Annotated in this window: 54 protein-coding genes (1 of these 54 cut by a window edge); 17 read left to right on the forward strand and 37 right to left on the reverse strand. The window is 58.3% G+C overall.

Going from position 1 to position 57,671, the window contains the following annotated elements; genetic code table 11:
- Positions 1-78: 78 nt before the first annotated feature.
- Positions 79-1,653: a C40 family peptidase gene (locus FB556_RS10885; protein WP_141867549.1), complete on the forward strand. Its 1,575-nt coding sequence runs from the start codon at positions 79-81 to the stop codon at positions 1,651-1,653.
- A gap of 133 nt (positions 1,654-1,786) precedes the next feature.
- On the opposite strand, the gene FB556_RS10890 is transcribed toward FB556_RS10885, so the two are convergent.
- The 6 genes from FB556_RS10890 to FB556_RS10920 all read right to left on the reverse strand — a co-directional run bounded on the left by FB556_RS10890 (position 1,787) and on the right by FB556_RS10920 (position 5,925).
- Positions 1,787-2,803 (reverse strand): universal stress protein, encoded by a 1,017-nt coding sequence (locus tag FB556_RS10890; RefSeq protein WP_246057399.1) that lies wholly within the window; start codon positions 2,801-2,803, stop codon positions 1,787-1,789.
- A 94-nt stretch (positions 2,804-2,897) separates the two neighbouring features.
- Positions 2,898-3,785 carry a spermidine synthase gene (locus tag FB556_RS10895; protein WP_141867551.1) on the reverse strand — a complete coding sequence of 296 codons (888 nt, stop codon included), beginning with the start codon at positions 3,783-3,785 and terminating at the stop codon, positions 2,898-2,900.
- On the reverse strand, positions 3,782-4,342 hold the full coding sequence (locus tag FB556_RS10900) for a hypothetical protein (protein ID WP_141867553.1): 561 nt from the start codon (positions 4,340-4,342) through the stop codon (positions 3,782-3,784). Before FB556_RS10900 ends, FB556_RS10895 begins: the two co-directional genes overlap by 4 nt.
- The gene (locus FB556_RS10905) at positions 4,339-4,692 is read right to left on the reverse strand and encodes a thiamine-binding protein (protein WP_141867555.1); all 354 of its coding nucleotides are present in this window, start codon (positions 4,690-4,692) and stop codon (positions 4,339-4,341) included. Before FB556_RS10905 ends, FB556_RS10900 begins: the two co-directional genes overlap by 4 nt.
- Before the next feature lie 325 nt (positions 4,693-5,017).
- On the reverse strand, positions 5,018-5,287 hold the full coding sequence (locus FB556_RS10910; RefSeq protein ID WP_141867557.1) for a hypothetical protein: 270 nt from the start codon (positions 5,285-5,287) through the stop codon (positions 5,018-5,020).
- Between the two features lie 212 nt (positions 5,288-5,499).
- Entirely contained in the window at positions 5,500-5,925 is a 426-nt protein-coding gene (locus tag FB556_RS10920) for a nucleotidyltransferase family protein (protein WP_141867558.1), read from the reverse strand.
- Between the two features lie 135 nt (positions 5,926-6,060).
- On the opposite strand from FB556_RS10920, the gene pta reads away from it, so the two are divergent.
- Both pta and FB556_RS10930 read left to right on the forward strand, forming a co-directional pair.
- A complete protein-coding gene (gene pta, locus FB556_RS10925; protein ID WP_141867560.1) occupies positions 6,061-8,133 on the forward strand; it encodes a phosphate acetyltransferase in 2,073 nt (690 codons plus the stop codon).
- A gap of 24 nt (positions 8,134-8,157) precedes the next feature.
- The gene (locus FB556_RS10930; RefSeq protein ID WP_141867562.1) at positions 8,158-9,339 is read left to right on the forward strand and encodes an acetate/propionate family kinase; all 1,182 of its coding nucleotides are present in this window, start codon (positions 8,158-8,160) and stop codon (positions 9,337-9,339) included.
- A 28-nt stretch (positions 9,340-9,367) separates the two neighbouring features.
- Here FB556_RS10930 and FB556_RS10935 read toward each other — a convergent pair whose 3' ends face one another.
- From FB556_RS10935 to ku, 3 genes are read right to left on the reverse strand one after another with little or no spacing between them, the layout of a single operon-like run.
- Positions 9,368-9,850, reverse strand: coding sequence for a hypothetical protein (locus FB556_RS10935; RefSeq protein WP_141867564.1), 483 nt, complete (start codon positions 9,848-9,850; stop codon positions 9,368-9,370).
- Positions 9,847-12,219 carry a molybdopterin oxidoreductase family protein gene (locus FB556_RS10940; RefSeq protein WP_141867566.1) on the reverse strand — a complete coding sequence of 791 codons (2,373 nt, stop codon included), beginning with the start codon at positions 12,217-12,219 and terminating at the stop codon, positions 9,847-9,849. The genes FB556_RS10935 and FB556_RS10940 overlap by 4 nt, the downstream gene beginning before the upstream one ends.
- Before the next feature lie 48 nt (positions 12,220-12,267).
- Complete coding sequence (ku, locus tag FB556_RS10945) at positions 12,268-13,143, reverse strand: non-homologous end joining protein Ku (protein ID WP_141867568.1); 876 nt, start codon at positions 13,141-13,143, stop codon at positions 12,268-12,270.
- Between the two features lie 115 nt (positions 13,144-13,258).
- Here ku and FB556_RS10950 point away from each other — a divergent pair, with 115 nt between their 5' ends.
- Complete coding sequence (locus tag FB556_RS10950; RefSeq protein ID WP_141867569.1) at positions 13,259-15,775, forward strand: ATP-dependent DNA ligase; 2,517 nt, start codon at positions 13,259-13,261, stop codon at positions 15,773-15,775.
- 76 nt (positions 15,776-15,851) lie between these two features.
- Here FB556_RS10950 and FB556_RS10955 read toward each other — a convergent pair whose 3' ends face one another.
- From FB556_RS10955 to pdxS, 6 genes are all read right to left on the reverse strand, one after another.
- Positions 15,852-16,751: a hypothetical protein gene (locus tag FB556_RS10955; protein ID WP_141867570.1), complete on the reverse strand. Its 900-nt coding sequence runs from the start codon at positions 16,749-16,751 to the stop codon at positions 15,852-15,854.
- A gap of 2 nt (positions 16,752-16,753) precedes the next feature.
- Positions 16,754-17,371, reverse strand: a complete 618-nt coding sequence (locus tag FB556_RS10960; RefSeq protein ID WP_141867571.1) for an alpha/beta hydrolase — start codon at positions 17,369-17,371, stop codon at positions 16,754-16,756.
- A 13-nt stretch (positions 17,372-17,384) separates the two neighbouring features.
- Complete coding sequence (locus FB556_RS10965; RefSeq protein ID WP_246057401.1) at positions 17,385-17,882, reverse strand: DUF456 domain-containing protein; 498 nt, start codon at positions 17,880-17,882, stop codon at positions 17,385-17,387.
- Positions 17,883-17,891: 9 nt separating this feature from the next.
- Complete coding sequence (locus FB556_RS10970; RefSeq protein WP_141867573.1) at positions 17,892-19,247, reverse strand: endonuclease/exonuclease/phosphatase family protein; 1,356 nt, start codon at positions 19,245-19,247, stop codon at positions 17,892-17,894.
- 407 nt (positions 19,248-19,654) lie between these two features.
- Positions 19,655-20,581: an EamA family transporter gene (locus FB556_RS10975; protein ID WP_141867575.1), complete on the reverse strand. Its 927-nt coding sequence runs from the start codon at positions 20,579-20,581 to the stop codon at positions 19,655-19,657.
- Between the two features lie 29 nt (positions 20,582-20,610).
- Positions 20,611-21,489 carry a pyridoxal 5'-phosphate synthase lyase subunit PdxS gene (pdxS, locus tag FB556_RS10980; RefSeq protein ID WP_141867577.1) on the reverse strand — a complete coding sequence of 293 codons (879 nt, stop codon included), beginning with the start codon at positions 21,487-21,489 and terminating at the stop codon, positions 20,611-20,613.
- 129 nt (positions 21,490-21,618) lie between these two features.
- Here pdxS and FB556_RS10985 point away from each other — a divergent pair, with 129 nt between their 5' ends.
- The 4 genes from FB556_RS10985 (at position 21,619) to FB556_RS11000 (ending at position 24,785) form a co-directional block, all read left to right on the forward strand.
- The gene (locus FB556_RS10985) at positions 21,619-22,353 is read left to right on the forward strand and encodes an AzlC family ABC transporter permease (protein WP_141867579.1); all 735 of its coding nucleotides are present in this window, start codon (positions 21,619-21,621) and stop codon (positions 22,351-22,353) included.
- Entirely contained in the window at positions 22,334-22,693 is a 360-nt protein-coding gene (locus tag FB556_RS10990) for a branched-chain amino acid transporter permease (RefSeq protein WP_141867581.1), read from the forward strand. Before FB556_RS10985 ends, FB556_RS10990 begins: the two co-directional genes overlap by 20 nt.
- Positions 22,694-22,765: 72 nt before the next feature.
- The gene (locus tag FB556_RS10995; RefSeq protein ID WP_141867583.1) at positions 22,766-23,989 is read left to right on the forward strand and encodes an MFS transporter; all 1,224 of its coding nucleotides are present in this window, start codon (positions 22,766-22,768) and stop codon (positions 23,987-23,989) included.
- A 37-nt stretch (positions 23,990-24,026) separates the two neighbouring features.
- Positions 24,027-24,785, forward strand: a complete 759-nt coding sequence (locus tag FB556_RS11000; protein WP_141867585.1) for an SDR family NAD(P)-dependent oxidoreductase — start codon at positions 24,027-24,029, stop codon at positions 24,783-24,785.
- A gap of 85 nt (positions 24,786-24,870) precedes the next feature.
- Here FB556_RS11000 and FB556_RS11005 read toward each other — a convergent pair whose 3' ends face one another.
- The 3 genes from FB556_RS11005 to FB556_RS11015 all read right to left on the reverse strand — a co-directional run bounded on the left by FB556_RS11005 (position 24,871) and on the right by FB556_RS11015 (position 28,962).
- Positions 24,871-25,677, reverse strand: a complete 807-nt coding sequence (locus tag FB556_RS11005; protein WP_141867587.1) for a hypothetical protein — start codon at positions 25,675-25,677, stop codon at positions 24,871-24,873.
- 55 nt (positions 25,678-25,732) lie between these two features.
- Complete coding sequence (locus FB556_RS11010; protein WP_170200449.1) at positions 25,733-26,392, reverse strand: 4a-hydroxytetrahydrobiopterin dehydratase; 660 nt, start codon at positions 26,390-26,392, stop codon at positions 25,733-25,735.
- 158 nt (positions 26,393-26,550) lie between these two features.
- The gene (locus FB556_RS11015; RefSeq protein WP_170200450.1) at positions 26,551-28,962 is read right to left on the reverse strand and encodes an LPXTG cell wall anchor domain-containing protein; all 2,412 of its coding nucleotides are present in this window, start codon (positions 28,960-28,962) and stop codon (positions 26,551-26,553) included.
- A gap of 501 nt (positions 28,963-29,463) precedes the next feature.
- On the opposite strand from FB556_RS11015, the gene FB556_RS11020 reads away from it, so the two are divergent.
- On the forward strand, positions 29,464-29,691 hold the full coding sequence (locus FB556_RS11020; RefSeq protein ID WP_141867593.1) for an ATP-binding cassette domain-containing protein: 228 nt from the start codon (positions 29,464-29,466) through the stop codon (positions 29,689-29,691).
- Between the two features lie 367 nt (positions 29,692-30,058).
- Here the strand turns inward: FB556_RS11020 and FB556_RS11030 are convergent, their stop codons facing one another.
- The 7 genes from FB556_RS11030 to FB556_RS11060 all read right to left on the reverse strand — a co-directional run bounded on the left by FB556_RS11030 (position 30,059) and on the right by FB556_RS11060 (position 36,380).
- Positions 30,059-30,778 carry a hypothetical protein gene (locus tag FB556_RS11030; protein WP_141867597.1) on the reverse strand — a complete coding sequence of 240 codons (720 nt, stop codon included), beginning with the start codon at positions 30,776-30,778 and terminating at the stop codon, positions 30,059-30,061.
- Between the two features lie 11 nt (positions 30,779-30,789).
- Positions 30,790-31,440 (reverse strand): SatD family protein, encoded by a 651-nt coding sequence (locus FB556_RS11035; RefSeq protein ID WP_141867599.1) that lies wholly within the window; start codon positions 31,438-31,440, stop codon positions 30,790-30,792.
- Positions 31,441-31,498: 58 nt separating this feature from the next.
- Positions 31,499-32,944 (reverse strand): L-lactate permease, encoded by a 1,446-nt coding sequence (locus FB556_RS11040; RefSeq protein WP_246057403.1) that lies wholly within the window; start codon positions 32,942-32,944, stop codon positions 31,499-31,501.
- Between the two features lie 260 nt (positions 32,945-33,204).
- Positions 33,205-35,058, reverse strand: coding sequence for a hypothetical protein (locus tag FB556_RS11045; RefSeq protein ID WP_141867603.1), 1,854 nt, complete (start codon positions 35,056-35,058; stop codon positions 33,205-33,207).
- Between the two features lie 61 nt (positions 35,059-35,119).
- A complete protein-coding gene (locus tag FB556_RS11050) occupies positions 35,120-35,365 on the reverse strand; it encodes a hypothetical protein (RefSeq protein WP_141867605.1) in 246 nt (81 codons plus the stop codon).
- Positions 35,366-35,638: 273 nt separating this feature from the next.
- A complete protein-coding gene (locus FB556_RS11055; protein WP_211344034.1) occupies positions 35,639-35,908 on the reverse strand; it encodes a DUF6480 family protein in 270 nt (89 codons plus the stop codon).
- Between the two features lie 208 nt (positions 35,909-36,116).
- Complete coding sequence (locus FB556_RS11060) at positions 36,117-36,380, reverse strand: hypothetical protein (protein WP_141867607.1); 264 nt, start codon at positions 36,378-36,380, stop codon at positions 36,117-36,119.
- Positions 36,381-36,721: 341 nt separating this feature from the next.
- On the opposite strand from FB556_RS11060, the gene FB556_RS11065 reads away from it, so the two are divergent.
- Entirely contained in the window at positions 36,722-38,116 is a 1,395-nt protein-coding gene (locus FB556_RS11065) for a short-chain fatty acid transporter (protein ID WP_379984754.1), read from the forward strand.
- A gap of 7 nt (positions 38,117-38,123) precedes the next feature.
- Here the strand turns inward: FB556_RS11065 and aroQ are convergent, their stop codons facing one another.
- The gene (gene aroQ, locus FB556_RS11070) at positions 38,124-38,576 is read right to left on the reverse strand and encodes a type II 3-dehydroquinate dehydratase (protein ID WP_141867609.1); all 453 of its coding nucleotides are present in this window, start codon (positions 38,574-38,576) and stop codon (positions 38,124-38,126) included.
- A gap of 30 nt (positions 38,577-38,606) precedes the next feature.
- Entirely contained in the window at positions 38,607-39,374 is a 768-nt protein-coding gene (locus FB556_RS11075; protein WP_141867611.1) for an IclR family transcriptional regulator, read from the reverse strand.
- A gap of 158 nt (positions 39,375-39,532) precedes the next feature.
- Here FB556_RS11075 and FB556_RS11080 point away from each other — a divergent pair, with 158 nt between their 5' ends.
- Genes FB556_RS11080 through FB556_RS11090 form a run of 3 tightly spaced genes read left to right on the forward strand, consistent with a single transcriptional unit; the run spans position 39,533 to position 43,637 of the window.
- The gene (locus tag FB556_RS11080; RefSeq protein ID WP_141867612.1) at positions 39,533-40,909 is read left to right on the forward strand and encodes an MFS transporter; all 1,377 of its coding nucleotides are present in this window, start codon (positions 39,533-39,535) and stop codon (positions 40,907-40,909) included.
- Entirely contained in the window at positions 40,906-41,802 is an 897-nt protein-coding gene (locus FB556_RS11085; RefSeq protein ID WP_141867615.1) for a shikimate dehydrogenase, read from the forward strand. The genes FB556_RS11080 and FB556_RS11085 overlap by 4 nt, the downstream gene beginning before the upstream one ends.
- Positions 41,799-43,637, forward strand: coding sequence for a sugar phosphate isomerase/epimerase and 4-hydroxyphenylpyruvate domain-containing protein (locus FB556_RS11090; RefSeq protein ID WP_141867617.1), 1,839 nt, complete (start codon positions 41,799-41,801; stop codon positions 43,635-43,637). Before FB556_RS11085 ends, FB556_RS11090 begins: the two co-directional genes overlap by 4 nt.
- 2 nt (positions 43,638-43,639) lie before the next feature.
- On the opposite strand, the gene FB556_RS11095 is transcribed toward FB556_RS11090, so the two are convergent.
- The 5 genes from FB556_RS11095 to FB556_RS11115 form a co-directional block, all read right to left on the reverse strand.
- On the reverse strand, positions 43,640-44,422 hold the full coding sequence (locus tag FB556_RS11095) for an ABC transporter ATP-binding protein (protein ID WP_141867620.1): 783 nt from the start codon (positions 44,420-44,422) through the stop codon (positions 43,640-43,642).
- A gap of 1 nt (position 44,423) precedes the next feature.
- Positions 44,424-45,461, reverse strand: a complete 1,038-nt coding sequence (locus FB556_RS11100) for a FecCD family ABC transporter permease (RefSeq protein ID WP_141867622.1) — start codon at positions 45,459-45,461, stop codon at positions 44,424-44,426.
- Complete coding sequence (locus FB556_RS11105) at positions 45,458-46,477, reverse strand: FecCD family ABC transporter permease (protein ID WP_141867624.1); 1,020 nt, start codon at positions 46,475-46,477, stop codon at positions 45,458-45,460. Before FB556_RS11105 ends, FB556_RS11100 begins: the two co-directional genes overlap by 4 nt.
- On the reverse strand, positions 46,446-47,486 hold the full coding sequence (locus tag FB556_RS11110; RefSeq protein ID WP_141867626.1) for an iron-siderophore ABC transporter substrate-binding protein: 1,041 nt from the start codon (positions 47,484-47,486) through the stop codon (positions 46,446-46,448). Before FB556_RS11110 ends, FB556_RS11105 begins: the two co-directional genes overlap by 32 nt.
- Before the next feature lie 63 nt (positions 47,487-47,549).
- Positions 47,550-48,455: a siderophore-interacting protein gene (locus FB556_RS11115; protein WP_141867628.1), complete on the reverse strand. Its 906-nt coding sequence runs from the start codon at positions 48,453-48,455 to the stop codon at positions 47,550-47,552.
- Positions 48,456-48,591: 136 nt separating this feature from the next.
- Here FB556_RS11115 and FB556_RS11120 point away from each other — a divergent pair, with 136 nt between their 5' ends.
- Positions 48,592-49,824: an MFS transporter gene (locus FB556_RS11120; protein WP_211344036.1), complete on the forward strand. Its 1,233-nt coding sequence runs from the start codon at positions 48,592-48,594 to the stop codon at positions 49,822-49,824.
- Here the strand turns inward: FB556_RS11120 and FB556_RS11125 are convergent.
- From FB556_RS11125 to FB556_RS11145, 5 genes are read right to left on the reverse strand one after another with little or no spacing between them, the layout of a single operon-like run.
- Positions 49,819-51,576, reverse strand: coding sequence for a hypothetical protein (locus tag FB556_RS11125; RefSeq protein WP_141867630.1), 1,758 nt, complete (start codon positions 51,574-51,576; stop codon positions 49,819-49,821). The two genes, FB556_RS11120 and FB556_RS11125, sit on opposite strands and share 6 nt — an antisense overlap.
- A gap of 49 nt (positions 51,577-51,625) precedes the next feature.
- Positions 51,626-53,119: a sodium/solute symporter gene (locus FB556_RS11130; RefSeq protein ID WP_141867632.1), complete on the reverse strand. Its 1,494-nt coding sequence runs from the start codon at positions 53,117-53,119 to the stop codon at positions 51,626-51,628.
- Positions 53,116-53,592 carry a DUF485 domain-containing protein gene (locus FB556_RS11135; RefSeq protein ID WP_141867634.1) on the reverse strand — a complete coding sequence of 159 codons (477 nt, stop codon included), beginning with the start codon at positions 53,590-53,592 and terminating at the stop codon, positions 53,116-53,118. The genes FB556_RS11130 and FB556_RS11135 overlap by 4 nt, the downstream gene beginning before the upstream one ends.
- Positions 53,589-54,359, reverse strand: coding sequence for a LytR/AlgR family response regulator transcription factor (locus tag FB556_RS11140; protein ID WP_141867636.1), 771 nt, complete (start codon positions 54,357-54,359; stop codon positions 53,589-53,591). Before FB556_RS11140 ends, FB556_RS11135 begins: the two co-directional genes overlap by 4 nt.
- A complete protein-coding gene (locus FB556_RS11145; protein ID WP_342774677.1) occupies positions 54,356-55,090 on the reverse strand; it encodes a sensor histidine kinase in 735 nt (244 codons plus the stop codon). Before FB556_RS11145 ends, FB556_RS11140 begins: the two co-directional genes overlap by 4 nt.
- 240 nt (positions 55,091-55,330) lie before the next feature.
- Here FB556_RS11145 and FB556_RS11150 point away from each other — a divergent pair, with 240 nt between their 5' ends.
- The 3 genes from FB556_RS11150 to FB556_RS11160 form a co-directional block, all read left to right on the forward strand.
- Entirely contained in the window at positions 55,331-55,723 is a 393-nt protein-coding gene (locus tag FB556_RS11150; protein ID WP_141867639.1) for a DUF485 domain-containing protein, read from the forward strand.
- Positions 55,720-57,345 carry a solute symporter family protein gene (locus FB556_RS11155; RefSeq protein ID WP_141867641.1) on the forward strand — a complete coding sequence of 542 codons (1,626 nt, stop codon included), beginning with the start codon at positions 55,720-55,722 and terminating at the stop codon, positions 57,343-57,345. The genes FB556_RS11150 and FB556_RS11155 overlap by 4 nt, the downstream gene beginning before the upstream one ends.
- Before the next feature lie 153 nt (positions 57,346-57,498).
- Positions 57,499-57,671: the start of a methylenetetrahydrofolate reductase gene (locus FB556_RS11160; protein ID WP_141867643.1), read on the forward strand. Its footprint extends 661 nt past the window's final position; the window shows 173 of its 834 coding nt (coding positions 1-173); it begins with the start codon at positions 57,499-57,501; its stop codon lies beyond the right edge, outside the window.

The raw sequence follows: 57,671 nt of genomic DNA on the forward strand, positions 1-57,671 counted from the left end.
GGATAAAGTCATGGCTTGTGGTCACGATGGTTATAACAAAACCATAAAACTGGACTAGCCACAGAATGAGGAAGAATCGTGAAATCACGAAGTGTGAAAGGGGCAGCCGCCGGCGTCGCCCTGGTTACGGTCGCAGCAATGTCTGCCACCGCAATGCCACAGATCTTCTCAGAATCCGACACAGTTTTCGCCAAATCGACTCACGAGCCAGAAGCTACACTCACCGAGGTACCTGATCTTCCAGATAAGACGACGATCGCGAAGGCGAAGGAAAATCCTGATGCCCAAGCGAAGTTGCGCGAAGACCTAAAGAAGATCCTCGACAAGAGCAACCAGCGTTTGGCCGATGCCGAAGGTGAGACGCTTTCTGCAAACGAAAAAGCTCGCGAACTTGGCGAGGCCGCAGCAGAAGCTCGTCGTGAAGCTGAGACAGCTGCTCAGCAAGCGCAACTTGCAGCCGAAGAACATGAACTCGCTCAGGAAGAAGCTGGGGAAGCCGTTGCGGACATGTATCGCAACGGAAGCTTGACGACTGAAGAGTTCCTGTTGGGCGACGAAGATGCGCTGGCACAGGACGCGACCGAACAGCAACTGGCCAATTCATTAGCCGGTGACGTCGGGACAGCTCAGCAGAACCAGAACGCAGCAAAGCACCTTGAAGGCGAAGCCACTAATAAGTCAGAGGCCGCCGAGGAAGCTGCGAAAAAGGCTCAAGAAAAGGCCGAGGAAGAAGAGCGTAAAAAGCGCGAAGAACAAGAGCGCTTGGAACGCCTGGAACAACAACGTCTAGAAGCTGCAGCTGAAGCCCAGAGACTTCGGGAGGAAACCGCTGCAGCTCTTGCCGCCAGCGGCTCTGATGAGACCGTAGATGATCTTGATAACGAAGTTCGCCAAGAGTACGCTGCGCAGAACAACGGTGGCGAGGTTCCAACCCCGTCGACATCAGCAACCAGCACTGAGCAAGCTCAGCAAGCACCGGTGACGCCGACCGAAGAACCGACCCCAGAGGCTTCGCCAACGCCGTCGTCGACACCAACGCAAACCGCAACGCAATCGTCGGCGCCAACTGCGACGTCGTCACCGACGCAACGTGCTGCACAAACACCTCCTGCCACTCAAACGCCGACAGCGACTCGTTCAGCTACGCCAACTCCGACACCTACACCTACTCCAACTCAGACGCGGACGTCGACACCTACGCCGACGCCGACGAAGACTCAGGCACCAAAACCGAAGCCAGCACCACAACAGGTCACAGCTGCTTCGGCCGGTTCCAACATGTCGGCTGCGGTCAACTGGGCGGTCAATAAGACCAATGAAGCCGGTACCTCGTACGTATGGGGCGGGAACGGGCCGAAAGGTTATGACTGCTCAGGTTTCACGTCTGCAGCATTCGCTCAGTCTGGGAAGTCGCTGCCACGCCAGTCGAAGGCACAGTATGGTGCTGCTAAGCAGTACGTTTCGTTGAATAACCTGCGTCCTGGTGACTTGGTGTTCTGGTCAAATAACGGCCAACAATCCGGTGTTTACCACGTGGCGATCTACATCGGTAACGGCCAGATCGCCCACGCCCGTAACCCATCGACCGGTATCACGGTCACCGGGTTGCACTACTCGCCATACAACATGATGTCCGTTGGTGGCCGGTACTAATTTCTAGGATCCTCGAAGGGTTCGGAGTCCGGGGAAGTTCTCCGGACCCTTGGAGGTAATAATTCAATAGCACGACAACTGAGGGCCTGCACACCGTTTGGTATGCAGGCCCTCAGTCTTTGTAGTCAAGGCGTTATTCTTGTGGGTCCTGGTTGATCATCGGCCCGAACTCGGGACGATCGTGCAGGCGCGGATCGTCGTGGTACGGCACGATCATGACGGGCCCACGGGCGTGGGCTGCAATGCCCTGCGATGTTGACCCCAGCAGCGCTCCGGTGAAGCCACCCAACCCGCGCGTCCCGACGACGGTGAGGCGGGCGGATTCGGATTCGGCGACGACCGCATCGACGGGCACCCCGTCGATAACTTCAGCTTCAATATTTAGGTCCGGGAAGTGGGATTGCAGCCATTCCACACCGGCGTTGAGCTTGTCGCGCAGTTCATCAAACATCGCGCGTTCATCCACCGTGGAGGGCAACCACTCCACAGCTGAGGAAACCGGAGCCATCGCGGTGATGACCTTCAAGCGACACGATGGACTGCGGCGAACGGTTTCTTCGGCAGCGCGCAGCATGGCAACACGGCCTTGTTCGGAACCATCAGAGGCGACGACCACCGGCGTATCGGTGCTGGCGCGAGACGCTTCGGCACCGCGTGGTACCAGCACGACCGGGCACTTAGCGTGTGCTGGTAAGCCGCGAGATACCGAGCCGACCAACAGGCCCAAGAAGCCGCCGCGGCCACGCGGACCGGCGACCAGTAGTTCGGCGTCGTGAGAATAATCCACGAGCACCGTGCCGGGATCCCCGAGCTCAACGTTGCAGCGGATCTCAACGCCTTCGGTGTCGCCGAGTTCGGCTTTGGTAGCTTCGAGAATCTGTCGGCACGATTGAGCCAGCGCGGAGTCCTCGTGGCCTCCGGTGGCAGCATCCACCGCTACCGATGGGAAGATCGGCAGGGTGTAAGCCGAAACCATGGTCAGTGGTGCACTAATACGTTTGGCTTCGCGCAGCGCCCAGACGGCAGCTGCCAGTGACCGTTTGGAGCCGTCCACCCCGACGACGACGCCGTGTTTTTTCTTGGTGGGGTTTACAGGCAGTTCCGTGTCTGCGTTCACCTTGTTGGCTGGGTCATGAAATTGTTCGGTCATGGCGGTTCCCTCCGTACGGTCATCTCGCTTCCACGGTTCGGATGCGAAGTTCCTGTTTCCATTCTAGCGCCGAAGTCGGGTGTGACTCAGCCCTCTAGGGTGTCTCGTGTTGTCGTAGCAGCGGTGTTAGCGACGGCGGCGTACCAGCGATGAAATTGGTGGTGGCCACACCAAACTTTGCTTGAGCCGGGAGTGGTTCGGCACGCAGAGCTGCGGTGAAGGCGTCCATGCCTCCCAGCTCAGGGATAGCTAACGGGGTGTGGGTGCCGACCATGACAATATTGCCGCGGCGGCGACCTTTAAACATGGTCGCATCCGAGATCAGGGTGACGTGTTCAAATGCTTGTGCCAGAGCGGCCGCTTCTTCGCGTGCCGGGTGCAGATTCGGTGAACCACCATAGTTGATGATGTAGGCGCCCTGGGGACCGACGGCGCTGGCGGCTCGTTCGGCGGCTTCCAGTCCGGTCAGGTGCATCGGTGTGATGTGGTCACCGCGGGTCGTGCCAATGAAGACGTCGCGGATGATGACGTCCCAGCTGTCGGGTCGGGTTTCGGCCAGCACCTGGCCGGCTTCAGCCACACGCATCTTGACGATTGGAGCGCGCGGAAGCCCAAAATTATTACGCGCCAGTTCGGTAAGTTTCGCGTCCATCTCGACCGTGGTGTGCCGCGAGTTCGGGTAGCGATCCGCACCCCAACGGGCCAGTGTCGCTCCGGCACCGCCTAAGTGCAAGAACCGCAGACGGGCTTCTTGTGGGTAGCGAAAACCTATCGCGATGGCGATCCAGCGCATGTACTCAAAGCCCAGCCGCTGCGGCTCATCCGGGATCATCTGGGAGGATTGCACACCGTTGAGTAACAATTCCCAGGCACCCGGGGTGAATGGGTCGGGCCGAATTTCCGCGGTGCCCGAATCGATCTCATAGATCCCTGGTTCAATATTCACCGCAGACTGTTTCTGGTTGCGCTGCTGTTTCGTCATGATCGCACCATAGCCTGACGCGCCACCCCGTGCCACGGTGCCACTGCCGGGTCGACCGGTTCTCCAAGGTCTGCAAACCCGGCAGCGCGCAAACTCTGGACCACCGCAGGCGCATGGCCAGAAACCCAGGTGAGCGCCGGAACGTCCCCGACCGCCTGGTCAACCAGGGCCTTGCCGATCGCGGCGGCAGCGTCGTCGGCCAGATAAAAATACCGGATCTCCCGGACGTCGCCCAGGCTATAGAGCTCGACGAACTCGGCGGTGTGCTCGCTGTATTTGGTGGTGGCCAGAATGGTTCCGATGATCCGGTCGCGCAGGTCCTCGGCGATCCAGATCTTGTCACCTTTGGCAATCCGCGATTGCCAAAACTTCACCTGTTCATCGGTTGTGGCCTCAGCCTGCGCGAAAAACCCCTCGTCTTTCAAGCGGCCGTACATTGCCCGCCAGGCGCGGTGCTTGAACTCCACCAGCGCCCGAGCATCAGCCGCCGCGGCATCACGCAGATAATACTGTGCGCCGGTTTCGGTGGTGGCTTTGCGGTTGAACGGCCAAATCACTGGGTGCGACCATCTAACAGGTCGTGCACACGGTCAATCTTGGCGTCGAGCTGACCGTCGGATTTGGCCGGGCGAATGTCGGCCTTCATGGTAATCGAGATGCGCGCGCCGTAGGGTTCCACGGCGTCGACACACCGCTTCAGTACGCCCATGACCTCATCCCAGTCACCTTCAATCTCGGTGAACATCGACGACAACCGGTGCGGCAACCCTGAAGCGCGTACGACGTCGTAGGCGGCAGCCACCGCGCGGGCCACCGAGCCGGTCGCGGCGTCCTCGGGACTATTGGCGGCCGCGTGTTCGCCGAGAGTACCGATACCTGCTACAGAAATAGAAAAAGCGAGAATCATGTTTCCATCGTAACTGTATCCAGAGCCTCGCAGGCCGCTCTGAAAACCCGATGGTATTAATCTGCAGTGTGCGTGCCCTTGCGAAAATTCTGCGTGATTCTCTCCTGAAGCTGATAACGACCAGTGTGAGACTGTCGCACCATCTAAATGAAAGTATCTACGCAACGACCTACCCATTAGAACGCAAAAGACATGCTGATCGTCAGAAATACGAAAACCCGCCTATTCGAGAGGAATAGGCGGGTTCTCGCTCGCTTTATATAGCGTTCGGATTGAAATAAACCAAACGAGATGCTCGGTAAAAAATTTTATAGAGATCGCATTCTCATGCAGGCATTTGATCTAGATGCAGGGCGTTGTGCATAAGTCTCCGAGCGCGACCTGCGAAGTAGTTAGCGTGAGTGATTTTCACAGTCTCGAGAGAGTCTGAGCCGACTAACACGATATCGATCGCGTTATTATTTGCGTACGCTTTTTCCATTTCTGAGTATGCTTCAGTAGCTCGTTCAACGTCACGCCCAAATTCCTGAGCGGCGATAAGCTCATCTTTGGCGTGATCAAAAACTAATAAGAAATGTTGAATAGCAGCGGACATTTTTATGAGGTTGTGAGGCAGAGGTGTATTAGTCTCCCGAAACCAGTAAATGTCGGAGACAGCCCGGAGAAAATCAAACATTGGACCTTCTCCGTCTTGTTTAAAATTCATCCCCAACTCGTGGGAGAAGCCCTCTACTGTCTCCGCCCAAATGTGCATAGATTGTGTCCGGATCTGTACTTCAATTGGCAAATCGTTCGAGGAACGAACAACTAAGTGATGAGCCCTATAACCGGACCCCGAGGTTTATCTACATAGTCATCGTGATGGATAACCCGTGACCCGAGTCGATCCACCACTGTATCAACCAACTGTTGAAGGCCAACAAGATCAGAAACGACCGCGCGACAACCGCCGATATCTTGCATTCGATCTAAGCTCAAAGTAGTCTCGCGATTTTTTAGTTTGTCGATAATCGTCGACTTCTTCTTGAGCCGTTGAGTCACCTCTGCTTCAACGCGTGCATGCTCCGCATATCGGCGTATCGCCATGTTAGTCGTTCCGATCGGCCTACTAAACTGCGCTCGATAACTTCGAATGACCTTTTCAACTACCCGTGCATCTTCGGCGCTACCTTCACCACGGTCGAGTCTTCGAACTTTGGTACCAACCTTCTTAACCTGTTTACGCGAAGGCATTTCCAAATTTTAGCTCCCGCCAGTCGATACACCGCTTCAGAGCAAGGCTATAGCTTCCCATCGTAAACATGAACCAGGCACACGACTATAGTTGGTGAGGGTGCACCCACCCGTTGAGTTGAAAGGCACGTGAGCATGGCCCAAGGTATTTACATCACCACGACGACGATGCGAGCCGGTAAAACCCTGGTCTCGATGGGACTGGCTGACGCGCTGAACCGGCACGCCGGCCGGGTCGGGTACTTCCGCCCGATCGTTCCCGGCGACGACGTGCACTCCGATTCGATGGTCCAGTTGATGCGCGAGACTTTTGAGCTGGATGCAACCGCAGCCACCGGCGGAGTCACCGACGCGTATGCCAGGGCGATGATTACCTCGGGCAAACAAGACGAGCTCTACGCCGAACTCGTGGTCGCCTATGAGACTGTGGCCGCTAATGTCAACGCGGTGGTCATTGAGGGCACTGACCTGCTCAATGGCGATACCGGGTTTGAACGAGAAATCGACACGGATCTTGCCCTGCACTTCAACGCGCCCGTGCTCGCCGTCGTCTCGGCTCAAGGGCTGACCGCCCAAGAAGCCTCCGAAGCCGTCGAGTTGACCCGGTCGAATCTGCGCGACGCCGGCTCCGAACTGCTGTCCATTGTGGTCAACCGCGCCGAACCCGCGCTGCTGGATGAAATGGCCACGACCATCAAACCGGGAACTAACCAGCGCAAGGTGTACATCATCCCCGAGCTCGAGGAGCTGCGCCACCCAACCGTCGGGGAGGTCGCCTCGGCCCTGAGCCTGGACTGGGTCGCAGGCTCCGAGCAGCTGGACCGTGACGTGTCCGAGGTCAAGGCCGTCTCGATGGAGGGTGGTAACTTCTTACAAGTCCTCAACGACGGCGCACTGGTGATTGTTTCGGGGGATCGTTCCGATGCGATCCTGGCGACCCTGGCCGCTGCCCGCACCGCCGACTTCCCGGTCCCGGCCGGCATGATTTTAACCAACGGGATCGAGCCCAATCCGATGATCCAGCGGCTGTACTCAGATGCGCCGTTCCCGGTGTTCGTGTCATTTTCGGATACCTTCACGATGGCTCGCGCGGTCGCCGCCGTCCCGTCGAGTCTCTCAGCTGCCCAACCTCGTAAGACCGCAGCGGTGTTGGGTGCTTGGAATAGCCACGTTGATGAAAACGAATTACTGTCGCGTATCGAATTGGCCCGGCCCACTGCGATGACCCCGGTGCGGTTTTTGCACCAGCTGACCGCGCGTGCCTCGGCAGACCGCAAACGCATTGTGCTGCCAGAGGGCCAGGACGAGCGGATCCTGCGCGCCGCCGAAATTCTGCGCCGTCGCGGCGTCTGTGATCTCACGATCCTGGGCGACATCGACGACATCCAGCAAACCGCCGCCAAGCTCGGTGTGGACCTGACGGGGATCGATCTGATCAACCCGGCCGAATCCCCTGACCGGGAGCCCTACGCCCAGGCCTATGCTGAAGCCCGCGCACACCGCGGTGTGAAAATCGATTTTGCGCGTGAGATGATGCTGGATCCGGCCTATTTTGGCACGATGATGGTCCAGCAGGGCCACGTCGATGGCATGGTCTCGGGTGCCGTGAATACCACTGCGCACACGATCCGCCCGGCACTGGAGTTTGTGAAAACCAAACCCGGCACCAAAATCGTCTCCTCGGTGTTCTTCATGCTGCTGCCCGACCGTGCTCTGGTCTACGGGGACTGTGCGGTCAACACCGACCCGAATGCCGAACAGCTCGCCGATATCGCTGCCGCGTCAGCCGCCACCGCAGCACAGTTCGGGGTTGAACCGCGCGTAGCCATGCTGTCGTATTCGACCGGTGATTCGGGCTCGGGTGAAGCCGTGGACAAGGTCCGCGAAGCGACCCAGCTGGTCAAGGCCGCAAACCCGGAACTCAAAGTCGACGGCCCGTTGCAGTACGACGCAGCCGTTTCGGCTTCGGTCGCAGCCTCCAAGATGCCCGACTCCGAGGTCGCCGGCAATGCCACCGTGTTCATCTTCCCGGACCTGAACACCGGCAACAACACGTATAAGGCCGTGCAACAGTCGGCCGGTGCGGTTGCCGTCGGACCGGTCTTACAGGGTCTGAATAAACCGGTCAACGACCTCTCGCGCGGCACTACGGTGGATGACATCGTCAACACCGTGGCCATCACCGCCATCCAAGCACAAGCCAACTAGCCCACGCACTCAAAGGAAGCCATCATGCTCATTCTGGTGATCAACTCGGGTTCCTCCTCGCTGAAATACCAGTTGCGGGAACTCAACGACGACGGCACCGACGCCGCCGAGCCTATCCAGGCGTCCGGGCTCATTGAACGCATCGGGGTGCCCGGTGCCGAAATTGCCAACCACACCGAGGCGCTCGATATTGTGGCCAAGGAGCTTGATGAAGTGCTCAACGGGCGCACGATCGATGCGACCGGGCACCGCGTGGTCCACGGCGGTGAACGCTTCAAGGCACCGGCGTTAGTGGATGCCGAAGTCATCCGAGCAATCGACCGGCTGGCACCGCTCGCTCCACTGCACAACCCGCCCGCGACTGAGGGCCTGCGCGCTCTGAGCACCAAATGGCCCGAGATGCCCCAGGTCGTCATCTTCGACACCTCGTTCCACCAGACGATGCCACCGCAGGCCTGGCGGTATGCGGTACCAAACTCGTGGTACACCGACTATGGCATCCGCCGCTACGGGTTCCACGGCACCAGCCACGATTTGGTCACCGGCAAAACCGCCGAGCTGCTGGGCGTGCCCCGCAAGGACTTCACCGGGATCATCCTGCACCTTGGCAACGGGGCATCAGCTACTGCAATCAAACACGGCAGATCCGTGGATACGTCAATGGGCTATACTCCCCTAGCCGGGTTAGTCATGGGAACTCGCTCGGGCGATGTTGACCCGTCAATCATCTCGCATTTAGGCACCTCGCACGGCTTTACTGCTCAAGCGATCGACCGTGTGCTCAACCACGAGTCTGGCCTCCTCGGGATGACCGGTCATGCCGATATGCGCCAAGTGTTAGAGTCTGCTGAGGCTGGGCAGCGCGAAGCTCAAGTGGCCCTCGAGGTGACCACCTATCGGTTGGCGAAATATATTGGTGGCTATCATGTTGCCATCGATGGTGCGCAAGCCATCACGTTTACCGCCGGGATCGGCGAGAATTCGGCACCCTTCCGGGCCCGAGTGTTAGATCGTCTTGGCGTGCTGGGCATCAAATACGATCCCGCGCTCAACGAGTCACCCTCCGATGACTCGCGATTGATCTCCACTACAGACTCAGCAATCGCCGTGGCCGTGGTGCCAACCGATGAGGAAATGGCCATCGCCCAGGAAACCTTCCACATGGTCAATAATGCCAACGCATGGGGGCGAGGCGTCGGAGTCTAGGCTCTTGCAACCGCGGAAGCGGTAGTCGTTAGCTACTCAACACTTGCGGGGAAAGCTGCTTAATTTGGGCTTGAGCCCAAGTCTGTTGCCGTTGAGTTTCTGGTTGGCACTGCGTGACGACTGACAACAGGTCAGATTGCTGCAAAGCCTTGGCGCCTTGTGAGAGCATCGTCCACTGCACGGCGATCCCGCTGGCTGTCATGTGGATTGTGCGTAAGTCCCATAACAACGCAAGTCCGGACGGATTATCGATACCCAACGACTCGCTGTGGGTGTGTTGTTCAGCGTGTTTGGATGCTCTGGCATCTGACGTCTCAGCTTGCAATGCTTCCCCATAATCTGTCGCAATCTCTGCAAGCTTCGCAATATGATTTCGCGACCATTGCGCCAGGTCCTTCGCGACGTGGTGAACCTCGGGCTCTGTCACATAGCGTGCAGATAGCTGCAGCAGGTCGTGGTATAAGTTCATTTCGGATCGATGTATTGACACTAATACCGGGCCGATCTTCATCTGGATCCCTCCTTCATCCCGGCTGGAACCGAGGTACCAGCAGCGGAGCTTACCCGTCGGATGGCAGCCGCTGCGGTTTTAAATATTGGTTGTTTCGATGCAGGGTCCCAGTCTGTCAGCGTCAGCTCGTTGGCTGCCCGACCCGGGCCATCTGGTGCGCTCCCGGTGGTATCCCAATACCCATAATGAAATGGCAAAAATATTACACCGGACCGGATATCGGTGATCCGGGCCTTCGCCTGGACCAGCCCGCGCGGTGTCGTAATTTCTGTGAGGTCACCATCTTGAATGCCCGCCGACCTCGCATCGGCTGTGCTGAGTTCTACCCATACTTCCGGGGCCGCATGATTAAGCTCGGGAGCACGGCCTGTCTTGGTTCGGGTATGGAAATGATAAATCGTGCGCCCGGTGATCAATTGAAAGGGGTATTCCTCGCTCGGTAGTTCGTGGGGTGGAATGTACTCGGCAGCGCGTAGGATCGCTTTGGCGTCCGGGTTCATCGCCCGATATTCGGTCGCGGTCACGGGAGCGCCGGTCTCAAGATCTCGCCCGTAGGATTCGCAATAGTCAGGGTCACTAAAAAACGCGCCGTCTCGATATAACCGCTCGGTGCCGTCGGGGTTATCTTCCGTACATGGCCATTGGATCCCCGATCCCCTGCGGAGCTTGTCATAGGTGATCCCGGTGTAGTCACATGGGCGACCCCGAGAGCATGCTTTCCACGCTTCAAACGCACTTTCCGGGTCAGACCAGGAAATTAACGGTCCACCGTCTTTGTCTCGTAGGTCAAGCCGTCGAGCATAGTCGATGAAGATCTCGAGATCGGGTTTGGCCTCACCTGGTGGTTCAACGGCCTTGTCTGAGATGTGCACCGTGCGATCCACGTTGGTGAAGGTGCCGGTCTTCTCGCCCCAGGTCGCGGCTGGTAACACCACATCTGCTAGCTGTGCGGTTTCGGTTAAGAAAATATCCTGGACGATCAACTGAAGATCGTCCTTGGATAACAGCGCACGGATCCGAGCCAGTTCGGGCAACGAGACCGCCGGGTTCGTCCCGCTCACCCACAACTGGCGGATCGAACCTTCTTCGACATAACGCATCATCTGCATCAGGTGCGTCGGCGCAGAATAGTGCGGGATGTCGTCCGGGTTGACGTTCCACACGCGAGCAAGGTCTGCGATATGGTCGGGGTTGTTCCAGTTCCGGAAGCCGGGGAGATCCCCGTCTGCACCGCATTCGCGAGTGTTCTGGGCGGTGGGCTGGCCATTCATTTGAAATATGCCACACCCGGGCTTGCCCAGCATCCCGCGGACTAAGTTGAGGTTATTGACCTGCACGGCGGCCGCAGTGGCCTGATGCGACTGATAGAACCCCTGCAAGACAGTCGATAACAGCCGTTGTGCGTGACCCAAGATTCGGGCTGCTTCCCGAATCTGTCCCACTGGAACATCACAGATTTCTGCGGCGCGTTCCGGCGGATACTCCTTCACGACCTTCGCCAGGTCATCAAAACCGATGACGTGTGCATCAATGTAGTCCCGGTCGATCCACCCATTGGTGATAATTTCGTGCAATAGTGCATTCATCAACGCAACATTCGTGCCCGGGCGCGGTGCCAGGTGCACCGTGGCATGGCGTGCCACCGGAGTGGGTCGAGGATCAACACAGATGATCTGTGGCGGGTCATCACCAGCGAGTCGATCCAACATCCTCATCCACAAGACACTTTGCGTTTCGGCAACATTGTGCCCAAACAGCGCGATCACATCGGCATGATCAACATCGGTATATGATCCGGGTTGACCGTCGCTTGCGAAAGATTCCTTCAGAGCAGCTGCAGCGGTGGCCGTGCACAGCCGGGTGTTGCCATCCAGATGCTTGGTACCGATGCCGCCGTGGGCAATGGTTGCCAGGGTGTAGTACTCCTCAGCGAATAACTGGCCGGTCGTATGAAAGCCCACCGCGCTGGGACCCTGTTCCTCAAGTAACCGCCGGGTGGTATCGACAATCCGCGTCATGGCGGTTTCCCAGTCAGTTTCCACCAGGGTGCCGTTTTCACGAATCAACGGGGTGGTCAACCGGTCTTTGGACTCATTGGCCTGCCACCCATATACATCTTTGGTATCGAGCCTGCCGTGGTTGACTCGGTCCACGGCCCGACCACGCACTCCCACTATGCGTTCATCTTTGACGGCAATGTCTAAAGCGTCGCCGTTGGAATGCAGAATTGAAGCCGATTGGACCCATCGATCCACATCGTGTTCTGTTAATCCTTCAGCCAGGTGAGTATCGACCCGAACGGGCCAAGCTGTCCCAGCGGCATACGGGGTGCGCGCACCCCACACGTCTGTAATACGGTTATTGTTCATCGTGATCCTTTTCCCGTCCTGGTCAGGTAACCGGTTGGTTGGTGAGAATCAGCTAGCTTTCTTCTTTGAAGTCGAACGCTTCGAGTCGGACTTCTTCTCCGAGCTGGCCGACTTCTTGGATCCAGATTTCTTCGACTCTCGTGATTTGCTCACTGACTGTCGCAGGGCCTCCATCAGGTCCACAACTTCGCCGCCAGCATCGTCATCCTCGTCCTCATCGGGGAAGGTTTCTTCGAGATCGAGGGCGTCGCCGGCTTCGATCTTCGCATCGATCAGCTTGCGTAGTTCGACCTGATAGTCGTCTTCAAACTCTTCTGGCTCGAAATCCTGTGAATACGACTCCACCAGGGTGGCGGCCATTTCGAGTTCTTTCTTCCCAATTTTGGCCTTGGAGTTGACCCCTTTGAAATCAACGTCGCGGATCTCATCGGCCCAGCGCAGGGTTTGGATCATGAGCATTTTGCCGCACGTGCGCAAGATCGCCAGCCGGGTACGGGTACGCAGCGTGATTTTGACGATCGCCGTCCGGTCGGTGTCGTCCAGGGTTTGGCGCAGCAGCAAATAGGCTTTGGGCGTCTTAGACGTGGGCTCGAGGAAATAGGATTTCTCCAGCATGATCGAATCGATCTGATCAGACGGAACGAATTGCAGTACCTCAATGTCGTCGTCATCCTCGGCGGGCAACGCCTCGATATCGTCCTTGGTGATGATCACGCGGTGGTCGCCGTCGTCATAGGCCTTTTCGATTTCTGAGTACTCAACGACCTCACCGCATTCCTCGCATTTGCGCTGATACCGGATGCGGCCACCGTCTTTGTCATGCACCTGGTGCATGTCGACGTCGTGGCTCTCGGTTGCCGAGTACAACTTCACGGGCACGTTGACGAGTCCAAAGGCGATGGATCCAGACCAGATTGCTCTCATGGCCCCCATTAAAACCTACCTATCGGGCCCTGGCTAGGGGTGGAAATCGCCATCGTCGCGGTCTAGGCGCAGCCGGGGTGGCTCCGGTAGCATGCACGCAACAGGAGGATTGTGCATGTCCCGCGATGAACAGAAAGTCTCGATTGATGGCCATCGGTTGACCCTCACGAATCTCGAGAAAGTCTACTACCCGGAAACCGGTACGACCAAGGGTGAAGTCTTGGACTATTACGCCCGGATCGCGTCGATCTTTATTCGGCATGCGGCCGATCGGATTGCCACCCGCAAGCGCTGGGTTGACGGCGTCGGTACCCCTGAGCAACCCGGCAAAATGTTCTTCGAAAAGGATCTGCCGGAGCATGCGCCGTCGTGGCTTGCCACCCACGAGATTGAACACAGCACCGGCACCAAGCACTATCCGCTGGTCCAAGATCAAGCGACGCTAATGTATCTGGCCCAGCTGGGGTCGCTTGAGATTCATATCCCCCAGTGGCGTGTGCTGTCGAAGGGCGATCCCGGCACGATTACCTCGGATACCCGGTACCCTGACCGGATGGTGTTTGACCTCGACCCGGGCGAGGGCCGCGGACTGGCCGACTGTATCGAGGTGGCCCACATGGTGCGCGAGCTGCTCAACGGGATGGGCCTGGATGCTTACCCGTTGACTAGTGGGTCCAAGGGCGTGCACATGTACGCGCCGCTGGATGGTTCGGCGACTAGCCAGCAGGTCTCCGATGTCGCCAAAGAACTCGCGCGCAGCCTGGCGGCCGATCATCCCGGGCTGATTGTCTCGAAGATGAAGAAAACGCTACGCAAGAATAAGGTATTCATCGACTGGTCGCAGAACTCGGCATCCAAAACCACGGTCGCACCGTATTCACTGCGCGGCAGATTCACCCCAACGGTCGCCGCTCCGAGAACCTGGGACGAGCTGGCTGACCCAGCGACTGTTGAACATCTGCGCTTCGAAGAGGTCCTGGAACGACTCGACGATCTTGGCGACCTGCTGGAACCCTTAGCGCAGAGCGCCGGAGCCGCAGATGCGGCGTCCATAACTGATGCCGATCCGGACGAAGCACCGCAGGATCGGCTAACCACCTACCGGTCGATGCGTGACCCAAAGAAAACGCCCGAACCGGTACCGGATCGTCACGGCACCACCGGCGACGAACGCATCTTCGTGATCCAAGAACATCACGCGCGCCGACTGCACTGGGATTTTCGTTTGGAACACGAAGGCGTCTTAGTGTCCTGGGCACTGCCCAAAGGTCCACCGACCGATCCAGACCGCAACCATCTCGCCATCCAGACCGAAGATCACCCGATGGAATATGCCAGTTTCGAAGGCACCATCCCCAAGGGCGAATACGGTGGCGGTGAGGTCACCATCTGGGATTCGGGCACCTATGAACTAAAAAAATGGCGCGACGGCAAAGAAATCACCGCGGTGCTCCACGGGCAACCAGATGGCGGTCTCGGTGGGACCAAAGAGTTCGCACTGTTTAATACCGGCAGCCACGGCCCGAATGAGGATCCGGCCAGAAACTGGATGATCCACCTGAAGGAAAGCTCTGCCGACGACGCTGCACCCCGGTCAAAGAAAACCAAAACCCGCAAAACTCGCGACGACGAGGCTGAAGTCTCTGCAGATGGGCCTGTGGAACCGGCAGAGTATGCACCGATGCTTGCCACCATCGGTGAGGTCAATGCCGTTGAGCAGGATGAACACGATTGGGCTTTCGAAATGAAATGGGACGGCATCCGTGCCATCGCCACCGTCCGTGCGCCCACTAACGCTACTCCCGGGTCGGTGGCACTGGTCAGTCGCAACGACATCGATATGACCAACACGTACCCAGAACTCGCGGAACTAGCAGAGTGTGTGGAGGTCGATTGTGTCGTCGATGGTGAAATCGTCGCCCTCGGCCCATCAGGGCGCCCCGAATTCGGCCGCCTTCAACAGCGGATGGGTCTGAAAAAGGCTCGGGATGTGGAAGAAGAACGCGCGAAGACCCCGGTGTATTTCATGGTTTTTGATGTATTGGAAGTTGACGGCGAATCACTGCTGCGCGATTCTTATGACCAACGACGACAGCGCTTATTTGAGACCGTGTCGGAAGGTGAGCATATTTATGTTCCAGAAGCCTTCGATGGTTCTCTTGAGCACGCGATGAATTCCAGCAAGCAGCTGAAGCTTGAGGGGGTCATGGCGAAAAAGAAATCCAGCGTCTACCTTCCTGGGAAACGTACGAAGACATGGTTGAAACTCAAACACGCTACGACACGTGAAGTGCTGATCATTGGGTGGCGAACCGGCAATGGCGGTCGGGCAGGTACGCTCGGTTCGCTGTTAGTTGCCGCCCACGGTCCAGAAGGTTTGGTGTACATGGGTCGGGTCGGCACCGGATTCGACCAGGATCAGCTCGAGATGCTGCGCGAAAAGCTGGATGGTATTGCCCGGAAAACACCCCCGGCGGACGTCCCCGCTGAGCAGCGTAAAGATGCCAACTGGGTGACCCCCAAGCTCGTGGGCGATGTGGAATTCGGAGGCATCACCGAGGCCGGACGCCTACGCCATCCGGTGTGGCGTGGACTTCGCGACGACATCGACCCCGAAGACGTCACGGTATAGCGATCCAGCTCAAGGTCTCTGGAGTTCGCTCTTGTGCTTGTCTCCTAGGCGAGTGCTGTCGGCCTGATTCTCGCGCTTAGCTATCCGAAGCCTTGGCTTCTTCGGATCGTGCCGCTTCGATTGCCGGGCGGTCTTGACCGCCTTTGATCTCTCGTGGCTTGCGCTCTCGTTTGGCGCTGAGTTCGGCGGAGAGGTCGGGGATCTGGTGCCACTGCGGCAGTTGCCCGAACGTTTCTTGCGTCTGTTCCACTACCTTGCGGGCAAGAGCACGGTTGGCGAAACCACCAATGCCAGCGCCGATGCCAAACGGCACGGCGCGTCCAAAGAAGCGTAAGGCTTCACCGCGGAGCAGTGTTTTCATAAACCGGTTCGCCAGCGAGTTGAAGGCGCGTTCGGTGATCCCGGTGATCCCGGAGGCAATCCACGCGGTCGGCCCCAATGTCCCAAAACGTGTTCCAGGCTGAGAGTCTGCTGCTTGTTTGAGTAGCTCACGGCCTTCTTCGCCCAACAGGATCGTCATGACCAGGGCTTGGGAGTCTTTTGAATTCTTCGTGTTCATCCCGGCAAGTTCCGCAATCGCCTGTGCGTAGAGACCGGTTAATTCGAGAAAGCCAAGGGTGGCACCGAATGATGCGCCAAGACTTGCGGCAGTCCCAATGCCCGGAACGGCTCCTACCCCACCGGCGGCCGCACCGGTGGTGGTCAGCGAGGCGATGTAGCGGCGCGATAAACGCTCAGCGAGTTCACCGGGGCTGTCGTCGGGGTACTTCTTGCTCATCCGACGCAATTCTGCGATGACCAGCGGACGCTGTACATTCATAGCGCCCAGGACCGCACGTCGAAACGCCGGCGTTGGCCGACCTTTCGAATCAACGGCTTTGCCCAACATCTTCTGGGCCTCCCGGGCGGTTTTGTCGCGTCGAGCGCCTTTGGCTTTGGTCTTTTTTGATTTTTGGATTTCGTTATCTTTCGGCAAGATCAGCTCACATTCTGAGTAAGAAACGGTGTGATGGCCGAGGTGGTTTTAGCTTCAACGAAACGGGTGTGGGTTGTCAACCACTGCGTAGCGAATTCCGCGGAGGGATGGTCAAACTCCTCCCCGAAAGTGATCCACAAAACACGCTTTGACTCGGCGTTTTCCTCCTGTCCTTCCAGCGCGGCCAGCATCGGGTTATCGATCACGTACCCGTTGAGTCCAACCACGCCGCTCAGTGCTTCCGGCCGCACTCGCAGCAGGGTAGTGGCCAAGGCGGCTCCTTGGCCGACGCCAATCGCTTGGATGCTGTCATAGGAGGTGGTGCCGTATTCGTCGTCGTCGATGGCGTCGAACACACGGTGAGCAGCGGAGAGGATCTCTGGGAAGTTTTGGTACTGATGGTCTTGACTGGTGAACCATTGGTGGCCGAAAGCGGCATTGAACCCGGCCTGCAAGGCGAGTCCCGTGGTGCCGGGCGGTAGGTGTGAGAAGTAGTGTTCGGCGACCGTTTCGGGGGTGGAGCCGGCGTCGTGGAAGATCAGCACCAGGTTGGTGGTGCGAAGGTGTTCGGGAAGGGACCAGATTGCTCGGTGACCGGTGGCAAGCGTTTCAGCGTACATGCCCTTACTCTAGTCAAGCGCTGGTGAGAAAGTGGATGAGAACGCCCACACCGAAGATGGCGATGGCCATGATGATGCAGCCGAGCTCAACGAGCATGCCGATCCCCATGGCTTTGAGGGCTTCAAGCGAGGAGCGAAAAGCAGCCACGGGGTCGCGGCGTCGGTAGTATTCGGCGCCAAACAAGCCGAGGGCAAAGCCGATGAAGATCCCGAAGAAGGGGATGAGAAACAGCCCGACGATGGCCGAAGCGGTCGCGATGATTATCGGTGTATTTGGGATGCGTTCGCGTCGCATGGTCCGGCCCGTCAGGACCAGGGAGGCGCTCCAACCGACAAGTGCTAGGGCGGCTGCGATGACGCCGGTAGCCCAGGAGGCGGTGGATCCGATCCTCCAGGCCCAGGCGATCATGGTGATGATAGCGATCGGTGAGCCGGGCAGGACGGGAAAGATGAGACCGCCCAGGGCGACGAGCATCAACAGGGCGGCAAGGACTGTGACTATAACTTCCACAGTGTCAGGTTACTCGCCGATGGCGATGTCTGCCCAAACCATGTGGTGAGTATTCTCGGGTGATTGCATACCGAAGGTGCTGCGATACACATCAGTGCGCTCGTTACCGGTTTCGAACACTCCAGCGTCCGTCACCGTGAGGTCGGCACCCGGCAGCACATAGTCGGCGCGGTACGTCTGGCCGGCGTTATCTGGATCGGGTGCGGTGTGGTGTTCGGCGTCGGGATTATTTGGTAGCACGCCGCGACCCAGAACATTGGGCGGCAGGGTGTGTTCTTGCTGAGGATCGATAAGAGCGTCGGACTTTAGCAGCTCTGCGATGGTGTCTGATGTACTTGGGCCGTTGTCTTCCGGGTCGGCTTTGAGTGAGCCGGCAATGACGAAGGCGGCGTCGTCCTCTAGCGGGCCACGGTCGCCCCGGTGATCCAAAATGTACTCGGTGTCTGACTCAAGATAGTCTTGCCAGAACCGAATTTGATCGTTGTTGCGAGCCTGTCCGTGCGGGGAGGTGGAGACATCTGCGGCTGCTGAAGCAAGCACATGCAACGTTTCGCCCTCGACTGCCACGGGGATATCCCAGTGCGCTACAGATGATAGTGGCAAAATATTGCGTTCCAGGTCGGTGAGGTTTTTCGGAATGCTGTTATCGGGCATGCTCTCCCAGGGCATGGACGAAAAATCTCGAATCTTGTCAGCATCCAGCGGGTACATCGAGTACACGATCATGGATGACTGACCGGGGAACTCGCCGTAGCCTAAGGCATCACCGGGTCCACCAATCGTGCCGTCACGATCTAGGTCGGCGCCTGAGTCCACGCCGGCGTTGGTCTGATTGGCGTAGAGATAAGGGTAGGTGATGCCGGCAAATTCTTCACTGCCCACGGCGAGGTAGTTGGTGTTGAAAGCTTTTGCGATATTCTCGCCGGCGTCAGCATCAATACCGGTCAGCACTAAGACGTCGGGGCGGACGGTTTGGATGATGCGCGCTACCTCGGTGGCGTCTTCGGCGCCGGGGGCTGACAGGTCCTCCAGGAGATCTCCGGCGGAATCACGCGTCAGAGCCGCGTTATAGGTCGCGACGCGCAGCGAGTCGGGCTGTGGGCTCTCCAGAACGGGCACGGCATCGGCCGGCAGGACCTCGCCGCCGGCTTCTTCGGCAGCAGGCTCTTCACCGATCATCTCGCGTGCACCATCGGCGGTCACATCTGCTTCAGGTCGCGGACAATATCCTAGGTCCGGTGCCGTGCCGGCCTCATCGGCTACCGCAGCCTGAATCGGAGACGCAAAACTCAGCGCGAGACATCCGGCCGCAGCCGCGATGAGCGCTGTTTTTTGCACTCGAAAAACAGAGCGGAAATTGTGCATATCGGCTAGCTTAGACGCCCAGTGAATGCGGGAAAAGTTGAGGTTAGGTTTGCGCAACTTACTTGAAATCCTTAAATTTTCACATAAGCGCATGGGCATGCCGATCCTGGCGGTTACCCGGTGGTACAACCAAAAGTTGTGCTACACATTCTTGACCGGACTGTGATCATTCTGTGATCAAAGCGGGTCGTTTCAGGCATTTATTTTGTCGCAACCCGACAGCTGACATGGCAACACGCTGTGACGCATGTCACCGTGTGCGGATGCGCGATTCCTGGGTACCTTTTGAGAAACTCCACTAAAATCCACCGCAAGCCACCGGGAAAGAGCTCCTCATAGAATTTCGTTGAACAAAACAATGTTTGAGAGCAACATCGAGAAGAACTCGGGACTGACCGGGGTATTCCTTACCCCGGCCCGCTTTCCCGTTCGTCGCGGGCTCGCACTTCATGCTGGTCCACTACTTCGCGGCTCAAGCGGGCTGCACTGACCGTCATGCCGATGGTTGCGCCGATGATGAGGAAGATTGCCACGCTGCGCAGTACCCCGAAGGTCTGCTCAAGGAGCACCCACCCGATCAGTGCCGCAAACACCGGCTCGAGACTGAGCAGAATAGAAAACGCATTTCGTGGTAGGCGGCGTAGTGCTGCCATCTCAAAGGAGACCGGAATGACGGTGGACAGCACAGCCATTGCCAGTGCTAGCCAGTAAATCTCGGGAGTGAGGGCCAAATCGACCATGCCACTAAACCCGACGGGTAGCAGCACGAGGGCGGCAACGATGGTTGCCACTGGCAGCCCCTCAAGGCCAGCGAGCTGTCGCCCTACCCTGGCGCTGAACAGAATATAAAACGCCCAGGACACCCCGGACAAGGCGGCAAACAGGATGCCCAGCAGATCAAAGGTCACGTCTGCTGCAAGAGATTCGACCCCTAATACCACCAGCCCGAGTCCCGCCAGGCCGATCCAGATGAGGTCGCGCCGATTTGTAGATAAGAACACCGCCAGCGCTAAGGGGCCAACGAACTCAATGGCAACGGCCACACCGAGCGGGATGCGCTCGACTGCGGCATAGAAGAACCCGTTGAGTCCGGCAAGGGTAATGCCAAAAAGTACGACGTCGCGCCAGGCGGTTTTCGTCCAGCGCCACGGGGTTGGGCGGGCCAGCAGCATGAGAAAAACGGAGGCGAGGATGAGGCGTACCGCGGTGACGCCCCAGGCTCCGCCGATGGGAAACAGTTGGGTGGCGACGGCCGCTCCAAGCGGCAGCGCGAAGGTCGCAGCCATCACCAAGACCACACCGGTTATTGATATCCCGCGGGTGCGACCTCCCAACGTGTTCCTCCTTGGCAGCTAGCGGCGCATTACCATCCGCGTTCTGCCAGACGGTGTGGTGCCGGAATTTCGGATACATTCAAACCCACCATCGCATCACCAATGCCGCGAGAGGCGTCGGCGATTGCTTTGGGGTCGTTGTAATTCTGGACGGCGCTCACGATGGCCTTGGCGCGCGCAGTGGGGTTGTCGGAGTGGAAAATACCAGAGCCAACGAATACGCCATCAGCACCCATTTGCATCATCATGGCCGCATCGGCTGGGGTTGCGATCCCACCGGCGGTAAACAGCCCAACAGGTAGTTTACCGTCTTTAGCAATCTGCTTCACCAGCTCATAGGGCGCCTGCAACTCTTTAGCAGCCACAAACAGTTCGTTTTCGTCCAGGGACGTCAGCGCCGCGATCTCTGCGTTCAGGGTGCGAATGTGTTTCATAGCTTCCGAGACGTCACCGGTGCCGGCCTCACCCTTGGACCGGATCATTGCCGCACCTTCGGTGATGCGACGCAGCGCCTCGCCCAGGTGTGTTGCGCCACAAACAAAGGGGGTTTCGAAGTCCCACTTATTGACGTGGTGCACGTAGTCCGCCGGGGAGAGCACCTCAGATTCATCAATGAAGTCGACACCTAGGACTTCGAGAATCTGCGCTTCGACGAAGTGTCCGATACGGACCTTGGCCATGACGGGAATGTCGACGGCTTCGATAATAGATTCGATCAACTCTGGGGCTGAGGTGCGAGCGATGCCGCCTTCCGCGCGGATGTCAGCGGGCACTCGTTCCAGCGCCATGACGGCAATCGCGCCGGCTTCCTCGGCGATCCGGGCTTGTTCTGGGGTGACCACGTCCATGATCACTCCCCCACGGAATTGATCGGTCAGTCCTGTCTTTACGGTGGCTTGCGAGCTCATAGCATCCTTTCGTCTTTGGCCTAGGCCATAATTTTGACCTAGGCCAAAGATTAGCTTAACTTTGACAGCGGATCTTCGACGTTGCGAAATACAACCTCGCGCGCACAAACTTGCTGGGATTATGAAGCTATGCACAAGGAGTCGCTGGCCCACACATCACCGCTGGATTACCGCCGAGAGATCCGTACCGGGCTGAAACTTGGTCTCGGCCCCGGGCTCGGGCTCTTTCCGATGGGTGTCGCCCTGGGACTATTGGCTGTCCAATCGGGCCTACCCGGCTGGGGCGTCCCTGCCTTGTCGACGTTCGGATATGCCGGGTCGCTTGAATTTTTGATGATCGACCTGCTGATGACCGGCACCGGACTGCTCACGATCGCTGTCACCACGTTTTTCGTCAACTTCCGCCACGTGTTCTACGCGTTTTCTTTTCCGCTGCACGTGGTGAAAAATCCGATCGCGAAGTTTTACTCAATGCACGCGCTGATCGACGAAGCCTACGCCGTCACGGCCGCAAACCCGACCGGCTGGACCGCACCGCGATTGCTAGCCATGCAAATCTCCATGCAGGTCTACTGGGTCGGCGGTGGCATCGTCGGGGTGCTCGTCGCCTGGACCATCCCCGGCACCATCGAAGGTTTGGATTTTGCCCTGCTTGCCCTGTTCATTACGCTCACGCTCGATGCCGTGCGCACGCGCGAACAGCTCCCCTCCCTGATTATCGCAGTCATCGCGGTATTTGCAGCCGCACTCATCGCACCTGAGCAGATCATCTTCGCTGGCATGATCATCTTCATGGCGCTACTGACCATCCGGTATTTCACCGCAAAACGAAAGGGCGGGCTCTATGATCCTGCTGGCAACTAACACCCCGGCCCCACCCGCCACGTGGTACATCATCGCCGCCGTCGCGATCATGTTCACCGTGACATTCACGCTGCGCGCCCTGCCGTTTGCGATCCTTGCTAACCTGCGCGGCTCGAAGTTCGTCAACATCATGGCTTTATGGATGCCCGCCGGGATTCTTGGTCTCTTGGCCATGGTGATTTTCTACTCCACCGCGACCGACCCCGCCACTGACTTATGGAAATTACTCGTCGCCGTCGCCGTCACCATCGCCTCGCACTTACTCTTAGGACGACGGACGCTCGTCTCAATCGGGCTCGGCACCGTGACCTACGTGATATTAGTAAATTTCATTGGCTAAATGTTGCCACACTAACTTCGAAGCCACCGGGTTATAGCTACACTTGGCAAGAGCCTCACCGGAAGGACTTCGATGCGCAATATCACCCCGTGGCTGTTGGCCGTACCGTCCTTATTCTTCATGGCTTGGGGTGGGAACCACTTCACGCCGCTGCTGCCGCTCTACGGCGAAGTCGCCGACCTGATCCCGTGGCAGACCAACATGCTGCTGGGCACCTATGTCTTCGGGCTGATCCCCGGTCTGCTGGCCGCCGCGGCCTTGTCAGATGTGTACGGGCGGAAACCGATCACACTGGCCGGGCTGATCTCCTCGGCGGTAGGCAACATGCTCATTCTCCTGGGGCCAATCTCACTGTCGATGCTCTACACCGGCCGGTTCTTTGCCGGTCTTGCCGTGGGCATCGGCATGTCCGTGGGAACTTCCTGGATCAAAGAGCTTTCCTCCCCCGCCTGGGATCCCAACGCCACCGTTGGCGCCGGCGCTCGGCGGCCGTCACTGACCATGACACTGGGCTTCGGCGTGGGGGCCGCGGTCACCGGTATCCTCGCACAGTGGGCGCCGAATCCCACCGTCATACCATTTATCTTCACGGTCACGCTCTTGGTACTGACTATCATCCCGACGGCGCTTGCACCCGAAACAGTTGGCCCGAAAGCACCGCAACTGCCACCCCAGGCTTCCTGGGTGGGCCAATTGCGCACACCCAGCGCCGGTCACCCAGATTTCCTGATCAAGGTCGCAACTGCGGCTCCGTGGGTGTTCGGTGCCGGGGGTGTCGCCTATGGTTTATTGCCACAGATTATGTCCGATGCGACCGGGGATCTCACGACGCTTTATGCCACCACCCTGGCGGTACTCACATTGGGCATCGGTGCCTTCGTTCAACCGTTTGCTCAGAAACTCGACCGCAGACTCGACGGGCGCGGCCTGCCGCTGGGTTTAGCGCTCGTCGTCATCGGGTTAGGCACCGCGTCGCTGGCAGCACTGTATTCAGGGCCAGTCATCGGCATCATTGCAGCCGCCGTGCTCGGCCTGGGGTACGGTACGGTGCTAGTCACCGGGTTAACTCGCGTCCAGCAAATTGCTCCGCCACGTGATCTTGCCGGCCTGACCGGGATCTTCTACGCTCTCACCTATGTGGGGTTTCTGTTCCCCACCGTGATCGCCGCACTGCTGCCGGTCATGCCCTACAGCACCACGCTGCTGGTCTTTGCTGGATTGGCAGTGATTTCCACGATCATCGCGTTCGGTCGCATTCGTCGGGTGCGTGGCTCGTGGTATAAAGGTCGCGACTAGCCCGTTAGACGGATAACACCGAAGGAAATGAGTACCCATGGCGCAGTTTTCAGATCGAACAGCACTCGTCACCGGCGCAGGCTCGGGCATTGGTGAAGCCGTAGCGAAACAGCTCGCGGCAGCAGGCGCCAACGTCGTCGTCTCCGATATTGACCTTGATGCGGCCAAACGCGTGGCCTCCGAGATTGAACAAGCCGGTGCCAATGCTTCAGCGTTCAAGGCTGATACAGCGTCGAAGGAAGATAATAAAGCGGCTGTTGACCACGCAGTTGAGACCTATGGTGGCCTGCACCTGGCCGTCAACAACGCAGGCATTGGTGGCAAGGCTGCACCGGTAGGCGAACTTGATCTCGACGATTGGGATCGCGTGATCAGCATTAACCTCAACGGCGTGCTCTACGGTATGCGGTACCAGATCCCAGCGATGCTGGAGGCCGGCGCTGACAAAAGCGCGATCGTGAACATTTCCTCGATTCACGGGTCGGTTGCTGCTCCGAACAACGCCGCGTACACCGCAGCCAAACACGGTCTGGTTGGTCTAACCAAGAATGCTGCTGCCGAGTACGGTCCGCAGAACCTGCGTATCAACGCTGTTGGTCCGGGGTACATTCGCACGCCGTTGCTCGAAAAGTCACTGGATGATGCGACCATGACCGTCTTGGCAGAAAAGCACACCCTGCACCGTCTGGGGACCTCTGAGGAAGTCGCCAACTTGGTGCTCTTCCTACTGAGCGACCAAGCATCGTTCATCACCGGCTCGTACCACCTGGTTGATGGCGGCTACACCGCGATCTAAGGAGTTCTAACGAATAAAGCATGAGATAGCTCACGGAACAGTTCGCTGAAACGTTCCGCGAGTTTTTGTGTGCATGCAGGCGGTGTTATTCATTGACGTGGACTTTAAAGCTACGAATAACGTTAAGCAGTTGTTCATACTCTTCAGTCTCTACGAGCGCCTGCATCGCTTCCAAACCTTCTAACCCAGTGAGTTTTTCTGCGCCGTTCTGGTTGATGGTCCCGGCTGCGATGGTGATGACCTCTTCCCACCACTGGCCCGCCGTTGATACTGAATATGGTGTAATGAAGGCCGACATACCACCACCTATCTCCTCAGGCTCACCGAGCTCGGCTTTCGAGACATATGGTGCGACTACCAAGAGGTATTGTTCATCATCAAAACGTCCATCGAACATCCCAAAGTGCGGCCGCCCTTGGACTGAAGGATTTTCGCCGATGACCGCGCGTAGCCATATAGGCTCGCTTCCTTCGCCGACGTAGCCAATGTCGAGCGGTTCAGCATGGAGTAGCTCGACCTCATTTGGGTCAATTGCAGCGACATCAGGCCATGGAACGTTCGTAAATACATCGACTGCTACCGTCTCATCCAGATTGGTGATGGTCGCTTGGTGGGCGGTATAGCCATTGAACTCCGGGGCTGATCCGTCAGCCATGATGGTCTCCGTCATATCTTGAATGTCAGCGTTCCACGACTCTGGGATTTCGATGGTGAGATGACCATCGGTGAGTTCAACACTGGTTTTTGAATCGGTAGTCTCCGTCGGCGCGGCGGATGTGGTCTCCTTTGGCTTAGGTGAAGTCGCCTGGGGCGCTGAGCATCCGGCCGCTGCCACAGCAAACGCCAATCCAGAAACAACGACACAATACCCTACGCCCTTCGATCTTTGCATGGATACCACACTAGGAAATGGTGGCGTCCGTGGCGAGAGTTCATTCTCCGCTCAGCTAGCCTTCTGCCCGCAGGATGACGCGGTTACCGTCGGCATCTGCCAGTTCCCACCGATCGGTAGCATTGGCATCGCTGAGCAACCGACCGCCTGCGTCGACGGCTGCCTGCCGGCGCTCTTTGACCAACGATGCTGGCACGTACACCTCGAAGTGCACGTTACCCGGTGCTGGGATGGCGTCGTCATCGCTGCCCGAAATTCTGGAGAGTTCCTGGAATCGGATCGGCGGCAGGACGTCAGAACGGTCGACCAGCAGATGCTCGTCGCCCTTGGCGGCTTTGAAATCGAAGATGGCTTTCCAGAACGGTTTGATCGCCTCGACGTTGGCGCTGACCAGCACGACTGCAGCGCGCGTGATCTTTTCGGGCTGGCGCTTGAGCCCCATTTCCTCGATCAACACGTTCACCGCGGTGGCAAACTTCAAATCACGGTCGGTCAGTCCGCCGACGTCGTGGCTGACCACGCGCATCCGAATCGTGTTGTAGCGGATATCGAAATCGGGGTGGTGGTTCTGGGCTTCGGCCAGATTGGTGAAGCGGTTGACGAATTCGATGGCTTGCACAAAATCTTTGGCGCGTACGCTGATCTCCAATCGGCCGTCAACGACGGTCCAATCGGACAGCTGCTCTTGGGCTTGGGATGAGGTCACGTTGGTCATGGTAGGCCTCCTGACGGCGTGGACACCGGGTCGCATTTCACCTCAAGTCTGGCAGCTGGGTGTATCAGTGTCGAGGGTTGTTGAATACACAAACCGGCCTCTTCCACGTGAGCAGAAGAGGCCGGTCTGGATTTGAACTAGTCGTTACCGTCTATGGGTTATGCGGTGCGACCGAAGAGGCGTTTGCGGTTGGCAAATGCCAGCAGTGCACCTCCAGCTAGCAGCAGTCCACCGGCAAGCATGCCAAACTGGATGCCGTTAGCCCCAGTCTGGGCCAGGCCGCTTGCGCCGTTGAGATCAACTGGGCCGGTTGAGCCGCGATCGTCATCGGAGCCGCCGGTACCACCGGTGGAGTCGTCGCCGTCGACGACGGTGAAGGATCCACTCAGAGTCTGAGCCTCACCGTCCTCGTCAACGTAGGTGACAACGGTGTTGTATTCACCCAGGTAGACGGACGGATTAGCGACGTCATATCCGTAGATCACGAATGAGGCGACACCGTCTTCTTCGACAGGGGCGGTGCTTTCGAAGTCGCTGACGTATTCCGGACCGGTCACGGCATAGGAAATCTCAGTACCTGGTTCCAAACCCTGCACGGTGTGTGCAACGCCTGCACCGTCTTCTGGATCACCGATGAAGTCATCCAGTTCGATGCGTTCAGGATCGATTGTCAGAGACGGATCAACCACCTGGTCACTTGCATCCAGAACGGTGTATTCAACCGACGCTGTCCGTTCGGTAGTCAGGTCAGTGACGGTAAGCGTCTGAACACCGGTGTCAGCGTCATCAGCTATCGGCAGGTCAGTGTCGATCTCGCCGTCATCATCGGCGGTCAGGGTCTCGGTTGGGTTCCACTCGATCTCGACGTTGCCTTCAGGAGTGAGGTTCCAGATCTCAACATCTAGCGATTCGCCCTGGTATACCTCATCGGATTCCAGTTCGATTTCGATGTCTTCTGTGATTTCGTCAACCACGCGGAAGTGTACCGGACCCAGCTCCTGGGGCTCGCCGGCTTCATCTTTATAGACTACCGTGACAGAGTAACGGCCAAGGTAGACGGATGGATCGCTGGCCTTCTCGTCACCGTAAACTGAGAACCGAGCGGTGCCATCAGCATCTGTGGTTTCGGTTGCTTCAAGATCCGCTACCGGACCCGAAGCGGTGGCCATGTAGGTGAAGTCCGTGTTTGGTTCCAGTCCTTCAACGAGGAAGCCAACGCCGGATTCACCGTCATCGCTACCAACAAACTCATCCAGTGTGATCTGAGTGCGATCTGCGGTCAGAGTTGGCTCGACATCTTCGGCTGCTTCAGCAACCGTGTATTCAGCGGTACCGACTGTCCCTGTTTCGTCATCTGTCACCGTGACAGTTTTCTCGCTTGGCTGAGCATTTTCTGGGATAGTGATTTCAGCTCCGTACTCACCATCCGAGGTGGACTCAACGATCTGAGCTTCCACCCCTTCGAGGCCGAAGTCCACGGTCACATCGCTATTAGGAGTGGCGTTATTGCCAGTGACGTGCAACGTTCCACCTTGTGGAATGGAGCCGTCGTCATTTGCATCTGGTGAATGTACGCTCACCTGTGGGTTTTCACTCGTAACGTCGAAGCTGCCTTCGGCAAGCTGGACTTCGCTTCCTGACTCAGTCACGATCACGCTGTAGGCTCCGACGTAGATGTCGCGGAGATCCTCAGCGCCCTGGATACTGTATGTCGCGACGCCATCACCGCCAGCAGTCGCCGTACCGCTGAGTTCGTCAATCGGGTTGTACCGATTGCTGACTGCCACGTCCACGACTTGGTTTGGCTCAAGTTCTCGGATGGTCAGGGTCACGCCGTTGTCGCGGAACTCTTCCTCTGACAGGGTCTCAGGGTTGATGTCCATCGTCACATCAGTGATGTTGAACGTCTCAACCTCGTAGCGGCCTGTGTCAACATCGGTCGCGGTGACATGATACAGACCAGGGGCTCCCTCGACTGACATCACGTCATCGAGTACGCCCTCGTCATCTGCGAACGTATCGTAGTTGATAGGGGTGGCATCGGGGTCGTCGGAGGTGACTATCTTGACGTCGATATCCCCACCTGGGGTGAAGCCTGAGCCGGAGAGATCTATCTGTGTTCCGGAGGGGCCGGAGCGCGGACTAACGGCGAACCTGAGCTCTCCCAATTCCGCGTCATCTGGCTCGGTGTTGTCTTCTCCGCCGTCGCCATCATCGCCATCATCCTGCTGAGTCTGAAAGCGGGATTGCGTCTCTGGCGATGGCTCGGCACTGGTTTCCGAGCTGGTTGGTTCTTCGGTCACCGGCTCGGTTGGTTCGACTTCTTCCCCAAGATCGCCAGTTTCAGCGCTACCGCTGTCTTTGACACTGGTTTCGTCATCCGGGGCTGTAGGAGTCTCGGATGAGTCCTGTGAGCTGGCTTCAGGCTTAACCGTAGCGATGGCCGGCGTTGCTTCTTCATCTGCCAGTGCGGCGGGAACGACCACCGCAAATGAGCTGAAGGCTAGGGCAGAACCTGCGAGCACAGCTGCCGCCAACCGCCCTTTCTTCTTTATTGATTCTTCCGCCATGCGGAGTCTTCCCTTCGAGTAGTGAGAGCTCCGTTTAACGCAGCGCATTGCATCACGCCAAACGAATGAAATCCATCATGAGATCACAAAGACATGTGAACCCGAGCACAGGCTAACAGTCGTCGACCCTGCTCGCCAGCATTCATTTGCCCTTTCAATTGAAGGTATACCCTCTGACTGCGCAGGATTTCGGGACAAACTGAATCTACGCTAGCGCCTTTCCGCAGAACACAAACGCCAACTGGACAGTCGTCGCGGAAAATCCCCGTGAGTTCATCCTTACTAGTGGGATCAGAATTCCATGCGCAAACTGGTCAACAACATGCCGGTTCATTAGACTGCGGGCATGGCATTACAACAAGTTCTCTACCTCTAACAGCGACTGGTTTTCGCGCTCGAAAACATTCTGATTCGAGTTCGCGTCGACACACCCATTCCTGACCGATCTGGTCGCTGTTCATTTTCCGTGCCCTTTTGCACGGGACTTTTCTAGGACTTCTTATGCCTTTCGAATCTAACCATCTGGCGCATTCTGGCGCCCAAATTACCCTCCACGCCGTCGATGTGACACTTGGTGGCAACCCTATTCTGCACGACGTCCATCTCACGGTGACGCCATCGTCCCGAATCAGCATTATCGGTGAAAATGGTCGTGGCAAAACGACCCTGCTGCACGTTCTTGCCGGCAGGCTGACCCGGATGCAGTGCCGCGGTAGTGTCTGCGGATAACGTGAGTGTGGCCGATCGATTGACGTCGAAGGTTTCGCTCAAACTGTCAGGTGATGATCGTCTGGTCGTGACCGGTCCAAATGGGGCGGGCAACTTAACGCTCTTGCAGGTTCGGGCCAACCAGTTAGCACCAACAACCGGTAGTGTTCAGCATCACGCTTCGGCACGGGTTGCCCTGCTGGAATAGGAGTCTGAATTGCCACCGCGGCCGCGGTCATCATGGCGACCCATGATCGGCAACTGCTGCGGGATACCGATCATTGGCCTGCTTTGGCGCTGGAGAACACTGCGGTGACCACCACTTCGTAGTGCCGACCCTCGGCAACTCGAAACCCCTTATATCATCGATAATATAACGGGTTTCGCGCTAGAGGAGGATGCTTGCTAGGAGTGCCGCGCCGCCCGCCAGCCCCCAGCTGGCAAGACTACCCACGAGGAATTCTTCGGCTTTCGTTCCGGCTTGGACTGGGTCGTCACGCTTTGCATCAGCGGAGATTTCGGGAAAACGAACTATTCCTTTGGCGGCCATGAGTGCTGCAACCACGTGGTAGGCGCCAACCACGGCAAGCACCATAATGAAGATGCGCTCCAGCGGGCCAATGACCCGCCCACCTTTCAGACGGCTCCCCGGGACCGCGCCGGCTGCTTGTCCGTCAGCACCAAGCTCTCGACCTGAAAGCAGCAGGATTGCGCGGGTGAGACGGTTGCCAGTTTGCGTCAGCAATATCGCTAGTGCAAGCCACATCAGCCCGGCCGGAACGGCGGCACTGAGCAGCGCGATATCCAACCAGGTAAAGCCTGCGAGAATGACCACGAGACCAACTGCTGACCAGGCAAAGAGTTCAGGCACAGATCGTGCTTGGCCGCTCTGCTCGACGGGACCGTTCATCCGTTCGGCAATGAAATACCAGGCGGCCGCGACAAAGGCAGCCACAGCTCCGACCCACCCCTCGGGCCGAATCCAGAAGGCAGCGGCAACGGTGACCGCGACCCACCACACCAGTTGGACATAGCGCACGGTCTGGACCGGCAAGCGGGCTTGGGCCAAGCCGATCAGATCGGTGACACCAACTGCCAAAATAGTCATCACAACTAGCATCAAGACTCCTCTTTCGCAGCACTGTCACCTTGCACTGTTTCCAGGGTGGCGTCTGCGTCCAATAATGCCATGGCACCCGACCGGTGAAGGGCTTGAGACACTGCGGCCTGCGAGATCCGCTCGGCGCGCGCGGCGTCTTGCTGTGTCGCACCGGCCAGCAGTGCCGCAAATAATCTGCGCTCACGAGCTTTCATACGCGCCACAATGTGATCGCGGAATAATAATTGCGCGGTGATCGCAGCGGTCAATTCCGGGTCGTCTGCCATAAATCCGGTGAGCACTTCGTCTCGACGCTGCTGGAGTTCTTCGATAGTTTCGATTGCTTGGCGAGCATTGAACCAGGCCGTGCCATCCTGGATGGGTCCGACTTCACCTTCTTCGACAGTGTTGATCTGGCCAACGCCGATACCAAATCGCAGACGCAGACCCCCGGGCAGCAGTGCCTGGACCCGTACAGCAATGCGTAGCGCGTCCTGCCATGTCGCAGCAATAAGTTGAAACTCGTCCCCCACCGTGGCCCATGCCGGACGAACGGCAGGTACTGCAGCTTCAGCACCTGAGAAAGCTTCGAGGATAGCCCGCTGGGCGGCTGCACGATCTTTCAGATCACGAGAGCCAACAATGTCTGCAATAATTCCAACGGCCTGCATCACCCCTCCACAATAACACTTATAAGATCATGAATATAAGCGTTTCTATCACGAAGCTCTAGCCCGTCATAGGTAAGAAGATCACGGCCACAATCCCCCACAGCGTCAGGCTCAACAGCACGATCGGTAAGAGCACTTTCACCAATGCCCCACGAGAGAGTGTTGGTTTTGGTGTCGTACTGCGCTGATATACCTCAGCCATGCGATAGGCCAGTTCGATGCGTGCCGGTCCGGCGATAATGGCCCAACCGGCAGCGGAGTTCTGCATGCCCATGGTCCAGAGTGGTGACACACCTAGCCCTTGAGCGGCGGCTACTTGGGTGGCACCAAACATTGCGTTTGCACCGGTGCCAGATGCGGTGATATAGCCCGAGAGACCAGCAACGAATGGCAACAAGAAGAGATACACCGGACCCAGATCGACCAGACTGCCAGCAATGACGTCTGCTAGTCCCCCGCCGGCAATGATCACGCCGAGCAGGATGTATAACGCTGTGGGCATCGCAGCGTTCCACCACATATGCAGTGAAGCCTTCGGTAAAGCACGCATGCTATCGGCATCGACGGGCAAAAACGTGAGGGAGACGAGCGCACCAGTTGTTGACCACAAGGCAGGGGAAGCGAGCACTTCACCAAGCACTCCGAGGTCGTAGGCCCGATAGATTAGCTGGCCGGTGATCGTACCAATCATCAAGATCAGGTATGGGATCAATGACCGGCCGGGACCAGGGGTCAGACGGCCACGTCTGATATACAGCAGCCAAAGAACTGACATCATCAGCGTTGAGACCGCACCAGCTACCGGCGTGCCCAGCAACAGGTTTGCAATCATCGTTAACGCCCAAAGCAGGAGACCGGAGCCCGCGCCGACCCCCGCCCAGGCAAAGCGTTGGCCCCAGGAGAGTTTCTGATCGGTCAGGCCATTACCCGCAACAATCGACACCGCAACACCGGAGACGACGAACGGGATAAGGTTCATCAATCCCGAAACCAACCCCATGTCCGTCAAGGAAGCGCCAGCGACTTCGGCAGCGACTAGCGTTCCTGGACCCATTGAACCCCAAGGGCCGATCATGAGTCCTAAAAGCGTCAGGAGTGCTGCCCGATAGGGTGTAAAACCTAGCGAGAGCAGCAACGGCAGACCAATCAGCACAGAAACACCAAAGCCGGTGACCGTTTCGAGAAACGGTACGACTCCGTGCGCCATTAGCAAGGCGGCGGCAATGGTGGGACCGCCCGCAGACAACCAATTGGCTAGCTTGCGTTGTGCTCCGGTTCGGTCCATGACACCCGATAACAGCACACCACCACCGATGATGGCCAGCACCTTTATGAGGGTCCAGAAGTTGTCATTCCAAGCAGTGATGAGGTCATCAGCGGGTGCTTTGAAATACCACAGGGCGACGGCGGCCGCACTGAATGTGCCGAGCAGCGGCGGCACCGTACCGGAGATGCGAGGAATAGCTAATAACCCGAGGGTGAACAGCACGGGCACGATGGCCATGAACAATCCCACTTACCCGCTGCCCCCTCAACACTTCAGATCACAATCTCCTAGCATAGCTACCTTGTCACTGGTGATCGGGACAATCAGACATCTAGAGACGCGAGTTGTAAACCACGCGCCAGGAATGGGTTTGTCAAAGGTCTGATGCGTGACGCTCAGTTTTTCTGCACTCCTATCAAAGGCTTGCTGGGTATGGTCATGGCGACTTCAGAGCCACATGGTTACGCGCATGATTATTACCAGGTTTAAAAAGCGGGTTAATCTGCGTTGCTCAGCAGTTCGGTGAGGTGTTGGACGGCAGTCGACAATCCCAGCACAACAGGTCTGTGCAGTGTTTTTGGCACATGCAGCCGACCATCGCGAATTTGCACCAATCCCATATCCCGCAAATACCGCAAGCTTCTGCAGTACGAGACATTCGTGATGCGAACTCCGATATCTACGTCGGGATCGGGTTCACTCAGCGGAATGTCGGCACCCGACATGGCACTGGTGAGATGATTAATAACTAACGCGGTCGCAGGGACTTCATAGTGTGTTCGTTCAAAATGATGCAAAAGTACATTGGCAATCCATAAACCAACGACTAACTCAGCATTCTCTACGGCCAAGTCTTCCCTGAAAAATTCTGTAGCGCCGGGCCCTTGCCTGACCCGGGAGGCGGTCAATTCGATAATCTCCAGTACCTCAAGTGCTGTCCACCAGGACACCAATTCCGGAACCTCTAGCGCGGATTGAACGCTATAGGTTTTCATGCGATCTGGCAGGTGCGGCAAGTCGGCATTCGGTGCTGTTGACGAGCTGGCCATGAGGTCTTCGAAAGCCGTTGGCTCATAATGCAGTTCCGGCTTCGTAGCAGCGCCGACCGCCTGGACACCGATCATACCGGCAAGCCGTTGGATATCAGTTCGTCGAGGCACCTGGTTTGCAGTCACGGGCTGCGAGGTGTTCAACCACTGGCCTAGCTCATGCAGTCCGGCGACGATTGGCAGCTGGCGGATAGCGGCAGCCCGATCAGCCAGGGGCGCCATATCTGCGGCATCAATGATCTGCCGAAACTGTTCAGCCAGCGGATCCTCGCCAACCTCTGTTTCAAATGTTTCCAATACTTCAAGCCACGGTGCGGGATCGTCCGAATCTTCGACCCGGAACGCGACATAGTTTGAGATGGCATGCATACTTTCCATGACGTTCTGGTAGTCGAGCGAAAATTGGATGGAGGCCAACCAGGGATGGATAGCACTTGGATCATCTGGGTCCAAGCCAGCTTCTAGAGCCTGCATCACGAGGTCAATAAAAAGCTCGTATATTTCGTCGACGTCCTCATCGTCGTATTGGTCACTCAACCAGAACTGGAATTCCTCATACTGCTCTTCTTGAGCAATCCGCTGCTCCACTTCTGGTCTGAGTGGAATGCTATCTATGTGTTCTTTTGAAAGTGGCTTACCCGGCAAAAGCTCTGGGAGCACCTCATTGACTGCGATCTGCCGAACAGCAGCAATAGCTGCGATAGAAACATAGATCAAGTATGCTCCGGCGCGCGCGAGCTCCAGTCCGCCATGATTTGCAAGGAGGTTGCCATATGAGCGAACTGCGCGGCCTTTATGAGCTAATACCTGAAGATCCTCAGCAGCCGACCGAGTAGCTGGCGGACCAAACGTTAACTTAGCGCTTCGGAGGATATTTTCAAGCGAGGGATCCGTGTACCATTTGTCGAGCGTTTCCAGTGCAACGCCGGTGAGGTGGCCAATACTAGGCCGCATGTGAGTCGGCTCCTGGCCAATCGAAGCGAAAATTTTCTGTAGTTGCTCTGCAGTGCCACTGTCGAGGGCGTATACGATGCTGGACAGCGTCAAAAGTGTCACGGCCTCTTGGTCACCCACCGGGGTGATCTGTTCTAGGTTATGACGTTCGACGGCACGAGCCATCGCGGCATCGAGTTCTTCAACCTCAACGTCGTCGAGGTTCTCTAGATCGATACCGTCTGCTGCAAGCAATGGTGCGATCTCTTGCATGACTTGGTCTGCCATATCGGGCTGCCGTGCACTCCCAGCGACTGGTGGAAGTCCGAAGGATTCTGGATCTTCAAATGGCATTTTCTGCTCGCTCATGCCACAAAAATAGCAGCCGACAGTGCCTTAGCAATAGCCACTGTCGGCGTCCTGTGGATATCTAAAACGGGAGCGGCTCGTAATCTGGGGTGACGATCAGAAGCCCAACAACGCGGCGTTGTTCATCGATTGCAACCCGCCCCATCATTTCGCCAGCTTCGTGCCGGATCCTCGTCACACCGATAACAGTGCCCAACATGTTCGTAGCTTCATCAATGCGGTCACCGCCTGGCACTACGACATGAGTGTCCCCGTATGACTCCTTGGCTCGTTCGATTTCTTTATATGCTTCCCGGCTAGGGTCCATAAAGCTGGTAAACCAACGGCTGACGACCCTGTCAGCCTAAAAATGGCGCCGCGTGGCAATACTAGGAATGAGCCCAAAAGAGCGGGTGCCAAGTCTGACCTCATCATCCGCCAGCTCAGCTGGACGCCGCCGGGCCGAAAGTATCGGACGAAGGCCTGGGAGCGTTTGAAGGCACACTTATTTGTTCACCAATTGTGGCGCAGTCAGGACAATAGCCATGGCCTCACTGGAGGTCATGGCTATTGCGGATGAAACTAGAGGGACGCTACTGCACTAATCCCACAGGCCGATGGCATAGGCGACGAATATTAGCGCCAAAAGAGCCACCAGCACGATCATCACAACCAACATGGTTTTCGAACGTGGTGGCCGTGCTTCCGGTGCGTGAGGGGGCGTTGAGGTCGCTGATTGCGAGTCCGGTGGGGTATGCCCTGGTTTGACTCCGCCACCGGCTTCTAGGTCGGCATCGCCGGTGACGCCCGGATCGATATTGGGATTCCTGGCTTCGTGATCTTCTGGACGTCCCGATTGTTGGTTCGACACTGTGATTCACCTCCGGTGGGCCTGCACGGGTTTCCCCTGGCAGGCTTTATTAGGTCTGTATTCAGCGTAAAGGCGGCTGCGAGCGCTGACAAGGTTGAAACTATAACTGAAGCACCGATCGCTTTTGCTATGACAGCAAAAGGACCAGTAAGCATCGGATGACACCTACTAGCCCTTTGCACTGTTATCTCGGATAACGCCCGAGCAACTAATATTTCTCTTTACCCGTGGCAATCTTTCGAATGCGGATGATCGCAAAGATGATCAGCGCGGCGGCGAGAACGAAAAGTACGTAGCCTACCGCATCAGGTTGGGCTGACACGGTAATAAACCGGACACCTATACCAATGAGCAAGACGGCCCCCACCAGGCTGACTGGCACCATGAAAAACCCCATGCGGGTGGGTGTTTTCCCATGTTCAGGGTCTGGCCGCTGGGGCTGTTGGTCCGGAACTTTATTTTGAGGATTCATCACGACTCCTTTCACCCTTCCTTTGAGGAAGCTATAACGCCACGCTAGTGGCTCCGCAGAACTGGCGAAAGGTCTTCTCTCCGCAAGAAAACTCATAAGTTCACTGGAAAAGCCTGAAAATCAGCTTCACCGTCGGGATTTTTCCATAATGTCAAGGCTTTTCCAATGATTCAACAAACCATCCGAGCGTGGCGCGCCCACCTGCCCATTCTTGAGACCAATGTCATCATCTGGCGCTTCACCGCCGCGTGGGGTGTACGCTTTTTCGCCAAGTCAGACTGTCGTAGCATCCAAAGCACGGAGTGTGCATCTGGTACGCCCTTGAACTTGAGGAGTCTGACATGTCATCCCCCGATTCACGTTCCAGCACTGAGACTATTCAGCGGAAGGAGGGTACGCCCATTTCTCGGGCGATGCGACCGCTGAACAACCTCGTCGAGCGGTTCATCCCGTCGGCGTTAGTTTTCTCGATTCTGCTGACCTTCGTCGTCGTGATCCTGGCGCTCATCCTGACCGACACTGCTCCGGGCGATTTGGTGTTGCACTGGGGTGACGGGCTGGCTGGTCTTTTAGACTTCATCACGCAGATGGCTCTGATCTTGTTATTCGGGCACATGTTGGCCAATACCGGTCCGGTCCGACGCGGTCTGGCATTTCTGGGCGGTGTTCCGCGCACCGAGTTGGCTGCATACGTTTTCGTGTTTCTGGTTGCTGCGCTGGCGAGCCTCATCACCTGGGGGCTAGGGCTCGTCGTGGGGGCGTTATTAGCCCGAGAAGTTGCATACCAAGGTGACCAACGCGGGTTGAAGCTCCACTTCCCCATGCTCGTGGCATCTGGCTTTGCCGGTTTCGTTGTCTGGCACATGGGTTACTCGGCATCGGGACCACTCACTGCGGCCACACCCGACTCGTTCCTAGCCGAATCCTTGGGCGGCGAGACCGTTCCCATCAGCCAGACGGTGTTCTCCGGCTGGAACATGATCGCAGCGGTGGTCACTATTTTGGTGGTTGGGTTATCGCTGTATCTTATTGCGCCACGCAAGGGTGACAAGATCACCCAATTGACGGTCGATATTCGACAACAAGCAGACGACGGCCAAGAAGAAGTAGTCACCCCCGCTGACCGGTTGGATGCAAGTCGCATCGTGACCCTGCTCCTGGGCTTGATGCTCGTGGTCTATCTCGTGCTGCACTTCGCCCAGGGCGGCACGCTCACCCTGGATACCGTTAACTGGTCGTTCCTTGCACTGATTTTGTTGTTAGTGCGCAACCCGTTCGAACTGATCGCGCTGACCAAGAATGCCGCTGCAAATGTTGGCGAGATCTTATTGCAGTTCCCGCTCTATGCAGGAATTCTTGGACTGATGGTCGGTTCCGGTCTGATTCAGGTCTTCTCAGATGCCTTCGTCTCGATCTCGAATCCCACGACTTTTGGACTCTTGGCCTTCTTATCTGCCGGCCTGGTGAACTTCTTCGTACCTTCCGGTGGTGGACAGTTCGCGGTTCAAGGACCAATCATGCTGTCAGCCGGTGCCGAATTAGGGGTCGCGCCAGAAATTACCATCATGGCCGTAGCGTACGGGGACCAGTGGACCAATATGATTCAGCCGTTCTGGGCCATCCCGCTGCTGGCCATTGCCGGGTTGAAGATGCGCGACATCCTGGGATATACCACCATCGTGCTGCTTGCCTCCGGGGTGGTCTTCGGCGCGACCCTGCTCATCGTGTCACTCTAGGCCACCATCACTGTTCGGCGCGGTGCGCCAGCGCCTGCATGCCCAACTCATAACCATAGGAGCCAAGGCCCACGATCACTCCGGCGGCAACCGGCGACAAATAGGAATGATGACGGAAGGCTTCTCGGGCATGGACATTAGAAATGTGCACTTCGATGGTGGGAACGAAGGCGCCGGAGATCGCATCGGCCAGGGCAACTGAAGTGTGGGTATAGGCACCAGCGTTCAGGACGACACCAACGCTGGTGTCGTCGGCCACTTGGGCGCCGGCTTCGTGGATCCAGTCGACGAGCTCGCCCTCGTGGTTGCTCTGGCGAAATACCAGTTCCAGTCCGAGCTCGTCGGCGACCTGTTGACAGGTCGATTCAATATCCGCCAGGGTCTGCGTGCCATAGGTTGCCGGGTCGCGCAGGCCGAGCAGGTTGAGATTGGGACCATTGAGGACGTAGATAGTTTTCATAAGATTCCTTATCATCTCAACGCGACTCATCTAGCCGCGTGGCTGGATCGTGGTCAGGGCGATCGCCAACTGATAGGCAGCGACATCGAGCGCTTCGCGATGTTGCACTAAACCGGTTTTGGTCGCACGGAATAACGGTGCGGCAATGACAACGGCCCCGAGCACCTTACCATCGGAGCCAACCACCGGGGTCCCGATAGCGTTCATCCCGAGGTCGACTTCTTCTGACTGATAGAGGTATCCGACTTCGCGTCCGTGCGCAATTTGTCTTTGCAGCGCGGCAGCATCGGAGACGGTGTGTGCTGTACGAGGCGCAAACGTGAGCTGTTCAATGAGCTCATCTGCCTCGTGTGGCGGTAAGCCAGCCAAGATGGCTTTGCCCATCGCAGAAACATGCAAAGGTAGCCGGTCCCCCGGATCCGTGGTCTGGCGGAACTCCGGACCATCCACCGTATGAACCGTGACGGTGTCGAGTCCGTCGCGGACAGCGAACAGGCATGACTCGTTGGTCGTTTCTGACAATCGCTGCAGCACCGGCAGAATCGTGCCGTCGTAACCGCGTACCGACGCGACTTTCGAGCTGAGCTCAAAAATCACCAGCCCTGGCCGATACTGTTTCGTTGCGGCATCAAACTCTGCAAAGCCACTGGCAACTAGCGAATTCAGCAACCGGTAGGCGGTAGAAAAGGGCAACCCTGAGTCTTTTGCAAACACGGCGGCGGGCGCCCCCGATGGATACTGGCCCATCAGGCGCAGTAAGTCCAGTCCCTTCGCCAGGGTGGAACTTCCGGAACTCATCGCTGCTCCTTTACTTGGCGACCCCGCTCACAATAAGTCAGCGGCCGTTCACGTGTCGCTTGACACGCTGGTGTGTGGTGGCTCATTGTTAACTAGTTATCAATATTCAACAACAATTGCCACATAATGGCAATGCGATGAGAAGGTCGGGTGATCTTATGTCTGCCGCAGCAGCTAAGGTCCAGGCAGCCGGTGAAGCTCAGCTACCAGAGCGCACACCCAAACGCGCTGCGTTAGCAAGCTGGGTTGGCTCAGCTTTGGAGTACTACGATTTCGCAGTCTATGGAACCGCCGCAGCGTTAGTACTCAATACGTTGTTCTTCCCCGAAGAGACCTCCCCGGGGGTTGCCGTCTTACTGGCGATGGGGACCGTAGGTGTCGCGTATATCGTGCGGCCGTTTGGTGCCTTAATCATGGGTCCGCTCGCCGACCGGCTGGGACGTCGTTTCGTGCTGATGCTGACCCTATTCATGATGGGTGGTGCAACGTTTGCCATTGGGTTCTTACCCACCTACGAGGACGTTGGATTCCTGGCCCCCGCACTATTGGTCTTGTGTCGCATCATTCAGGGCCTATCGGCTTCCGGCGAGCAAGCCTCTGCGATCTCTGTGTCGCTCGAACACTCTGATGACGACCGCCGCGCACTGACTTCCTCATGGACCTTGCACGGCACTCAGGCCGGCACTTTATTAGCCACCGGCATTTTCATCCCCCTGACCGCGTTTCTCAACGACGAACAGCTGTACTCTTGGGGCTGGCGCATCCCGTTTTGGATCTCAGCCGTTGTGGTTGTTGTGGCATGGTTGATCCGTCGCCACCTGGAGGAACCACCATCGTTTGAAGCCCGCCGCCGTGAAACCGTGGCTTTGACCCCGTTGAAGCAGACCCTCCGGTTCCACTGGCGCGCCGTATTACGTGTCACCGCGTGTGCATTGATCAACACGATCAATATTTACATCACCGTATGGGCCATTTCGTTTGCGACCAACGGCCACGGCCTGGATCGTTCCACGATGCTATGGGTTCCGGTATTAGCAAACCTCCTAGCCCTCGTAGCCATTCCGCTTGCCGGCAACTTGGCCGACCGGATCGGACGCAAGAAAGTGTTCATCACCGGGGCCCTGGGTTCTGCGGTCTTTGTCTACCCCTACCTGTACTTCATCGCCCAAGGCAATGTGGTCGCCCTGTTTATCTGTGGCGTACTGATGTCCGGAGCAATGTATTCTGCCGCCAATGCAGTTTGGCCTTCGTTCTATGCCGAGCAGTTCCCCACCCGGGTCCGCGCTACCGGCCTTGCCCTGGGCACCCAGCTTGGATTCGCGCTATCCGGGGGGCTTGTCCCGGTGGTTGCGACCCTGCTTGCCGGTGACGAGCAGACCAACTGGTTCCCACCAGCCGTCTTCGCCACCGTCATCTGCGTGGTCGTGGCGCTGACCGCGATGACCGCCAAGGAAACCTATGCTGCGACCCTGGACGAAGTCGATGACATGCACACCACCGATGCAGAACGTGCCGCGTTAGCAGGACACCGATGAGCACCCCCAGCTACCTCATGGGCCTAATCGGTGAAGGCGTGCGCCCCTCACTGACCCCACCCATGCACGAACGCGAGGCCACCGCCCAGCAGCTTCGATTTGTTTACCGGCCGATTGATCTCACAGAACTCAATCTGCCTGCAACCGCGGTCGGTGACCTCCTGCAGGCCGGCATCGCGCTGGGCTTCAACGCTTTCAATATCACCCACCCGTGCAAACAGCTGGTGCTGAAGTATTTGGACCACGTTGATCCGGCCGCACAGCGGCTGGGCGCCTGCAACACGGTGCTCATCGACGACGGCAAACTCATCGGCTATAACACCGACCGATCCGGATTCGCTTCGGCATTAGCACTCGAGCTACCCGACGCCGACCTGACCGACGTCGTCCTGTTGGGCGCCGGCGGTGCAGGCGCAGCAGTAGCCGATGCACTCGTGGGGGCAGGTACCAAACGCCTGTCGATTATTGATCCGCAACCTGAACGAGCCCAGATCTTGGCAGACCAGGTCCAGCACGCACAGCCGGTGGGCTCAGCGCTGGAGATTCAGGTCGGTTCTCCAGCCGATGCAACCCGGTGGATCCCGCAGGCCACCGGGCTGGTCAATGCCAGCCCGGTCGGCATGTTCTCCCATCCGGGACTACCCGTGGACGTGGATTTGCTCGATGCGGGTATGTGGGTCGCCGATATCGTGTACCGCCCAGCGGTCACTGAACTTATCGCACACGCCAGTGCGCTGGGCTGTGCGGTGATGCCCGGCAAAGCGATGGCCGTGGGCCAAGCGGCCGATACGTTCCAGCTCGTCACCGGCATGGTACCTGACCGTCAGCGCATGTACGCTCATCTCAACGAACTGGTGGCATCCGAAGACCACCGCCTCAGGGAGAATGCATGAAAACGTCGATTGCCACAGTGTGTCTGGCCGGCACACTGGAAGAGAAAATGCAGGCCTGCGCCAGAGCCGGATTCGACGGGATCGAGATCTTTGAACAAGACCTCGTCGTCTCGCCGTCTTCACCGGCCGAAATCAAGGCGTTGGCTGAGCGACTCAACCTCAGCCTGGACCTCTACCAACCATTCCGGGACCTGGAGGGCGTGACCGAGGAAGTATTCCAGGATAACTTGCGCCGGTTGGAAGCCACATTCCAACTGATGCAACAGTTGGGCATGGATCTGATCTTGGTCCCGTCCAACGTGGCCACCGCGACTGTGGACGACGACGCCGTCGTGGCCGAACAATTACACCGTGCTGCGGAACTGGCCGCCCGCTACGACATGCGCATCGCCTATGAAGCCTTAGCCTGGGGCACCTATGTCAACACGTACTGGCACAGCTGGGAACTGGTGCAATCTGCCAATCACCCAAACCTCGGGGTGTGTCTTGACTCGTTTCATATCCTGTCGAAAAACGACGATCCCTCCCTGATCCCAGAGATACCTGGCGAGAAGATCTTTTTCGTCCAACTCGCCGATGCCCCAGAGCTGGGTATGGATTTACTGCCGTGGTCGCGCCACCACCGGGTATTCCCCGGCGAGGGCAGCTTCGCGATGTTCGAGTTCATGGCCTACCTCACCCAGACCGGCTACCAAGGCCCGCTGTCGCTGGAGATCTTCAACGACGTGTTCCGCGAGACCGACCCGGATATCACCGCCGTCGACGGACTGCGCTCGTTACGCTGGATCCAGCAGGGTGCCCGCGGTCTGCTGGCCAAGGAGCACCCATTCCGGCAGATCCTGACACCCATGCCCAAGGTCGACCCCATTGAAGTCATTGATCATATCGAAATCAGTACCGATGTGCCCGACCGCTGCGGGGCACTGCTGGGCTCATTGGGTTTCACCTTCGTGGGTCAACACCGCAGAAAAACCGCCCAGCTGTTTGTCTGCGGGGACGTCAAAGTCGTGCTGACCCCCAATCGAGCCGAGGGCACCTTCATCACCTCGGTGGCCGTCCAGGTCGCCAACAGCGCCGATGCGTTGGCACGTGCAGAAGCCCTCGGCGCGACCCCGGTGTCGCGTCCGGTCACCGCCGATGAAGCTCGGCTCAAAGGCGTGCTGGGTCCCGGCGGTATGCAGGTGTTCTTCATTGACGATGCCGCGGCCGCCTGGCCCGAAGAATTCGGCTATGACGCCACGAACCAAGACAACACCTCGAGTCACGTGCGGTTGGATCATCTCAATGTGCCAGAGGCCCGCGACCATTTCGGGGCCTCGGTGCTGTTCACCCGCGCGTTACTGCGCTTGGAGCCACTGCCGAGCCAAGATGTGGCTTCCCCGCGCGGACTCGTCCACTCTCAAGTCCTCCAATCCCCCGACGCCGGGATCCGGTGGGTGTTCAACCAGGTCCCACCGACCTACACCAACCGCACCGGTGAACCCGTACGCTACCCCGGGCACATTGCCCTGGCCGTCGAGGATATCGAAACCCGGGCTCAAGCCGCGATCGACGCCGGCCTGGTCGTCTTGCCCATCGCGAGCAATTACTATGCCGACCTACACGCTCGGTTCGGCATTGACCACGAGACTCTGCAGCGCTGGCAGTCCCTAGGCATCCTGTATGACCGCAATGCCGAGGGCGAGTTCCTCCACGTGTATTCCGAGACCATCGGTGGATTATTCATCGAACTGGTTCAACGCATCGGCGACTACCAGGATTACGGTCCCGGCAACGCCGCGGTGCGTCTGGCGGCTCAAGACCACTACGAGCAGCACCACCGCACGAAGCGGTAGGCCTAGTCGGCGACTGGCACGACCATCGGGGTGCCAGAACACGGATCCACCCCGATCATCGAGTCCAGCCCAAACACGTCAGACACCAGGCTTGACGTCAGGGTGGTATCTGAGCGGCCATGGGCGACAATCGCGCCGTCGCGCATCACCACCAGATCATCGGCATATCGAGCTGCCTGGTTGAGATCGTGCAGCACGGCGACGACGGTGCGGCCCTGGTTGCTGATGTTTCGGCACAGCCGCAGCACGTCGACCTGGTGAGCGATGTCGAGAAACGACGTCGGCTCATCCAACAGAACGTAGTCGGTTTGTTGGGCCAGGACCATCGCAAGCCAAGCGCGCTGGCGTTGGCCACCCGACAACGCGGCAACCGGCATATCGGCCAGCTCGGTTAACCCGGTATCGTTCAGTGCTTGATCAATGGCTGGCGTATCTTGCGGGGACCACTGCCGCAACGCCCCGTGGTATGGATACCGGCCCCGAGCCACCAGACCACGTACGGTCACTCCCTCGGGCACCGTTGGATGCTGAGGCAGCAGCGCGACTCGCTGGGCGAGGCGGCGCGGGCGATAGGCCTGAACATGTTTACCATCGAGTGTGACCATGCCGGGCTCAGTGGCCAGCACTCGTGCCAGGGACTTCACCAGGGTTGATTTACCGCAGCCATTTGGTCCAACGATCGCGGTAAACCGGCCCTGCGGGACGTCAAAGTCCAAGTCGTGAATGACCGGTGTTGCACCGTAGCCAACTGTCAGACCTCTTGCGGCCAGTAAGTTATATGTCATGTCAGGCGTGTCCTTTCCGAAATTCACGAAGCAATAAATAGCCCAGAAAGATGCCGCCAAAGCCCGCGGTGATAATACCGACCGGCAGGCCATCTAGTACGGGCAGCTGTTGGACGCTCAGATCCGCCAGCACCAGTAGCACTGCCCCGACCAGGGCACTGGTGACCAGGTTAGGCCCGGTGCTTCGGGTGAGCATGCGTGCGGCGTGTGGGCTCATCAGGGCGATGAAGGCGATCGGACCGGCAACCGCCACGGCCATGGCAGCCAGCATCAGCGATGCCACGATGGCCCAGGTGCGCGTCGTCGTGGCTTTCCCGCCCAGCGAGGTGGCCAATTCATCACCCAGTTCCATTAATTGCAGCCGCGGGTTCAGCACGATCAGCAGTGGCAGTGCGATAAGCAACGCCAAGCAGATGAGCCCGGCGTGGCCTAGATCGCGGGCATTGAGACTGCCGACCAGGTAGGCGGCTAGCCGACTGGCTTCATCACGCAAGGTCGCGGTCACCACGAATTGGGTAATAGCGGTAGCCATCGCGGCCACGGCAATACCGGCAAGAATCACTCGCGAGGGTGAGGTGAATCCGCTGCCAGTGGCGATTGCGACCAGTCCGATGGCCACTCCGGCTCCTGCCAGTGCGCCGATGGGGGTGGGCAGTCCGGTGGGAAACAAGGAGACCACCGCAACGCCTGCACCGGCGCCCGCAGCCAGACCGAGAACGTCGGGGCTGCCCAGTGGGTTGCGCGTGACCGTTTGAAACAGTGCACCAGATAAACCAAAGGCTGCTCCGGCTAGGATAGCGACCAGCAATCGCGGGCCGCGCAGGTTTTCTAACACGAACGTCGCGGTTGGGCTGGATTCGCCGCCGAACAGCGCGATAATATCGCCCATTCCAATGCCCAGTTTGCCTGCGACGAGCGTGACGATGCCCAACACCAGGATCAGGGCGGCCAGTATAGTCCACAGCACCACGTGGCGACGCTGATACAGCACGGCGATGGTCTCACCGATGGTGAAAACTTTTGTTTGCTGCTGGGTCATGTCGTCACCGCCCCGCGACGGACGGCCATCAAGAGAAACGGTGCGCCAATAAATGCGGTGACAATACCGACCATGAGTTCCTGAGGTCGGATAATAACCCGGGCAAGGACGTCGGCGGCAACCAGTGCCAGCGCCCCACCAAGGAGCGCAGCCGGTACGCGCCAGCGGAAGTCTTCGCCCATCAGTGCGAAGATAATATGTGGCACGGCTAATCCGATAAAGCTGATCGGTCCTGCGATAGCGGTGGCTACGGCGGCCAACAGGGCCGCGGCGATAATGCCGATCAACCGGGTAGCACCCACCCGAAACCCCAAGGAGATGGCGGTTTCTTCTCCCAGTGCCAGGGCATTCATGCCGCGGGCGATCAGGAGCGCGAGGCAGAAACCGATGACCAACGGCACCAGGACTTGACCCAATCGCGAGAGCTCGACACCGGCTAGGGACCCGACCATCCAGAATCGATAGGAGTCAAAAACCTGCGGCAGGGTCAGTACCATCGCATTAATGTAGGCATACAATACGGCGGTCACCACTGCACCGGCCAGAATCAACGGCACGATGCCGCGAGCACTGGAGCGACCACCCAGCACTAAGACGACGGCCACCGCGATGATCGCGCCAAGCATCGCAAAACCCATGGTGCCGGTGGCACTCAGTGCCCCGAATAGTGCGGTGCCGGTGACCACACTGGCCGAGGCACCCACCCCGATGCCCAGAATACCGGGTTCACCCAGCGGGTTGCGAGTAATGCCCTGAATCAAGGTCCCCGACACCGCAAGGGCTGCACCCACGATGGCACCCAGCACGGTGCGCGGGATGCGCGACGCCACAACGTTGGCCAGATGAGGTTCGCCGTCGCCGGTCAGCACGTCTACAACGTCGGCGACCCCGTTGGGGCGGCTGCCCAGAAACAGGCTGAGGATGCAGGTGGCACCCAGCAGCACCGTCAGGGCAGCCATGATCAGTGGTCGACGCATCGGGGCGTTATTCTTGTTCCACGTTGGCGACGGCTTCATCGATCAGCGGCTTATAGCGTTCCAGTGACCAGGGCACAGTCAGCGGGGTGATCATGGATGAGGCGGTGACCAGGGATTGGTCTTCGGCTGCCACGATGGCCCCTTGTTCGATGGCCGGGATCGCGGCATACAGGGGTTGGGCTTCGATTTCCTCACGGCTGGCCTGGTCCATGTAGAACGTGAAGATCAGGTCCGAGTCATTGAGCTTATCGGCATTCTCTAACCCAATCAGTGCCGACTGGGTGCCGGGTTCATCAAAGTCGGCGCGCAATTCTTCGACGACCGGATCAGGTGTCAGGCCCAGGGCCGAGACCATGGCTACGCGGTGTTCCTCGGGATAGAACACACCCAGGGTTCCCGGGCCGGTGTTGTAAATATAGGAAAAGGTGAGGCCCTCATATTCGGGAACGGTGGCTTCAGCCAGTTGGGTTTCCAGATCCTCAATCAGGTCGGCGGCCTCTTCAGACTGGCCCATGGCTTGACCGATGAGTTCAATCTGTTGATCCCATTCAATGGTCCAGGGCTGTTCGGGATAGGCCACGGTTGGCGCGATATCGGCTAGCAGGTCATATTGTTCCTGGGTCAGACCCGACCACGGTGCCAGGATCAAATCGGGTTCAAGCTCCACCACGGCTTCGATATCCAGTTCGGTGCCACCGGTAAACAGTTCGGGTAGTTCGTCGCCGCGTTCGGTGACTTCTTCGTGGATCCACGGCAGATACCCGGTGTCATCGGCACCCCAGGGATACTCTTCCATCCCGACCGGCGTGGTGCCCAGTGCGATGGCCGTTTCGGTGGACCCCTGCCCTAAGGTCACGATGCGTTCGGGTGGCGTGTCGATGGTTGCCGACCCCAGCGCGCTGTCAATGGTGATCGGCTCCCAGTCGCCATCGGCGGATTGTTCCTGACCACTGTTAGAACACCCGCTGACAGCCAGTGCGGTGGCCACACCGATGGCAGCGATGGCAATCCAGCGCTTTGGCGCTGGGGTCGTTGAACGAGGTGACATGATGCTCCTTGATGTTGTGAAAGTCTAAGGTGTGAGGTGATTTTTACTTAGCCGCGCATTTTCTTAACCACGCATGGCCACGCCGTGGCGCCAGTAGCCCATGAACGCGACCTGAGATCGTTCAACGCCGACGTCGTTGACTAAGAAGCGGCGCAGTTTTTTAATCACACCGGATTCGCCGGCGATCCAGTAGTAGGTCCCGGTGTGGGGTGCTGGGTTTTCGGCGACTTCTTCCCCAGATGCCGAAAAGACGGGGGTTTCCCACAGCAGCTCGTCTTGATCGTCCTGTACCTCTTGGATGTGCCAGCCCAGCGCTTTGGCTAGCGGTTCTCCGAGGTTTTCGTTGTTGCGGCAGAGCCACTGGACTTGGATTGCTGTGTCGATGGGCAGTTGATCTTGAGCTGACGGGACTTCAATGTAGGCACACACGTTGGCACTGGTGCCATGTTCGTTGAGGTCTTCCAGAATCCGGGCGATGGCCGGGGCAGCTGATTCGTCGCCGAGCAGGATGATGTCTTGGGCTCCCCCGGGATGAAACTCGATGCCCGATGGCGCTTGACCCTGGTGCGGTGCTACCAGCAAGAGTTCATCGCCGGCCGTGGCGTTGGCGGCCCAGGCTGCCGCCGGTCCCGTCTCGCCGTCAGCAATGCCATGCAGCACAAAATCCACGGTCAGATACGTGGCACCGTCGGCGCGGACGAGGTGACGAATCGAATAGGTGCGCATCGTGCCGCGCTCGGCATCCGGTAACGCCAACCAGCGTTGGTACCAGTCGGCGCCTTCGACGATGCCGGGCAAGTGCCCGGCATCGTTGGGCAGGATGATCTTAATGCGCTGGTCATAAAACGGGCCCACAGCTGCTAACTCGTTGAGTTGCCCACCGGTAAATACGATGCGTTGAAATGTCGGCGATAGCTGGCGCACCGAGTGCACGATCCCGCGAACCGGGCCGTGGAGGATGTGGGTCATGGGACTCCTCGAAAGATGATAGGGGGCGTATTGTGCAGGAACCCGCCACAGCAATACAGCACACCCTGCGAAAAGAATAAGGTAAGGCTACCCTAAAATACACGCTCTTGCGATTCCACTGTTACACTGGCACGTTGTGCAAAAACCTACATTTTCTGCCGCCCTGCGGCGTCGTCAACTACCCAGGCAAACCCAGATCAGTGAACGGCGTCGGCTGATCGTCATGCTGGCGATGTCGCTGGGAGCCTTCGGTATCGGCACCACCGAGTTCGTCTCGATGGGTTTATTGCATATGATCGCCGAAGACTTTCAGATCACCGAAGACACCGCAGGCGTGATCATCACCAGTTACGCGCTGGGTGTGGTGGTCGGGGCACCACTGATCACCGCGCTGACCGGCCGGGTGCCGCGGCGGCGGCTCTTACTGTTGCTGATGGCAGCCTTCACGGTTGGCAATGGTTTGTCGGTCTTCGCTACGAACTACGAGACCCTCTTGGTGGCCCGATTTATCGCCGGCTTGCCGCACGGCGCGTACTTCTCGGTGGCGGGTCTCGCAGCAGCCTCGATGGCACCGGTGGCCCAGCGTGGTCGCGCCGTTGCATTTATTACCATGGGACTCTCGGTGGCAACAGTCATCGGCGTGCCCGCAGCTCAGGCACTGGGTGCCGCCTTGGGCTGGCCTGCTGCCTATGGCCTGGTTGCGACCATTGGCCTGGCAACCGTGGTGTTGTTGTGGTTTTTGATGCCGCATATGACACGGATGCGGCCTACGAATCCGCGCACCGAGCTGGGCGCTCTGAAACGCTCTCAAGTCTGGTTGACCCTAGCGATGGGCACCGTGGGGTTCGGTGGCATGTTCGCGGTGTATACGTATATTTCCTGGACTATGACCGATCGCGCGGGGCTAGATGCTTCCTGGCTGTGGCTGGTGTTGATGGTCTATGGGATCGGGTCGGTTGGCGGCACCTGGTTTGGTGGGTGGCTCTCCGACCGCAATCTGGAATTGGGTATCCTGTTTGCGCTGATCATGATCGCCGTTGTATTGACCGCATTCTATTTCACCTCGACCCACCCGGTGCTCGGGGTCATCAACTTTGGGCTGGTCGGGTTCTTTGGTTCGAGTCTGACGCCAAGTCTGCAGATTCGACTCATGGATGTCGCAGGCGACGCCCAAACGTTGGCGGCTGCATTGAATCACTCGGCACTGAATCTGGCCAATGCGGCAGGTGCTGCAATCGGTGGCGCGGTGATTGCTGCCGGGTTCAGCTACTCGGCCCCGGCCTTAGCCGGGACCGTCCTGGCCGTAGCTGCGATCCTCGTGTGGATTCCGACCACGGTATTGCGCCGTCGTCAACTGGCTAGGTCATGAGAAGTTCTGGTCAAGGAATTCATCCATGTAGTCCATGGCCATCATGAGGCCGTAAAAGACCGCGCCCCGTAGTGGCTCGGGAATCTCGGGTTCCCGCAGGTTCTCACCCAACATGCCAAACGCGTGCAGCGACCGCAAGTATTCATCCGAGCGCTGCTGGACAAGCTGACCTCGAAAATCATCCGGTGAGGCTTGCGTTGCCGGAGGCATGCCCGCCAGCGAGTTCAACAGCCGACCCAGCGTGTGCCCGACCGAGGAGACTTCCAGCGGAGCGTGTTCTAGGCCGTGGATCAAGAAGATCTTGATATACGTGGCGATGATGCCTTCGGCCGCCTCAAATGGGATCTTCTCGGCTTCGACATACTCACCGGCGGTCGGGCCCAGCTCGACGGTTGCATCGACGAGCGCGATCACGCCGAGTTCTTCTAAAGTCCACCACCAGATCATCAGTTCCGGGACATCCAGGGCGGAGTCAACATGGGCGCTACTGAACCGCTTGCGTAACCGCAGGGAGTCGTGCACATCGAGCCCAATCATGGCCCCGATCGTGTGAACATCTTCGGTGCGCGGTGCGCCAGCGTCAGTGGTCGGGCGCGGGGTGGCCAACCAGTCGCGTAATTGTTGGGTGCCGGAGACGATCGGCAGCTGGCGCATGGCGTCATACCGGGTGTCGTGGTCCACATCCTGGGCGGTGGCAAAGATCTTTTCGAAATCCCACGGTGGCGCCTTGTGCACCACGGTCATGTCGGTAATTTTCGCGTGAGCCTGATGCCAGCGGTCGGGTTCCAGGTCAGTACGCAGACGGAATTGCAGATAGTGTTTGATAATTTCCAGCGCCGTCACCACATATTGGGGCTGGGTGTTGGCTAACACAGCCATGGTCCACACATCGAAATCGGCCGGGTCGTGCGGGTCAATATCCTCGCGGGCGGCCTCATCGATCATCGAATTGAAGATAATCGAAATCTTGGGGGCAACCTCGGCGACGTCGTCCTGGGTTTTCAACCAACTGGCAAAATCATCCAAATATTCCTGCGACGACGACGTCTGATCGCCGTTGGTCGTGGGCAGTTGACTGACCTCTAGAACCGGGACGAGTTCATCGAGCACCCGATCAAAGGTCGCGTTTTGGTGGGTTGCGATCGCCGTGATGGTTGCGGCCAGCAGGTAGATGCCGGCACGGGCCACTTCAAATCCGCCGTGATTGGTCAGCAGGGTGTCCAGGGATCGGAACGCGGTGCCCTTGGCGGCCAGCCCTAAGATCTCTTCGGCCGCGGCCTTCGTGTTGGGGTCGACCTTTGGGATTTCGACGACGTGTAGCGCCGGGTGCAGGGCGGTATTGCGATAGATGCTGTCAAGGTTTTCCATGGCGACGCCGGTCAGGTGGCCACTGGAGGGTCGGTGGCGGGTGGGTGCCGGACCAATCGAGCCGAAGAGGTTTTGTACCTCGGCGATGTTCTCGGCGTGCAGCGCGACCACGAGTTCACGCAACGTGTTGATCGCACGGGCTCGTTGATCACCCACCGGGGTGGATAATTCCATGTTGTGACGTTCGACCGCCCGGGTCAGCGCCTCGTTGAGTTCCTCGGGGTCGGCATCCGTGAGGTGCGCAACGTCGATGCCCTCGGCAGCCAACAGTGGCGCGAGCTGGTCCATCAGCTCGGCGTCGGCCCCAACGCGGTGTCGGATTTCCACTCCGGGCGGGAGGGGTAAGAATTCTGGATCGTCGGATGGAGACTTCGATGCAGCCATATGCCGACGATATCAGCGCTGTGGCATGGATAACAGGTTCTCCGGGTAGCTAATACTTCTGTGCCGGCTCGGTTACCTGTTCAGGCAGGTGCAGTCTGGCGAGGACGGCTTCGGTATGAGCCGGTGGCCGCTGGGCGCCCAGCGCCGAGACGAGCATCGTGACCGCTAACACCAGCGGCACACTCCACAGCGCCGGGTACTGCAACACGGTGGCGGTGAAGCCTTCAAGTTCCAGCAGTTGGCCCGCAATGAGTGCGCCGAGCGACACGACCGCACCGGTGATCATGCCGGTGATGGCGCCGTGGACAGTCAGTCCGCGCCACCAAATGGCCAGTAACACGATGGGTGCTAGACAGGATGCGGTGAAGGTGAACACCATCGCAACGGCGCCGGCCAAGGCCAGCCCGGTGGTGATATAGGCGGCAAGGATCGGCAAAACCATGGCCAGGATCGCACCGATCCGAAATCCGCGAACCGTGCCGCCGAAGAATTCCTGGGAGACGACACCGGAAATGGACACGACCAGCCCCGAGGCTGTCGACAGGAAAGCAGCAAATGCGCCACCGGCAACCAGTGCAGTCAACAGATCGCCGACCACACCGGTAAAGATCGCATCCGGCAGGCGCAACAGGGCAGTGTCGGTGCTGGCGGAAGCGGCGAGTTCGGGGAGCACCGCCCGTGCGACGACGCCCAGAATAATGGGCAACGAATAAAACCCGGCTAACAGTCCCAGCAATAACACGGTGGTGCGTCGCGCCGATGGCCCATCGGGATTGGTGTAAAACCGCACCAGCACGTGCGATAGGCCCAGGGTGCCGAGCATCAGGGCCGCAACCAGCGAGATTGTCCGATACGTGCTGACGTGGGTTTCAATGACCAGTTCGGTTTCGAAAGCATTGGCCAAATCCGGGATGAAATCGGCCTCACCGGCGCCCACCCGAAGCAAGATAAACATGGTGGGCACTAACAGGGCGGAGAGTTTAAACCAATATTGCACCGCCTGGGCGATGGTCACCGAGCGCATGCCGCCGGACACCACGGTGGGTAACACCACCAGAATCACAATGGCCGGCCCCAACCAGCCGGGCAGGCCGGTCGTGGCTGACAGGGCAATGGCGGCTCCGTGGAGTTGCGGGATGATATAGAGCCACCCGGTGAACACAACCAGCAGTGCGGTCAGACGGCGCAGCGTCCGCGAAGGCAGGCGCAGGCTCATCAGGTCCGGGATCGTGTAGGCCCCGGATCGACGCAGCGGTGCCGCCACAAAGACTAAGAGCGACAAAAAGCCCGCCGTGTATCCGACCGGGAACCATAACCCGTGGGTGCCAAAAGCCATGATGAGTCCGGCCACGCCCAAGAAACTAGCAGCCGAGAGGTATTCGCCAGCAATCGCCGAAGCGTTCATCCACGGTGGGACGCGGCGGGAGGCGACATAGAAATCTCGGGTCGTACGGCTACGGCGTAAACCATGCACGCTGATGAGAATCGTCACGACACACACCAGGCTAATCGAGCCCAAAACCAACAGCGCGTTCTGAGTCATGGCCCCTCCGGTGTTTGGTCAGTGAGCTCAGCTGCCAACTGGTGTTCGTGGACGGTGGCCCGTCGAACATAGAACCACCCCAGCAACATCAACAAGGGAATGACTAACACCGAGGGGAAGAGCCATTCCAACGGCACCCCCAGCAGTGGGACTCCGGCGAGCGCGGGGCTGAAATGGAAGGCCAGGTTCACCACGACGACCAGGCCAAAAAATGAGGCCATCAGGCTCACGGCCAATTGCAGTTGGATGCGCATGAGCCGTCGCACAGCGCGGGCTGATGGTTGCGTGCGGGCGGCTGTATCCGCTGGATTGTGGAGCACTTCCTGGACACTGGGCAACCCAGAGGGCATATCGACTTGCACCCGGCGAGCGCGCATGGCTCGCAGGGTGTCGGGTACCTGGGCGGCCGGCGGCGGGTCGCGGATGAGGTCAAGCTCGAAATCTTCGTCGTCAAGATATCGCGGGTCGCTCATCCATCACTCCGCGGGACCGATCGGAAGTTGAGTTGTTTGAGCCGCTGGCGCACCTGAGGCATGAGCCGTCGACTCACCGGCAGTTCGGTATCGCCAACAAACATGAACATTTTGCTGTCTTGCTGGACGATTTTATTGGCGTAGTTCAAGTTGACGATATGCGACCGGTGAATGCGTACAAAGTCGTAGCCCGCCCAGTCTTCTTCGATGCCCGTCAGCGAGATGCGTAGCAGATAAGAGTCGTCCTCGGTGTAGATTCTGGCGTAGTCCCCCTGGGCTTGGGCCCAGCGGATGGTACGAATCGGGACGAATAACTGTTGTGCACCCTGTTGTACCGTCACTCTGCCTTGTTCAGGCAATTGTGTGATGGCACCGGTGTCCACTCGGCTGAGCGTTTTGCGTAGTGCTTCATGCAGGCGTGCTGGTCGCACGGGTTTGAGCAAATAGTCCAAGGCGTCGAGTTCAAAAGCGTGTACCGCAGGTCTGGCATCGGCAGTTACAAAGATAACGTGCGGTACGTCGCCATTATCCTGGCGGCGCAGCTCGTGGGCCAGATCCATCCCGGTGTGCCCGGGCATGTGAATATCTAGCATCACCACATCAACACGGTGACGACTCATCACATGTTTGGCCCCGGCAACGCTGGTGGCAGTGTGGACAACACCGACGAGCGGGTCTGCTTCTAACAGCCATTGCATCTGTTCTACGGCGGGGACTTCGTCGTCGACGGCCAGCACATGTAAGCCCGGATCTTGCGACTGGCTCATGCGTAATCACCCGCAACCGGGGTAATGATGCGGGCCGGGGCTTTGAATTTCGGGATGCGCATCGACACATTCATGCCGGCGTCCTGGGCGGTTTCGATGTGCAGGCCATGTCCTGGACCGTAGGCTTGACGGAGCCGCAGATCAACATTGCGCAGCCCCACGTGCGACCCGTCTGCTTCACCGCGCATCACTTTAGCCATAAATTCCGGGTCAGCGCCAACACCGTCGTCTTCAATACTGATTTCTGCATACGTATCGGCGTCCTTGGCGCGCACGAACACGTGGCCCTCACCCTGGGTGGTGTACATGCCGTGACGGACCGCGTTTTCGACCAGCGGTTGCACGCTGAGAAATGGGATTTTGAGTCCCAACACTTCCGGCGCGATATCCAGGCTCACCTGTAACCGTTCACCGAAGCGCGCTTTTTCCAACAACACGTACCGTTCCACGGCACTGAGCTCATCTTCCAGGGTGGTGAAATCCCCCTCGGTCCCCAGCGAGTACCGAATAAAATCAGCGAAATCGACCAGCAGTTCCCGGGCACGAACCGGATCACTAGGTATCAGCCCGGCGATGGCATTGAGCGAGTTGTAAATAAAATGCGGGGAGATCTGGGCGCGCAGGCTGCGCAGTTGTGCGTCGATGAGCTGCTCACGGGTCAGCTCAACGAGCTGTTGATAATCCGGTTCGGCAGGCTGATGTTCCTCTCGAGATTTTTTGCGAAAGATCACAATACTCTCCCCTGGGTGTGTGCTGACCGCCCGGAGAGTAGCGGGTGCCGCAACGCGTGAAGGGTGAACATACCTGTAAGCCTAGGTGACAGTATTCACTTTTTCCCAAAGCTTCGCCGTTCAACTCACCAACCTGACCGCTTAGCGCATGATTGAACCGCCCGCCTTTCGTGACTCACATCACACTGACTAGCCTGTGGGGCATGAAGACCTCATCCAACTCCACCGTGGAGGATCATCATGACGACAACACATAATTATTCCGACTTCCAACAGGTACAGAAATCTGAACAGTTTCAACAGCTGCGCAAAACGCACCGCAGCTTTGTATTTCCCATGACCGTGATCTTTTTGATCTGGTACCTGGCGTTTGTCATTTTGGCCGCGTTCGCACCCGAGTTTATGGCCATCAAAGTCTTGGGCAACATTAACCTCGGCATCGTGCTGGGACTAGCCCAGTTCGTCACAACGTTTATTATCACCGGCGCTTACGTGGCTTATGCAAATCGGAAGATTGACCCGATTGCCACCGATCTTCGCGAACAGATGGAAGCCGCTGGCGCCGGTGAGCCAACACCAGTTGAAGTTACCGGTTATGCCACCACCGCACCGGGTTCAGGAGATGCATCATGACCTCAGCACTCATCACTGCTGCCACCACAGACGTATCCACCGAAGTTGGCAACCCGTGGGCCAACATCGGCATCTTCCTCGTATTCGTTGCCGTCACCCTGTTTGCGGTGGTGCGGGCATCACGCAAAACCAAAACAGCCACAGACTTCTACGCGGGCGGTCGATCATTTACCGGCACCCAGAATGGTACCGCCATTGCTGGGGATTATCTTTCCGCCGCATCCTTCCTAGGAATTGTGGGAGCCATTGCAATCTATGGTTACGACGGCTTCCTCTACTCAATCGGCTTCCTGGTCGCCTGGCTCGTCGCCCTGCTGTTGGTCGCCGAAATGCTACGCAACACCGGCAAGTTCACGATGGCCGATGTGCTGAGCTTCCGCCTGCGACAGCGCCCCGTGCGCATCGCTGCGGCAACCTCCACCCTGGCGGTATCGATCTTCTACCTACTGGCCCAGATGGCCGGCGCCGGGGCCCTGGTGTCCTTGCTGTTAGGCATTGATTCCAAACTCGGCCAATCGCTGGTCATCGCCATCGTTGGCGTCTTGATGATCTTCTACGTCTTCATCGGCGGTATGAAAGGCACCACCTGGGTGCAGATCATCAAAGCCACCCTGTTGCTGATCGGGGTGGGCATCATGAGCATCTGGCTGCTGGCCCTGTTCGGCTTCAACTTCTCGGCGATGCTGGGCGAAGCCGTCACCACCGCTGGCAACCCAGCCGTGTTGGATCCAGGCCTGCAATACGGTGCGTCCGCCCTGTCGAAGATCGACTTCCTGTCACTGGGACTGGCCCTGGTCCTGGGCACCGCTGGTCTGCCACACGTGTTGATGCGGTTCTACACCGTGCCAACCGCTAAAGAGGCTCGCAAATCCGTGGTCTGGGCGATCTGTTTGATCGGTGGGTTCTACCTGTGCACCCTGGTGTTGGGCTTTGGCGCCGCCGCGATGCTAGGCCCAGAAGTCATCAGCAACGCACCGGGCGGACAGAACTCGGCAGCACCGTTGCTGGCCTATGAACTCGGCGGCACCATCCTGTTGGGCATCATCGCCGCAGTCGCCTTCGCCACTATCCTGGCCGTTGTTGCCGGGCTAACGATTACCGCTTCGGCATCGTTTGCCCACGACATCTACGGCGAAGTCATCAAGAAGGGCAAACTCGACACCGCAGGCGAGATGCGCGCCGGACGCGCCACCGTCGTCGTCGTGGGGATCTTGGCCATCCTGGGCGGTATTGGTGCCCAAGGCCAAAACGTGGCCTTCCTGGTTGCACTGGCCTTCGCGGTGGCTGCCTCGGCGAACCTGCCAACGATCATCTACTCGCTGTTCTGGAAGCGGTTCACCACTCGCGGTGCACTGTGGTCGATGTACGGCGGGCTGATCACTTCGATCACCCTGATCGTCTTCTCCCCGGTCATGTGGGGGGCCGAAACGTCGTTCTTCCCAGACGTCGATTTGGCACTCTACCCGCTGACCAACCCGGGCATCGTGTCGATTCCGCTGTCATTCATCCTGGGCTGGCTGGGTTCGGTCACTTCCAAAGCCACTGAGGATCCTGCCAAGCAGGCCGAGATGGAAGTTCGCTCCCTGACCGGTGTCGGCGCGGAAAAAGCCACCGACCACTAACTCGCAAGAACCACCTCACCACGCTGAGTCCCCGCGTCCACCATGGACGCGGGGACTCAGCGTGTCTTGTCGTGATTCGAGGCCGCCCGAGATGCACAATAGTGCTGGCACAACAGTCAGATCCCGCAGAAAGAGCCCCAGGTGTCTAAACACATGGACTTTACAACGCCGTCGTTTGAGACAACAGTGCGTCAGGTTGGACAATTCGTCGACGTCGCCGATCGGATGCCCGGGGATGCACCGATCAACGTAGCCTTTGTGGAAGAGATTTCGGTTGCTCAGCGGCTCGCAGCGATTCGCACCTTGTCAGCAGCGGGGTTGCGGGT

The sequence above is a fragment of the Enteractinococcus coprophilus genome (genome assembly GCF_006716305.1).
GTDB lineage: Bacteria > Actinomycetota > Actinomycetes > Actinomycetales > Micrococcaceae > Yaniella > Yaniella coprophila.

Coding starts and splice junctions, on each gene's coding strand:
- FB556_RS10950 (WP_141867569.1), top strand. CDS start 13,259: ATGTCCCGCGATGAACAGAAAGTCTCGATTGATGGCCATCGGTTGACC.
- FB556_RS11140 (WP_141867636.1), bottom strand. CDS start 54,359: ATGAGCCAGTCGCAAGATCCGGGCTTACATGTGCTGGCCGTCGACGAC.
- FB556_RS10990 (WP_141867581.1), top strand. CDS start 22,334: ATGATCCTGCTGGCAACTAACACCCCGGCCCCACCCGCCACGTGGTAC.
- FB556_RS11135 (WP_141867634.1), bottom strand. CDS start 53,592: ATGAGCGACCCGCGATATCTTGACGACGAAGATTTCGAGCTTGACCTC.
- FB556_RS10935 (WP_141867564.1), bottom strand. CDS start 9,850: ATGAAGATCGGCCCGGTATTAGTGTCAATACATCGATCCGAAATGAAC.
- FB556_RS11015 (WP_170200450.1), bottom strand. CDS start 28,962: ATGGCGGAAGAATCAATAAAGAAGAAAGGGCGGTTGGCGGCAGCTGTG.
- FB556_RS11045 (WP_141867603.1), bottom strand. CDS start 35,058: ATGAGCGAGCAGAAAATGCCATTTGAAGATCCAGAATCCTTCGGACTT.
- FB556_RS11090 (WP_141867617.1), top strand. CDS start 41,799: ATGAAAACGTCGATTGCCACAGTGTGTCTGGCCGGCACACTGGAAGAG.
- FB556_RS10995 (WP_141867583.1), top strand. CDS start 22,766: ATGCGCAATATCACCCCGTGGCTGTTGGCCGTACCGTCCTTATTCTTC.
- FB556_RS10960 (WP_141867571.1), bottom strand. CDS start 17,371: ATGTACGCTGAAACGCTTGCCACCGGTCACCGAGCAATCTGGTCCCTT.
- aroQ (WP_141867609.1), bottom strand. CDS start 38,576: ATGAAAACTATCTACGTCCTCAATGGTCCCAATCTCAACCTGCTCGGC.
- pta (WP_141867560.1), top strand. CDS start 6,061: ATGGCCCAAGGTATTTACATCACCACGACGACGATGCGAGCCGGTAAA.
- FB556_RS10970 (WP_141867573.1), bottom strand. CDS start 19,247: ATGCACAATTTCCGCTCTGTTTTTCGAGTGCAAAAAACAGCGCTCATC.
- FB556_RS10910 (WP_141867557.1), bottom strand. CDS start 5,287: ATGTCCGCTGCTATTCAACATTTCTTATTAGTTTTTGATCACGCCAAA.
- pdxS (WP_141867577.1), bottom strand. CDS start 21,489: ATGAGCTCGCAAGCCACCGTAAAGACAGGACTGACCGATCAATTCCGT.
- FB556_RS11150 (WP_141867639.1), top strand. CDS start 55,331: ATGACGACAACACATAATTATTCCGACTTCCAACAGGTACAGAAATCT.
- FB556_RS11000 (WP_141867585.1), top strand. CDS start 24,027: ATGGCGCAGTTTTCAGATCGAACAGCACTCGTCACCGGCGCAGGCTCG.
- FB556_RS10890 (WP_246057399.1), bottom strand. CDS start 2,803: ATGACCGAACAATTTCATGACCCAGCCAACAAGGTGAACGCAGACACG.
- FB556_RS10930 (WP_141867562.1), top strand. CDS start 8,158: ATGCTCATTCTGGTGATCAACTCGGGTTCCTCCTCGCTGAAATACCAG.
- FB556_RS11030 (WP_141867597.1), bottom strand. CDS start 30,778: ATGACTATTTTGGCAGTTGGTGTCACCGATCTGATCGGCTTGGCCCAA.
- FB556_RS10940 (WP_141867566.1), bottom strand. CDS start 12,219: ATGAACAATAACCGTATTACAGACGTGTGGGGTGCGCGCACCCCGTAT.
- FB556_RS10905 (WP_141867555.1), bottom strand. CDS start 4,692: ATGATTCTCGCTTTTTCTATTTCTGTAGCAGGTATCGGTACTCTCGGC.
- FB556_RS11035 (WP_141867599.1), bottom strand. CDS start 31,440: ATGCAGGCCGTTGGAATTATTGCAGACATTGTTGGCTCTCGTGATCTG.
- FB556_RS11075 (WP_141867611.1), bottom strand. CDS start 39,374: ATGAGTTCCGGAAGTTCCACCCTGGCGAAGGGACTGGACTTACTGCGC.
- FB556_RS11095 (WP_141867620.1), bottom strand. CDS start 44,422: ATGACATATAACTTACTGGCCGCAAGAGGTCTGACAGTTGGCTACGGT.
- FB556_RS10920 (WP_141867558.1), bottom strand. CDS start 5,925: ATGCCTTCGCGTAAACAGGTTAAGAAGGTTGGTACCAAAGTTCGAAGA.
- FB556_RS11080 (WP_141867612.1), top strand. CDS start 39,533: ATGTCTGCCGCAGCAGCTAAGGTCCAGGCAGCCGGTGAAGCTCAGCTA.
- FB556_RS11050 (WP_141867605.1), bottom strand. CDS start 35,365: ATGGACCCTAGCCGGGAAGCATATAAAGAAATCGAACGAGCCAAGGAG.
- FB556_RS11130 (WP_141867632.1), bottom strand. CDS start 53,119: ATGACTCAGAACGCGCTGTTGGTTTTGGGCTCGATTAGCCTGGTGTGT.
- FB556_RS11020 (WP_141867593.1), top strand. CDS start 29,464: ATGCCTTTCGAATCTAACCATCTGGCGCATTCTGGCGCCCAAATTACC.
- FB556_RS11085 (WP_141867615.1), top strand. CDS start 40,906: ATGAGCACCCCCAGCTACCTCATGGGCCTAATCGGTGAAGGCGTGCGC.
- FB556_RS11060 (WP_141867607.1), bottom strand. CDS start 36,380: ATGAATCCTCAAAATAAAGTTCCGGACCAACAGCCCCAGCGGCCAGAC.
- FB556_RS11155 (WP_141867641.1), top strand. CDS start 55,720: ATGACCTCAGCACTCATCACTGCTGCCACCACAGACGTATCCACCGAA.
- FB556_RS10895 (WP_141867551.1), bottom strand. CDS start 3,785: ATGACGAAACAGCAGCGCAACCAGAAACAGTCTGCGGTGAATATTGAA.
- FB556_RS10985 (WP_141867579.1), top strand. CDS start 21,619: ATGCACAAGGAGTCGCTGGCCCACACATCACCGCTGGATTACCGCCGA.
- FB556_RS11115 (WP_141867628.1), bottom strand. CDS start 48,455: ATGACCCACATCCTCCACGGCCCGGTTCGCGGGATCGTGCACTCGGTG.
- FB556_RS11005 (WP_141867587.1), bottom strand. CDS start 25,677: ATGCAAAGATCGAAGGGCGTAGGGTATTGTGTCGTTGTTTCTGGATTG.
- FB556_RS11065 (WP_379984754.1), top strand. CDS start 36,722: ATGTCATCCCCCGATTCACGTTCCAGCACTGAGACTATTCAGCGGAAG.
- FB556_RS11040 (WP_246057403.1), bottom strand. CDS start 32,944: ATGGCCATCGTGCCCGTGCTGTTCACCCTCGGGTTATTAGCTATTCCT.
- FB556_RS11105 (WP_141867624.1), bottom strand. CDS start 46,477: ATGAAGCCGTCGCCAACGTGGAACAAGAATAACGCCCCGATGCGTCGA.
- FB556_RS11110 (WP_141867626.1), bottom strand. CDS start 47,486: ATGTCACCTCGTTCAACGACCCCAGCGCCAAAGCGCTGGATTGCCATC.
- FB556_RS11010 (WP_170200449.1), bottom strand. CDS start 26,392: ATGACCAACGTGACCTCATCCCAAGCCCAAGAGCAGCTGTCCGATTGG.
- FB556_RS11100 (WP_141867622.1), bottom strand. CDS start 45,461: ATGACCCAGCAGCAAACAAAAGTTTTCACCATCGGTGAGACCATCGCC.
- FB556_RS11125 (WP_141867630.1), bottom strand. CDS start 51,576: ATGGCTGCATCGAAGTCTCCATCCGACGATCCAGAATTCTTACCCCTC.
- ku (WP_141867568.1), bottom strand. CDS start 13,143: ATGAGAGCAATCTGGTCTGGATCCATCGCCTTTGGACTCGTCAACGTG.